Origin of the sequence: Achromobacter sp. K91 (assembly GCF_003576205.1) — a bacterium.
In the GTDB taxonomy this organism is placed as follows: Bacteria; Pseudomonadota; Gammaproteobacteria; order Burkholderiales; family Burkholderiaceae_B; genus Achromobacter; species Achromobacter aegrifaciens.
Genome location: NZ_QWFB01000031.1, coordinates 114866 through 172536, shown reverse-complemented (window position 1 = coordinate 172536; position 57671 = coordinate 114866). Strand labels below are relative to the sequence as shown.

The window sequence follows — 57671 nt, the reverse complement described above, 5'->3', positions numbered from 1 at the left end:
GATTTCGTCGGGGGCGGGCGCGTCGTTGATGGTTGTCTGCACGGTCAGATAGTGCGAGCGCAGGCCTTCGTCGAGCTTGTGCATCAGCGGCACGGTGATCACGCAGCCGGGGCCGCCGCGCATATTGGTGAAGCTCAGGTAGCTGGTGCCGCCAACCGCGCCGCGATAGGCGTTGCCGAAGCGCAGGGTGTGGATCAGCGCCGAGGCGTGTTCGACTTCGCCGGCCGTGCCCACGACCGCGGCCTTGCCATAGGCTTCAACCTGGTCGGCCGAGCCGGCCTGACGCAGGATTTCCGCGACCAGCAGCTCGCCCAGCGGCGGCGCAGCTTCCAGGATCTTGGGCCGCAGGTCTTCCTGGAACGGCTGGCCGGCCCAGGGATTGCGGATCACGGCCGCGGCGATGACCATCACCAGCGGGCGCTCGGCGGCGCGACCGCCTTCGATCAGGGTTTTTTCCACATAGCTGACTACCTTGCGCACTTGCAAAGACATAACCGCTGCTCCAGTACCTGTAGGAATGAAAGACGCGGCCATTGTTGAAGGCAAGGCGGAGTTTTGACAATCCAAATTAACTCAAGTTAATTTCGGAAAATCCGAATTTTCTGCAGCCCTGAAGCCATGTCCGCGCCCTTGAAGATCCAGCATCTGCGCCAGTTTCTGTTGGCGGCCGACCACGGCAGTTTCCGTCTGGCGGCCGAAGGCACATTCCGTTCGCAGGCGGCCGTGTCGGCGGCCATGCAGGATCTTGAGCAGCAGCTGGGCGCGCCGCTGTTCGAACCCGGCAAGCGCGCGCAGCTCACGCCCCTGGGTATCGCCGTGGCTCCGTTATTCCGCGAACTGCTGTCCACCCACGACCGGGTGCTGGACGCGGCGCGTCAGTTCGGCCTGGGCAGCCAGGGACCGGTATCGCTGGCGGTGATGCCGTCGCTGGCCGACGAGTGGCTGCCGCGTTTGCTGGAGCGCTATGCGCGCAGCCACCCCGCGATCCGCATCCGCGCCGTCGACGAGTCCTCGCAGGATGTGCACCGGCTGGTGCTTGGCGGGGAGATCCAGGTAGGGGTGGCGGGGCAGGTGCCGCGCACCGCGGAGGTGGCGTTCGCGCCGGTGGCGCGCGACGCGTTCGGCCTGGTGTGCCGCAAGAGCCATCCGCTGGCGCGGCGCCGCGGACCGGTGCCCTGGTCCGCGCTGGCGGGCGAGCGCCTGATAGGCAACGCCACCTTCGACACGCTGAAGAACCGGCAACTGGGCAGCGCCATCGAGGACCCGTTCATGGTGGTGTCGAACCGCGCGTCGCTCCTGGCCAGCGTGGTCAGCGGGCTGGGCGTGACGGTGCTGCCGGTGCTGGCGCGGCCGGCCGCCGCGACCGGACTGGCCTTCGTGCCGCTGGCCGAACCCACGGTCGAGCGCATCGTCGGCGTGCTGACCCGCAAGGAAGAAACGCTGCTGCCGTCGGTGGCTGCCATGCATGCATTGGCCCTGCGTTCCCTGGCCCAGTTCACGCGCCGCAAGGGCGCGATCCTGGTATAGCGACCAGGCGTGCTGCGGCGCTAGACGCCGCAGGCGTAGATCATGAACTGGCGGAAGGCTTCGGCGGGCTTGGCCAGCCGCGCTTGCGGATGCCACAGCAGCCCGGCCTCCATGGGCGGGACGGCATCGGTAATGGGTACGGCCTCGATCTTGCGGCCCTCCAGCGACCACGGACGGTAGACCATGTCCGACAGCATCGTGACGCCGAAGCCATGCGCAACCAGCCCGCGAAGCGCCTCCATCGAGCGCGTGCGGAAGGCGATGTCGGGCTGCAGGCCGTGGGCGCGCCAGTAGGCCAGCGCGGAGCGTTCGCCTTCGTCCATTTCCAACAGGATGTAGGGATAGCCGGCAATGTCGGCCAGCGACGGCGCCGATGCCTGCGCCAGCGGATGGCCGGACGCGGTCCATAGCTGCCGCCGCGAGCGCACCAGCACCTGGTGACCGAAGCGCTCGCGCCGTTCCACGTTGGACAGCAGCGCCACGCCCAGCTCGACCTCGCCGCGGGTTACGGCGGCTTCGATCTCGGGCCGGTCGAGGTCGACAAGGTCCAGCTCCACGTCGGGATAGCGCCGCCGGAAGCGCGCCAGCAGGTCGGGCAGGAAGTAGCCCAGCACCGTGTAGGACGCGGCGATCTTCACTGCGCCGCGCAGCGCATAGCGCTGGAAGCCGGGCTCGCGCAGGGCGTCGTCCAGCGAGTCGAGCACTTCACGCGCCCGCTGGTGGAAGTTATGCCCTTCGGGCGTCAGGGTGACGCCATGCGGATGGCGGTCGAACAGCCGCACGCCCAGTTGCGCCTCCAGCGCCAGGACGGCGTTGGTGACCGCGGATTGGGAGACATGCTCGTCGGCGGCGGCCATGGAAAACCGGCCGGTCCGGGCGGCAGCCGCGAAGTAGCGCAGTTGGCGCAGGGTGACATCGTTAGCCATCTGTTTAGCGCATACCTGATACCTGAATATATGAATATACGATAACCAGCCTGCTTCCTACACTGCGGCAAAACACCAAGAACCGGAACGCAGGAGACAAGCGTGGACACCCCCTTTTCCGCAGGCGCGGCCGATACCCATGGCCTGACGCTGGACGACAAGTACACCCGCAGCCACGGGCGCATCTATCTGAGTGGCACCCAGGCCCTGGTGCGGCTGCCGCTGTTGCAAAAGCAGCGCGACCTGCAGGCCGGCCTGAACACCGGCGGCTACATCTCTGGCTACCGCGGCTCGCCGCTGGGCGGGCTGGACCAGGCCCTGTGGAAGGCCAAGCGCCACCTGCAGGCCAACGACGTGGTGTTCCAGCCCGGCGTGAACGAAGACCTGGCCGCCACGGCGGTATGGGGCTCGCAGCAGCTGAACCTGTTTCCGGGGGCGGCGCGCGACGGCGTATTCGGCATGTGGTACGGCAAGGGGCCGGGCGTGGATCGGTCGGTGGACGTGCTCAAGCACGCCAATTCCGCCGGCAGTTCGGCGCATGGCGGCGTGCTGATGCTGGCGGGCGACGACCATGCCGCCAAGTCCTCGTCGGTGGCGCACCAGTCCGAGCACGTGCTGATCGCCAGCGGCATACCAGTGCTGTATCCGTCCAACGTGCAGGAGTACCTGGACTACGGCCTGCATGGCTGGGCCATGAGCCGCTACACCGGCCTGTGGGTGGCGATGAAATGCGTGACCGACGTGGTCGAGTCCAGCGCTTCGGTGGAAGTGGATCCGGACCGGGTGCAGGTGGTGCTGCCCGAAGACGTCTTGCCCGAAGGCGGCCTGAACATCCGCTGGCCCGACACGCCGCTGGCGCAGGAGGCGCGGCTGCTGGACCACAAGTGGTATGCGGCGCTGGCCTATGTGCGCGCCAACAAGCTGAACCGCGTGGTGCTGGATTCCCCGCAAGCGCATTTCGGCATCATGACCGCGGGCAAGGCGTATCTGGACGTGCGCCAGGCGCTCAACGACCTGGGCCTGGACGAGGCGGCCTGTAGCGAGGCCGGCATACGCGTGCTGAAGGTGGGCTGCATCTGGCCGCTGGACGCGCAGGATGCGCGCGAGTTCGCCACCGGCCTGAAAGAGATCCTGGTGGTGGAGGAAAAGCGCCAGATCCTGGAATACGCGCTGAAGGAAGAGCTCTACAACTGGCGCGACGACGTGCGGCCGCGCGTCTACGGCAAGTTCGACGAACGCGACAACGGCGGCGGCGAATGGTCCACGCCGCGCGGCGGCTGGCTGCTGCCCGCGCGTCACGAGCTGTCGCCCGCGCTGATCGCCCGCGCCATCGCCGCGCGGCTGGAAAAGGCCGACCTGTCGGATGCGCTGAGAGCGCGCATCGCGGCGCGGCTGGCTGTCATCGACGCCAAGGAGCGCGAGGCTTCCCGTCCCACGCTGGTGGAAGAGCGCAAACCCTGGTTCTGTTCCGGCTGTCCGCACAACACCTCCACCCGCGTGCCCGAAGGCTCGCGCGCCGTGGCCGGCATCGGCTGCCATTACATGGCGATGTGGATGGACCGCAAGACCGACACCTTCAGCCAGATGGGCGGCGAAGGCGTTGCCTGGCTGGGCCAGAAGGACTTCACCACTGAGCGCCACATCTTCGCCAACCTGGGCGACGGCACCTATTTCCATTCGGGGTTGCTGGCCATACGCGCGGCAGTCGCCGCGCACGCCAGCATCACCTACAAGATCCTCTACAACGACGCCGTCGCGATGACGGGCGGGCAGCCGGTGGACGGCGTGCTCACGGTGCCGCAGATCGCCGCGCAGATGCAGGCCGAAGGCGTGGTCCAGACCGTGGTTGTGACCGACGAGCCGGAAAAGTACGCCGGCGCCGCCGCGCTGCCACAGGGCGTGGCAGTGCACCACCGCAAGGCCCTGGACGACGTGCAGCGCGCCTTGCGCGACGTCGCAGGCACGACGGTGCTGATCTACGACCAGACCTGCGCCACCGAGAAGCGCCGCCGCCGCAAGCGCGGCGAGTATCCCGATCCGCCGCGCCGCGCCTTCATCAACGAGTCGGTCTGCGAAGGTTGCGGCGACTGCTCGGTGCAATCCAATTGCCTGTCGGTCGAGCCGCTGGATACGCCGCTGGGCACGAAACGCCGCATCAACCAGTCGTCCTGCAACAAGGACTTTTCCTGCGTGGAGGGCTTTTGCCCCAGCTTTGTCACGGCGGAAGGCGCGACGCTGCGCAAGCCGGGAACGGGCAGGGATCTCCCCGCGTTGGCCGAACCGCCGCAGCCCGACCTGGCAGGGATCCGTCCGCTTGGGGCCTACCGCGTGGTGATCGCGGGCGTGGGCGGAACCGGCGTCGTGACCATAGGCGCGCTGCTGGGCGCGGCCGCGCATCTTGAAGGCAAGGGCGTGACCGTGCTGGACATGGCCGGGCTGGCGCAGAAAGGCGGCGCCGTGCTCAGCCACGTGCAGCTGGCCAATCGCCCCGCGGACCTGCATGCCACGCGCGTGGCGCTGGGCGAGGCCGACCTGGTCATCGGCTGTGACGCGCTGGTGTCGGCGTCGCCCGAAGTGCTGTCGCGCCTGCGCCCGGACCATGGCCGCGCCGTGGTGAACAGCAGCGCCGCACCGACGGCAGCCTTCCTGTCGCAGCCGAGCTGGCGCTTCCCCGGCGCGCAAGCCGAAGCCGCGCTGGCGCGCAGCACGGGCGGCAACTGCGATTTCATCGAGGCCGGCCCGCTGGCCGAGGCCCTGCTCGGCGACACCATCTACGCCAATCCGCTGCTGCTGGGCTATGCCTGGCAGCAGGGCGGCCTGCCGCTGGCGCTGGACAGCCTGCGGCGCGCCATCGAGCTGAACGGCGTCTCGGTCGAAAAGAACCTGGCCGCCTTTGAACTGGGCCGGCAAGCCGCGCATCATGGCGCCGCCGCGCTCAAGCCGGCGCCGCGGGCGCAGGTGATGGCCTTGCCGGAGTCCCTGGACGGCCAGATCCAGCGGTTGGCGCAACACGTACGCGCCTATCAGGACGAGGCCTACGCCGCGCGCTTCCTGGATGCGGTGGCAGCGGTGCGGGCGCGCGAAGCCGCGCTGGCGGATCCGCAGCGTTTCGAGGTCACGCAGGCGGTCGCGCGCAACCTCGCCAAACTCATGACTTACAAGGACGAGTACGAGGTGGCGCGCCTGTACGTGGATCCGGCCTTCAAGGCCCGGCTGCGCGAGCAGTTCGAAGGAGAACCCGGCCGCGACTACCAGCTGCGCTATCACTTGGCGCCACCCGCGCTGGCGCGCCGCGACGCGCGCGGACGCCTGCAGAAGCGCGCCTACGGTTCGTGGATGGGACTGGCGTTTCGCGCGCTGGCGCCCATGAAGCGGTGGCGCGGCACCTGGCTGGACGTGTTCGGCAAGACCGCCGAACGCCGCATGGAGCGGCAACTGGCGGCCGACTACCTGGCGCTGGCCGAGGAGTTCTCCCGCACGCTGGACGCGGCCAATCGCGCCACGGCGTTGGAACTGGCCGCGCTGCCGGACACGATCCGCGGCTATGGCCATGTCAAGGAGCAAAACGTCCAACGGGTGCGCGCGCGGGAAGCCGGGCTGTGGGAGCAGTACCGCGCGCCGGCGCGGGAAACGCTGGCGGCCTGAGACCGCTATGCGGACAGGGCGGCAATCCTGCCGCCCTGTCCGCCATTAGGGATTCCCTCCACTTTGGGCCCGCCGAAGCCATGCTTAAGCATTTCTCAATAGGCAGGCTCAGGGGCTTGCGTCAGAGTTCTGCATCATGAAACGGCCGCCAGACGCCGTTGCCCGTCGCGCCGCCGAGCGCGGCGGTCGCGATGCCCGCACACAGAAGATTGCCTGCCTTTTGCACACCAGCCGAGACCCCGGGGAAACACCGGGCGCCGGCTGACCGGCCGTTGCCGTCCGGCAGCGGCTCCCTGTTGGTCCGAGGAGACAACAATGAGCAAGAGTTGGAAAGCGCTGTTGGGCGCTGCCGCCGTCATGGCGGGAGGGTGGGTCCACGCGGCCGACGCGCCGCCGGACATCAAACTGATGCAATTGTCCGTGGGCAAGATCGAGCTGGACAAGGGCTTCATGACCGCCATGGTGGACGTGGGCACCAAGATCAAGATTCCCGTGCCGGCCTACGTGATCCAGCACCCGCGCGGACTGGTCTTGTTCGATACCGGCATGAACCAGGCCACGGCCGACGGCAACTGCGCCAATTACTGGGGGCAGGGCCTGTGCGGCGCGTTCAACTCCATCCAGGGGCGCGACGAAGTGGTGGACCGCCAACTCAAGGCCGCCGGCTTTGACGTGAACGACGTCAAGTACGTGGTGTATTCGCACTTCCACCTGGACCATGCAGGCAACATCAAGATGTTCCCCAAGGCGCGCCACGTGGTGCAGAAGGCGGAGTTGCGGGCCGCATGGTGGCCGGAGAAATTCCAGCGCGCGGCCTATGTCATGAAGGACTTCGATACCACGCGCGACTACGACTTCATCCAGGTGGAAGGGGATTTCGACCTGTTCGGCGACGGCAGCATCGTGCTGCTGGACACCAAGGGCCATACCCAGGGCCACCAGTCCCTGCAGGTCAAGCTGAAGAACACGGGCACGGTGCTGCTGGCGGCGGACGCCATCTACACGGGCGAGAACGAAGCCGGCGTGATTCCGGGCATCACCTGGAACACGGCCGCTTCCATGCTGGCCATCGACCGGCTCAAGCAGATCCGCGACGCGCGCCAGGGACAGCTCTGGTACAGCCACGATGCGGAGCAGCACGCGCAGAACGCCAAGACCAAGGTCTTCGACTGAGGACGCGCCATGCAGCCGGTAGTCGCCTTGCATGAAGTCTGCAAGTCGTTCGGGCCGCGCCAGGTCCTGCATTCCCTGAGCCTCAGCGTGGGGCCAGGGGAAATCGTGGGCCTGCTGGGTCCGAACGGCAGCGGCAAGACCACCACCTTGCGCCTGATGGCGGGCTTCTACGCGCCCGATAGCGGCCGCATCACGATCCGCGGCCGTCTGCCGGCCGCGGGGCGCGGCAACGCCGACATCGGCTATCTGCCCGAGCGCGCGCCGCTGTATGACGCGCTGACGGTGTCGCAGTACCTGGAGTTCGTTGCCGGCGTCAAGGTCGAGGGCGGCGCGCGCGCCCGGCGCCAGGCGACAGAGCGGGCCATCGAAGGGTTCGATCTGCAGGGCCTGACGCGGTCCAACATAGGCCGGCTGTCCAAGGGACAGCGCCAGCGCGTCGGTCTGGCGCAGGCCGTGCTGAACGACCCGCCCGTGCTGTTGCTGGACGAGGCCACCAACGGACTGGATCCGGTGCAGATCGTCGAAGCGCGCGCCATGATACGGCGCTGCGCGCAGGGACGCGCCGTGGTGTTCAGCAGCCATCTAATGCAGGAAGTGGAGGCCCTGTGCACCCGCATCGCCATCCTGCGCCAGGGACGACTGGTGGAGGATGCGGCGCTGGGCGAGACGCCGGCCGCGCTGCAGCTGAGCCTGAGGTTGCCCCAGGCGCGGCACGCGGCCCTGCGCGCGGCCCTGCTTGCTTGCCCCGGAGTCAAGGGCGTCGACGCCGAGCCGGTCGACGCGGACCATAGCAAATGGCGCATAGGCTGGGACCGCCAAGAGGGCGGCGAGGCGAGCTGCGACGTCGTGCTGCGTATCGTGCTGGCGCATGCGGAAGTGCGCGCGGTGCTGTCCATGCACGACGCCGTCGAGGCCCGCCTGTTGGCCGCGCTGGCGCCCAACGACCCGCAACTGCGGAGGCGCGCATGAGGAGCTTTCTCGCCCTGTACCGCAAGGAACTGCGCACCGACTTCGGCTCCCCCGTGGCGCTGGCGGTGGTGGCGGTGTTCTGGGCACTGTCGGGCTATCTGTTCAGCTTCAACCTGTTCTTCGTCAGCACGGGGCAGATGGTGACCGCCTTTCACAACATGACCATTCTGCTGATCCTGGTGATGCCGCTGGTCAGCATGCGGGCCTTCGCGGAAGAAGCGCGGCAGGGCACGCTGGAGCTGCTGCTGACCTTGCCGCTGCCGGACTTCACCTTGGTCGCGGCCAAGTACGCGGCCGGATTGACCGTGCTGGCGCTGATGCTGGCGGGCACCGCGTCCGCGGTGCTGCCCCTGGCCTGGTACGGACAGCCGGACTATGGGCCCATCGTCGGCGGCTACATCGGCGTGTTCCTGTACGGCGCGCTGTTCCTGGCTATCGGCATCGCGATGTCCAGCGCCTGCACCAATCAGATCGTGGCGGCCAGCGCCACCTGGGGCCTCCTCGTGCTGCTGTGGTTCATCGACTATCCCGCCGCGCTGGACGCCTTTCCCGCGCTATCACCGTTCTTCCAGGCCCTGTCGCTGTCGGCGCAGCACGTGGACTTCATCCGCGGCGTGCTGCCAGGCCCGGCCACGCTGACTTTGGCCAGCCTGACGCTGCTGGCCTTGATGGTGGCCGCGGTCAACCTCAAGCGCTGGAGGCTGAGATGAAACCCGACGCTCCGCGCCGCGCCATAAAGCGCCTGGCGTTATGGCTGCCGGTGATGGCCGTGGCGGCGCTGCTGCTGGCGCTGAACCTATGGGCATCGCGCCATCTGGGGCGCCTGGACCTGACCGCCCAACGCCTGTACAGCCTGGCTCCCGAAAGCATCGAGGTGGCGCGCCGTATCAACCAGCCCGTCGAGGTCACCTGGTTCTACGACCTGCGCAACAAAAGCATGGTCGACGCGCTGGAGCTGCTGCGCCAGTACCAGCGCGCCAATCCGCTGATCCAGGTGCGCGGCGTGGATCCCGCGCTGCGCCCGGCCGAGGCGCGCGAGGCCGGCATCCAGTTCGCCGGCAGCGCCGTGCTGGCCGCAGGCGAACGCCGCATGACGATCAACGGCGGCACCGAGACAGATTTCACCAATGCGCTGATCCGTATCAGCCAACGTGGCGCGCAGACCGTCTGCTTCACGCAAGGGCATCGCGAACCCGCGTTGGACAGCCTGACCTCGTTGGACGACCTGGAAGAGCATGACGGCGATGAGAACCTGGTGGCCCGGGTCGAGGTGCATGAGCAGCATGGCATGGCGATGGCGCGCAACGCGCTGCGCACATTGGGCTTCGCTACGCGCGGCGTGAACGCGGGCAGCCTGGCGCAAGCGCTGCCGCAATGCTCGGTGGTGGTCGCGGCCGGCCCGCGCACACCGTTCGGCGCGGGTGATGCGCAAGCGCTGCGGGAATGGACGGCCGGGGGCGGTAAGACCCTGCTGCTGCTGGAGCCGGACTCGGCCCACGGCCTGGACGCCTTGCTCGGCGACTTCGGCATCGCGCGTCCGGCGGGCGTGCTGGCGGATCCGGCCAGCCACTACCGCAACGATCCCGGCAGTCCGGCCGTCAGCGATTACACGCGGCACAAGCTGACGCGCGGCCTGCCCTTGAGCTTCTTCCCTGGCGCGGCCGGCCTGGAACCCGCAGGCGACAGCCTGCCCCGCGGGGTGGTGGTGACGCCGCTGGCGCAGACCTCCGACCAGGCGCTGCTGCCCGGCCGGTCCGCCGCGCGCTACGCGCTGATGGCCTTGGCCACGCGCAACGCCCAGGGCGCGGACGGCGCCGCGCTGCCCATGCTGCTGGTGGCGGGGGACAGCGATTTCGCGACCAACCGCCATTTCGCCACCCTCGGCAACGGCCCGCTCTTCACCAACGCGGTATCCCTGTTGGCGGGCGAGGACGCCTTGCTGACGATACGGCCCCGGCATTACGAGAACCGCCGGGTCGAGCTGACCAACCGCCAGATGCGCGCGGTCTTCTGGACCAGCACGGTGGCCCTGCCCCTGCTGGCGCTGATGGCCGGACTGCTGATGTGGTGGAGGCGCCGATGAACGTCGCGCGTACCGGATGGTCGCTGCTCCTGGCCGCAGGCATCGGCCTGTCGCTATGGCAATGGCGGGAGGCAACCGAGTCGCCGCAGCGCCGTGGCGGCCATACCCATCTGCACGACGACTCCGGCAAGCCCGCGCGGCTCTATGCCTGGAGCCCGGCCGATGCCGTACAGGTGGTCCTGACCGCGCCCGACGGCACGCTGAGGCTGCGGCGCGGCGCGCAAGGCTGGGCAGCGGAATCAGCGGCGACAGCTGGCGGTTTCGATGCCGGGGAGTTCGTGGCGCTGTTTTCGCAGGCCCGCAGCGACCGCGTGCTGGCCCCGCAGCCGGACCAGCCCTATGGCCTGGCGCCGCCGCAACTGCGTATCGACGTCCTGGACGCGTCCGGTGGCACGCTGGCGAGCCTGGAAGTAGGCGCGCTGGCACCCGATGGACTAGGCCGTTATGTGCAGGTGCCCGGGGAACAGACGATACGCATCATCCCCGACTACCAGACCCGCGCGCCGCTGGCCGCTATGGCGGCTGCAGCTCCTTGAATACGCGGCACTCTATCGTCCGCGAAGCCGGGCTTGCACAAAGATAAATAGTCGCTGAAAAGGCGCATACCTATACTTCAAAGCCATTAACAGGCGGGTTTCGACGGCATCGGAAGAATGCAGGGAAACCAGCCGGAAAAGGGCCTTCCGGCCTGTCCGCGGTGCATCGCGGGGCGGACTCGGAAAGGTTGATAACGAGACATGGGCGCGCCGCGCGCGCCAGGGCGACGGCCCGCACAGCCAGGCTTGCGATCGATGTTGCAGGGCAACGGATTCGCGGGCGCGGCAGGTGCACAGCGCTTTGGGAGAAAACGCTTGACCTTGGATCTACTGCCTCTCGCCTTGGTGGACGGCGTGGCGTACGCCAGTCTGCTGTTCCTGGTATCAATGGGGTTAACCCTGGTGTTTGGCGTGATGGGCATCCTGAACGTCGCCCATGGGGCCTTCTACGCGTTCGGGGGCTATGCCGCCGCCAGCTTCGTCATGTTCCTGGCGCCCAAGACGGACTCTCCCATCCTGCTGTTCGCGGCGCTGTTCGTGGCCGCCGTCGCGGTCGGGCTGGCGCTGGGCAGCATCATGGAGTTCCTGCTGATCCGTCGCGCCCAGAACTACGATCCCATCCTGAAGCTGCTGCTCACGTTTGGCGCCTTCCTCATGCTGGAGGACATCCAGCGCATGCTGTGGGGCGCGCAACCCTACAGCGCCAGCGAAGTGGTCAACAGGCTGGGCAACATCGAGATCGGCGACATCACCTACACCACTTATCAACTGGTGGTGGTTCCGGCGACCGCGCTGCTGGCCTACGTGTGCCTGGAATTCTTCCTGCGCCACACCAAGCTGGGCAAGCAGACCGTGGCCACCACGCACAACCGCGAGGTCGCGACCTCGCTGGGCATCAACGCCAAGAAGATCGGCTACGTCACCTTCGTGATAGCCACCATTCTGGGCGCGCTGGGCGGCGCCATGGCAGCGCCGACCACTTCGCTGGTGCCGGGCGCGGGCACCGACATGACCGTGCTGTCGTTCGCGGTGGTCGCCACCGCCGGCCTCGGCCAAATCACGGGCGCACTGATCGCGGCGCTGCTGATCGGCGTGATCCGCGCCATCGCCGTCTATGCCGCGCCGGAACTCGAGGTGGCAGTGCCGTACATCATCATGGTGCTGGTGCTCATCATCCGGCCGCATGGCCTGTTCACCGTGGCGCAAGCGAGGACGATCTGATGAAAGTTCCCGTCCTCAGCCTGCTGGCCGCGCTGCTTACGCTATTCCTTGGCTACACGTATTCCTGGACCATCACGCCCATCGTCATCGGGCTGACCTACGCCATCGCGGCGCTGGGCGTATCGGTGATGGCCCGCGCCGGGCAGATTTCCTTCGGCCACGCGATGTACTCCTGCATCTCGGCCTACACGGTGGCCTTCCTGGCGCGCGCCGTGCCAGGCGCGGACGCGTTGACGCTGATCCTGGCCGGCGTGCTGGCCAGCTTCCTCGCGGCGGTGGTCATCGGCCTGTTCGTGGTGCGCTACCGCGGCATCTTCTTCGGCATGCTCAACCTCGCCCTGAGCATGGTGCTGTTCGCGCTTCTGGGCAAGCTCTACACCTTGACGGGCGGCTCCGACGGCTTGCGCATCGTGCGGCCGGCGATGGCGGGCTTCGTCATGGAGCGGGAATCGTTCGAGCGTGCGCTGCTGGTGCTGACGCTGGTCCTCTCCCTCGTCCTGGCGTGGTGGGTGCAGCGCTATTTCCGATCCGGCAGCGGCCAGGCCCTGTCGGCGATCAAGACCAACGAAACGCGCCTGGAGTATCTCGGCTTTTCCGCCTACTTCATCATGTGGAAGGGCTACCTGCTGTCGGCCGTGGTGGTCGGTTTCTCGGGCGCCATCCTGGCGCTGATGCAAGGACTGGTCACACCGGAAATCGGCTCCTGGCTGCGCTCGGGCGAATTCGTCTTCATCACCATCCTGGGCGGCGCCGGCCATGCGGCGGGCGCTTTCCTGGGCGCAGTGGGATTCGAATCCGTGAAGCTGATCTCGGCCGCCTACTTCCCGGGCCTTTGGCAGTTCCTGCTGGGCCTGACCCTGATCCTGGTGATCTTCATGTTTCCCACCGGCTTCGTCGGGCAGATCATGAAACGCGCGGCAGCGCAGCGGCGCGAGCAGACCCGCGCGCAGGCCCCAGCCCGGATCCCGGTGAGGAACTGAAAATGAAACCCCTCATTCAAACCAAAGACCTGTACCTGGCCTTCGGCGGCGTGGTGGCCGCCGACAACATCAATTTCGAGCTACACGAGGGCGAGCGCCTGGCCGTGATCGGGCAGAACGGCGCGGGCAAGACCACCTTCATCAACATCTGCACGGGCTATCTGGCGCCGTCCAAGGGCAAGGTCTATTTCGATGGCCGCGACGTCACGGCGATGGCGCCGCGCAAGATCGTGCGGCTGGGCCTGGGCCGCTCGTTCCAGCTGCCGCAGCTGTTCACCGAGCACACTGTGCGCCAGTGCGTGCAGATCGCCGCGGCACGGCGCAACAAGGAGCTGAGCTGGTTCCGTTCGCTGGAAAGCACCATCGACGAAAAGGAAGTCGATGCCACGCTGGATCTGGTAGGCCTGCTGCCCGAGGCCGAGGAGATCTCCATCGGGCTGCCCGAAGGCAAGCGCAAGCTGCTGGACGTGGCCATGGCGCTGGCCTTGCGGCCCAAGCTTCTGATCATGGACGAGCCCACCAGCGGCGTCGCATCCGAGGACAAGTTCGGCCTGATGGAAACCGTGATGCATGCGCTGGATGAGCGGCGCGTGACCAGCTGGTTCGTCGAGCACGACGTGGACATCGTGTCGCGCTATGCCACGCGGGTGGCGGCCTGGATCTCGGGCAAGGTGGCCGCGGACGGCACGCCCGATGAAGTCTTGAACAACGCGCAGATCAAAAGCGAAGTGCTGGGGGCCTGAGAACATGCTGAACCTATCGGGCGTCAACGTAGACCTGGCCGGAAACCGCATCCTGCGGGACGTCAGCGCCAATTTCGAAGCCTCCAAGACCATCGGCATCGTCGGCCGCAACGGCGCGGGCAAGACCACGCTCTTGCGCACCATCATGGGCCTGACGCGGCTCAAGTCCGGGAAGATCTCCTTCGACGGCACCGACTTGACCGCGTTGCCCGGCCATCGGCGCGCGGCCCTGAAGGTGGGCTATGCGCCCGAGGACCGGGTGATCTTCCCGACCATGACCGTGGAGCAGAACCTGCACCTTCCTTGCGAAGTGCAAGGCCAGCCCAAGGCCGAGATCGAGGCGCGCGTCGCCACGGTGCTGAAGGTCGTGCCGCAACTGGAGCCCATGCTGCAACGCTCCGGCTCAGCGCTGTCCGGGGGGCAAGGCAAGATGGTGGCGCTGGCGCGCGCCGTCATGGTGGGCACGCGCCTCTTGATGCTGGACGAACCCTTCCAGGGCCTCGCGCCCAAGCTTGCGCGCGACTACACCGAAGCGCTGGCGCGGCTGAAAGAGCTGCAGCCCGACTTGTGCGTGGTGATCACCGAGTCCAACGTCAAGTTGCTCGGCGCCATCCCCGACCAGATATGGACGATCGAGCGCGGCTCGATCACGCTGAACTGATTCCACGGAGACATTCCATGACGCAGATGATCATCAACGGCCGCCAGGTCGATGCCGCCGACGGCCGCAGCATCGAGGTGGTTTCGCCGGTAGACGGCAAGGTATTTACCACCATTCCGCGCGGCCAGCAGGCCGACGTGGACGCGGCGGTGCGGGCGGCGCGCGCAGCGCTGGACGGCGAGTGGGGCGGCATGACCGCGCTGGAGCGCGGGCGGCTGCTGCTGCGCCTGGGGGAGAGCGTGCTGGCGCATCACGAGGAACTGGCGCAGCTGGAATCGCGCGACACCGGCAAGCCCATGTCCACGGCGCGCGCCGACATCACTGTGCTGGCGCGCTACTTCGAGTTCTACGGCGGCGCGGCCGACAAGGTGCATGGCCAGACCATTCCCTTCCAGAAGGACTACTCGGTCCAGCTGATCCGCGAGCCGCTGGGCGTCACGGCCCACATCATTCCCTGGAACTATCCGGCGCAGATGTTCGGCCGCAGTGTGGCGCCCGCGCTCGCCATGGGCAACGCCAGCGTGGTCAAGCCGGCCGAAGACGCCTGCCTGTCCATCATCCGCGTGGCCGAACTGGCGCTGGAAGTCGGTTTCCCGGCCGGTGCGTTGAACATCGTGACGGGCCTGGGCGAAGAGGCCGGCGCCAGCCTGTCGCGCCATCCCGACATCAACTTCATCACATTCACGGGCTCCAACGAAGTCGGCGTTCTGATCCAGCAGGCTGCCGCCGTCAACGCAGTCAAGTGCGTGCTGGAACTGGGCGGCAAGTCGGCGCATATCGTGTTCGACGATGCTCGCTACAAGCTGGCCATTCCGGCCATCGTCAAGGGCATTGTCCACAACGCAGGCCAGACCTGCACTGCCGGCAGCCGCCTGCTGGTGCAGAAGGGCATCTACGCCGATTTCATGAAGGCGTTGGCCGAGGAGTTCTCCAAGGTGCGCGCGGGTACGCCCGACATGGACCTGACCTGCGGTCCGGTAGTCAACAAGGCGCAGTACGACCGCGTAAATCGCTATATCGCGAAGGGCCTGGCGGACGGATTGAAGGTGATGGCTGAGGGCGCCATCGCCGACGGCGTGCCGGAGGGCGGCTACTTCGTCAAGCCGACGCTCTTCAGCGCTGCGACGCATGACAGCGACCTGCTGACGCAGGAGATCTTCGGGCCGGTGCTGGTGGCACTGCCGTTCGACACCGAGGCCGATGCCATCCGTCTGGCCAATGCAACGGAATACGGCCTGCTGGGCGCGGTCTGGACCGAAAACGGCGGACGCCAGCAACGCGTGGCGCGCGGCATCAAGTGCGGCCAGGTCTACATCAACGGCTTTGGCGCGGGCGGCGGCGTGGAGCTGCCGTTTGGCGGGGTGAAGAAAAGCGGGCACGGCCGCGAGAAGGGCTTCATCGCGCTGGAAGAAATGAGCACGACCAAGACGCTGATCCAATACTACGGCGAATGATCGCCACACCATCCGGAGACAAACAATGAGTCAGTTGCAAGGCAAGGTCGCCATCGTCACGGGCGGAGGCAGCGGTTTCGGCGAAGGCATCGTCAAGCTGTACGCCAAGGAAGGCGCCCGCGTCGTCATTGCCGACATCAACAAGGAGGCCGCCGACCGCGTGGCAGCCGAAGTCGGCGCCGCCGCCTTGGCAGTGAAGGCCGACGTGTCCAGCCGCGCCGATATCGACAACACGGTGCGGACCTGCCTGGACAAGTTTGGCGCCGTAGACATCGTGGTCAACAACGCCGCCATCACCCACAAGAACCAACCCATGCTGGACGTGGACGAGGCCATGTTCGACCGCATGTTCGACATCAACGTGAAGTCCATCTACCACATGGCGCAGGCCGTGGTGCCCGTCATGCGCAAGCAGAAGCGCGGCGTGATCCTGAACGTGGGCTCGACCGCCGGCATCCGGCCGCGTCCGGGCCTCAGCTGGTACAACGCGTCCAAAGGCGCGGTCAACGTGCTGTCGAAGTCCATGGCGGTGGAGCTGGGACCCGACGGCATCCGCGTCAACGCCATCTGCCCGGTGATGGGCATCACCGGCATGTTCGAACTGTTCATGGGCCTGCCCGACACGCCCGAGAACCGCGCCAAGTTCGTGTCGACCATTCCGCTGGGCCGCTTCTGCCAGCCTTCGGACGTGGCGGCGGCAGCGCTGTTCCTGGCCAGCGACGCCGCCGAGTTCATCACCGGCGTCGAGTTCCCGGTGGACGGCGGCCGCACGGTCTGACGTGCCGCGCCCGGCCTGTCCGGGCGCTTCTCCTTACTTTTTGTGAGTGACTGGCGTATGAAAATCAGAGCGGCGCTGTTGAGGGAAGTGGGGGTGGAAGGCCCCTATGCCCAGACCCGGCCATTGAGCATTGCCGAGATCGAACTGGACCGGCCCGGCACGGGCGAGGTGCTGGTGCGCATCAAGGCAGCCGGACTATGCCATTCCGACCTGTCGGTCATCAATGGCGACCGGCCCCGCGGCGTCCCTATCGTGCTGGGCCATGAGTCGTCCGGCGAGGTCGTGGAAACCGGCCCCGGCGTAACCGATCTGAAGCCAGGCGACCATGTGGCCATGGTGTTCGTACCCAGCTGCGGCTGCTGCAATCCCTGCATGGAAGGCCGGCCGGCCTTGTGCGAACCGGGCGCCGCGGCCAACACCAAGGGCACATTGCTGGGCGGCGAGCGCCGCCTGCACATCGGTGACGAATATATCAACCATCACACCGGCGTGTCCTGCTTCGCGGAGTATGCCGTGGTGTCGCGCCGTTCCTGCGTCAAGGTGAACGTCGAACTCAGCCATCGCGAGGCAGCGCTGTTCGGCTGCGCCGTGCTGACGGGCGCGGGTGCGGTGCTGAACCGGGCCCGCATCAAGGCGGGCGATACTGCCGCCATCGTCGGCCTGGGCGGCGTGGGGCTGAGCGCCCTGCTGGCTGCTGTGGCCGCCGGTGCGCGCCGCGTCGTGGCGATAGACCTCAGCGACGAAAAGCTTGCCCTGGCCAGGGAGCTGGGCGCGACGCACGTCGTCAATCCCAGGCAGGTGAAATCCGATGACGATCTCTATGACCTGGCCGGCGGCCGGGTGGATTATGGCTTTGACATGGCCGGCGCGGTGCCCGCGTTCGAGACCGCCTACAAGCTGACCCGCCGTGGCGGCGCCACCGTGACGTCGGGCCTGCCCAACCCCAAATTCAGTTTTCCTCTGTCCTTGTCGCAGATGGTGGGCGAAGAGCGCGAGATCCGGGGTAGCTACCTGGGCTCCGGCGTGCCGGCCATCGACATCAGCCGCTACATCGACCTGTACAAAGCGGGCCGGCTACCGGTCGACCGCATGATGGGTAAATCGTTTTCGCTGGACCAGATCAACGAGGGGTTCGATCACCTCGCAACCGGCGGCAGCCTGCGCGACGCCATCGTTTTCTAAGGGCATAGACCCGATACCAACACTGGAGACAAGACCATGAAGACTTCTAGATTGGCGGCGCTGCTGGGCGCCACCCTGCTGTCGGGCGCGGCGGCGCTGGCAAGCGCGGCGGACAAGCCCAAGGAACTGAACATCGGCATCTCGACCTATCTGTCTGGGTCGGCGTCCGTGTTCGGCGTGCCGGCCCGCGATGCGGCAGAGATCCTGATCCAGGACATCAACGCCAACGGCGGGATCGACGGCGTGAAGCTGGTGCCCAGCTACATCGACGAAGGCGGCGGCGGCGAAAAGCTGCTGTCTGAATACCGCCGCCTGGCCGAGGGCGGCACGCGCGTCATGCTGTCGGCTATCTCCAGCGGCCATTGCAACATCGTCGCGCCGGTGGCTGAAGACCTGAAGGTGCTGAACGTGCTGTGGGACTGCGGCACCGAGAAGGCGCTGGAAGGCAAGAAGTACAAGTACGTGGTGCGTACCCAGGCCAACGCCACCACCGAAATGGTCGCCCAGGTGCTGTACCTGATGAAGGTCAAACCCGACTTCAAGACCATCGCCATCGTCAACCAGGACTATGCCTGGGGCCGGGATTCGCGCGACATCTTCCTGGCCGCACTGAAGAAGTTCAAGCCAGACGTCAAGGTCGTGGCCGAGATGTTCCCCAAGTTCGGCGCGGCCGACTTCTCCACCGAGATCAGCCGTCTGCAGGCTTTGCGCCCGGACGTCATCGTTTCCACTTCGTGGGGCGGCGACCTGGACAACTTCGTGCGCCAGGCTTCGCAGCGCAACCTCTTCAAGAACTCGACTTTCGTGCTGTCGTTGGCCGAAAGCTCGCTTGAGCGCCTGGGCAATGCCTTGCCGGAAGGCGTGTATGTCGGCGCGCGTGGCGACCACTACTTCCTGCATCCGGAAACCAAGGACGATCCCCAGCACCAGGCATTCGTGAAGAAGTTCCACGACAAGACCGGCGCCTATCCCATCTATTCGGTCTATCACATGGTGCAAGCGATCCAGGGCCTGAAGGCGGGCTACGAGAAGGCGATCAAGGATAACGCCGGCGCCTGGCCCAGCCCCGAGCAGGTGGCTGCGGCAATGCATGACGTGACCTTCAAGGGCTACGGCCGCGAGGTGAAGATGCAGCGCGCCGACGGCCAGGGCCTGGAAGCGCAGTTGTTCGGTGTGACGAAGAAGAGCGACAAGTATCCGTTCAAGGTGCTGGCCGATATCACCATCGTCCCGGCTGAATTGGTGACTCCGGGCGTGTCGGACACGTCCATGGAATGGATCGACAAGAGCCTGACGCCCGATGTGCTGAAGAGCGATCAGATCAAGGTGTATTCGAACTGAGCAAGCAGGTGTGAGCTGGCATGGCCCCGGCGGGAAACCGCCGGGGTTTTTTTTTCACGATGGCTCCAGTACGCATGTCAACTCGTGCGCGCCAACCAAGGTGGACATGAAGGTCACGGTCCGGAAGACGATGGCGAGAGGTTCGGGCGCGGGTTCAGTCAGGACAACTTGGAGAACATGCGGCGTCTGCTCGAATCCCGCGGAACGCTGTTCTTCAAGAATGACTAGCCATAGTCGTGCATTCCCCGGCGTAGTGCCGCTGCTGCCAAACGGGGGAGGCTCGCCCGCGCGTCAGGCCATCTGTTCGAGCAGCACGCAGTTGCGGCCGGTCAGCTTGGCCTTATATAGCAATTCGTCGGCGCGGCGCGACAGGTTTTCCAGCGCTGCCGTATCGCTGCCGCGGGCGTGGGCCACGCCGAAACTGGCGGTCATGCTGAAGCTGGCGCCTGCGCCGGCACTGAGCCGCGTTTGCGCGATGCTCAGCCGCATGCGTTCCGCGATGTCCCGGACGCGGTCGGGGTTGCGGCTGCGGCACAGCACCGCGAACTCTTCGCCGCCCACGCGCGCGACCACGTCGGATTCGCGGAAGGTCTTGCGGCACAGATCGGCCACGGTCTTCAGCGCTTCGTCGCCTGTAGCGTGGCCGTGCGTGTCATTGATGGACTTGAAGTGGTCGATGTCGAACAGGATGAAGCCCAGACCGCTCTGCGGATCGTTGCGGATATCGTCCAGCGAAGCTTCCAGGCGCTTTTCGAAGGCGCGGCGGTTCAGCAGGCCGGTCAGGAAATCCGTTTCGGCCATGATGGCGAGGTCTTGAATCAGGCGGTCGCGTTCGAGTTCCAGCTTACGCACGGCGGTGGCGTTGTCGTTGAGCACGTTCAGCGCCTTGAACATGCCGTTGACTTCGCCCCGGTACTGGTCGGCGGGAATGGGTGGCACATCGCCGCCCTTCGCGATCGCGCCGATGATGTTGGTGGCGCGGACGAAAGGCCGGATGACGCGCTTGCGGAACATGGTCAGGCCGATTATCAACGCGGCCGTGAGCATCGCCGCGGCTGCCAGGGTGGTCAGCAGCACGCGGATCGCGGCCTGGCGGTTTTCTCCGATGCGCCGCTCCACTTCGTTGAGCATCAGGTCGCGAAACCGGACGATGGACTTCATGCGCGGCACATAGTTCGCGCCGAGTTCGTACATCGACACCAATGACTCCTCCGGCGCCCGTTCGGCAATGGCGCGCACGCTGTCGAGGTAGCTCATGCCATCGCCGAAGTACTGCTGCTGCAGTTCGCGGTAGGCGAGGGAGGATGCGTATCGCGGCATGCTGGCGATGTTGGCGTCGATCAGGGCGCGCAGTTCGTCGATGCGGCCGATCACGCGTTCTATCCTCAGCTGATCGCTGGCGGTCAGCGTGCGGCGCTTGCTGAGGGCCGGCGCGAACGTGGAGCCGACCAGTCCCGCCTGTTCGCGCAGTTCGCCGGCCAGCAGCGCCAGGGACAGCAGGTCGAAGTCTTCGCCCTGGTTCCGGGCGACCAGGCCGATGCCGTCGGACATCGCGGCGCGCAGTTCGGGAACCACCGCCACCATGTCGCCGACCACTGTCCACAGGTTGTGGCCGGACGTGTTGGCGCGGGGCGCGGCGATGGCCGCGTCGGCGCTGGCGCGGGCGTTCAACAGGGACTCGCGGATGCGCTGGATGTTGGTGAATTCGCGGGCGCCGTTGGGATTGAGAGGTGCGCGGTAGAGCGCAAGCAGGTCGGCGACTTGCGCATTGGTGCGCTGGCGGGCTTCGGCCAGCGCGCGCAGGATGTTTTCGGGGACCGGCAGGTCGGAGCCCAGCGCCGAGTTCATTGGGCCGCGTTCGGCGGATACCGCTTCCATCGTCATCAGGGTCGTGCGGACTACGATGAAGCCCCGCATGGCGTCGTCGGTGGCGGCCAGCGACCGCCAGTTCTGCTGCACCACGATCACGGTCAGCATGGAGACCGGCAGCGCTACGCCGGCTGCCAGTGTCAGGAAATACCTTTCAAGGGATTTGAGAGCAAAGACATTGCGGAACATGCGTAAACATCGGCTCGGAACAATGACTGGTGGCCGGAGGTTACTTGAAATGGGCCGCCCAATGCATGGTTTTCCCGCCACAGTCCGACGGAACGAAGTTTGTATCGCTTTAAGTCGTAAAGTCTCATTTGCCAGCGCATTGCATCACTCTATTGCGAGCGCTTTCATGGCTTCTTCCAAGCCGCGCGGCGGGCCCATCATGGCCGCGCGACGGGCAGCTTTTCCAGCGCGTCCTTGAAGTCGGGATACTCCTTCAGGAAATCCAGGCTGCGCCCGAACCGCTTCAGAAGTTGGTCGTCCACCGTCAGATTGAGCACGGTTGCGCCATCCCACAGCCTTGGGCGTTTTTTTACATGGATCAGCACCTTCTCCGTGAACTCGCGGTAGGAGTCGTGCGGCTCGCATTGGTCGTAGTCCGTGGCGACGCGTTGCGCCAGTCCGGCCTCCAGGCCGACCTGGCGCGCTTTCTCCTGCAGCCACGAGGCGGGCAGCGTCTGCAGGCTGCCGTCCCGGTAGCCGCCGCCGACGTCCGAATGGGCGCCGATGAACCAGCGCTGCTCGACCGGATGGTCGGCTGGACGCGGCTCGGAGTCAGCCAGCCGGGTCCACAGGGTAGGCGCATACGGTTCGCGGAATTCGTTGGTGGCGATGGCGTGATAGGCGTGATGGACGTGGTTGCTGAGTTCGGTGTCGTGGAAGTTGTAGAACCTGGAGAAACCCGGAAAAGGGATGCCGCCTACCGGTATGCCCAGGCTGCCGACCGTGTCCCAGACGCCGACGAAATGCACGTCGGTCTCGCGCGAGAAATTCACGCGGAAGGTCGCGGCTTCCAGCGAGGAGGGGATGCAGTCGTCGCGGTAGAGCGCATAGGCTTGCTCCACGTTGTTGTCGGAGGGATCGTTCAGCAGGCCGCATTTGCGCACCATGCCGGCCAGGCTGCGGGCGGAGTAGGCGCCACGGCTGAACCCGAACAGGAAGATGCGGTCGCGCGGTTGGTAGCGCTGGCAAAGCCAGCGGTAGCCCGTGCGGATATTGGCCGACAGTCCTGCCCCAAAGGCGCCGCCGGCGAACTTGTCGATGGCCGCCCACAGGCCCTGGCCCTGCGTGCCTACGCCTTCGATATAGAACGTCTCCTGCGTGGAGGTCTCGGGCGCCGCCTTGTAGAGTTCGTAGACGTTGGTGCGGTCATTGGGTTCGTTCCAGGTCCCGTCGAAGAATACGGCCAGATTCTTCACCATGATCGTTCTCCACAGATTGAGTCTTGCAATGAATCTGTTTGCTGGCATGGTCCGCGTCGTGCGCGACGGTAAGCTAGCACGGCGTTCGGACGCCGCCGGGTGCATGGTTTCCCTGCTGCATGGACGTACACCGCTTTTTTGACTAGCTAATTGGTCGCAATCCAGCGCGTTGTCTGGGTTCGCACGGCGGCGCGGGCGCAGGAGGAAAACTTCACTACATCAAAAGTAGCAATCCTCCAGGCAAGCGCGGGGAGGCCCGCACGCGTTGGCGGCCGCGCCGGGCATGGAGTATGTTGCGGGGCAGGGCGGCCGCGGGCCGCGTATCAACCGAGTAGATGTACATGGGACGTTTAGCCATATTGGGCGCCTTGCACGAAGAGATCGCCGACCTGCTGGCGGCGATGGATCCGGGCGCCGCCATTCACCGCATTGCCATGCGCGACTTCCACGTCGGCACCTTGTGGGGCACGCCTTGCGTGATTGCGTTGAGCCGGATTGGCAAGGTGGCCGCGGCTGCGACGGCATCCATCGTGATCCAGGAGTTCAAGGCGTCGCGGGTGGTCTTCACCGGACTGGCGGGCGGCTTGCATGAGGATGTGGCGGTGGGCGATGTGGTCGTGGCCAGTGCGTTGATGCAGCACGACATGGACGCGCGCCCGCTGTTTGGACAGCATGAGATTCCCCTGTTGGGGCGCGAACGCTTCGATGCGGATCCGGTCCTGAGCGAACGGCTGCTGGAAAGCGCGGGACAGTTCGTGCGCCAGGGCGGCTTGCCGGTGGGACCAGGCGGACAGCCGCCGCGGGTGCACCATGGGCTCATCGCCACCGGCGACGTCTTCGTCAACAGCAATGACTATGCGCACCAGCTACGCCAGCGCCTGCCCGATGCGCTCTGCCTGGAAATGGAAGGCGGGGCGATGGCGCAGGTCTGCTACGAATTCGGCGTGCCCTTCGCTGTGCTGAGGGTGATTTCGGATCAGGCCGATCATGCCGCGAAGGCGGACTTCACTGACTTCCTGGTGAACCTGGCGCGGGTCTACACCGCCGGCATCCTGGCGCCCCTGCTGAAGTCGGGCGCGCTGCGGGAAGCCTGAGGCCGGCGCTGGTCAGCGGCCGGTGTCGGGGTAGTTGGGGCCGGCGTCGTGGAAGCCGCCCTGGCTGTAGGGATTGACCGCGCCGGGATGGGGCGGGCCGCCATTGCCCTGCGCGCAACCGGCCAGGACCAGGGCCGTGGCCATGAGAGTAAGCAAGCGGATCAGGGCGGATTTCATGGTGGTCTCCTGCGCGTACCGCTGCTGCGGGGCGCTGCTGGTCTGTCTTCGTTATTTTACGCTTTGACGGCAGCGCCAGTCCTGATCTTGCGTTTGGTCTGCGGCGCCGCGCAGCGCTGCTGATAGGCCTGCACCGCTCGGGAATTCGCGGCCTGGAAGTAGGGGTGCGGATGACCGGCCTCGCGCAGCGCGTCGTACATGCGCCCGCCCCACACGCATTGGGCCTCGGCTTGTTTCCAAAGCCCAGTGGCCAGGCCTTTTTGGCCGTGGCGCCACAGCGCCAGGCCGTAATCGGCCACGATTTCCTCGTCGCGCGGAATCTCGCGGTAGGACTGCTTCAGCAGGTCCAGCCCGCCGTCGACCTCGCCCCTCAGGACGAGGATCCAGCCCAGCGTTCCCAGGTTGTAGGGAAGGGCGCCGGCCGTGGCTATCGATTTGTGCGCTTGCGCCTCGGCTTGCGCCAGGTAGTCGGGAAAATCCGCCAGATAGTAGGCGATGCTGTTGGCCCAGTCGGGATCGTCCCGCAGGGGGACGTCGGCCTGGCGCCGCTGCAATTCCAGCGCGTCTTCCAGCGCCAGGGCGGGCAGGCCCAGCAGGCGTTCCAGCTTGAATCTTGCGCGCAGCACGTCATGATCCACGGGCTCGGATCCTGAGCGGGCGCGTTCCAGCCATAGGCGCGCCAGGTCGGCGCGGCCGGCCATCAGCAGCAGGTTGGCCATGTCCAGCTGTTGCTGCGGCTCTGCGCCGCAGGCGGCGGTATCCACCAGTTGCAGCGCGCCCTCGGCATCGCCCTGGCTGAACTTGCGGTTGATGGCGTCCAGCTCGTCGAAGCAGCGGCGGTTCTCTGCCGCATTGGCCTCGACCGAGATCGAAAGGGAGGCCGCCGGCCGGGCGTGGCTGAAGTAGGCGGTATTGCCCTGCGCGGTGCTGTACCCAAGGTCTACCCATTGCTCACCCCAGCGCACATGCATGGTGGTGATGTAAGGCCACCCCCCCAGCGGACCATTATCCCCGCCGCTCTGCAGCTGGAAAACACTGCCCCAGGCGCCGCTCCCTATGCGCCGGATCAAGGTGAAGTCTTCGGCGGAATGCGCCTCGCGGGTCCAGATCCAGGCGCTGCGGCCCAGCGCGTCGGTGACGCCGTGCACGATGCCGTCGTGGTCGGGCGTACCCTCGATGGCCTTGTCCTCGCCTGTCAGGAACAGGCGGTATGGCGTATTGGGAGCGATGCCGCCGCCGCGGCTGTTGTCCAGCCTCAGGATCAGGTAGCGGCCATGTTCACCCTTGCCGTACTGCGGCATGCCTTGGGGCGGCGTCGCGGGCGTGTTGCGGGTGGCGGCTTTCCGGGAGGACGAGCCGGCGGAGGCATATGCCGGCAAAGCCGCCAGGGCAAGCGCGAGCGCGCCGGACAACAGCAACGGGTACAGCCTGGATTGCGGAAGCGTCATGGGTGCTGCTTGAGGTCTGAGCGGTGGAGCCTGAGAGACAGGCGGCATTCTCTCAGAGAACGCGGCGCGTCGCTGCCTGGCGAGCAATCGCGCCGGACGGTGCGTATCGGATGCAGCGGGATTCCTCCTGTGGCATTCTTGCGCCCGCACCCCGCCGCCGCACGCGGCGCATTCCCGTTCCATGATGCCGAAATTCTTCCTGCGGTTCTGTGATTTCCTGCTGCTCTCTGCTGCGGCGGCGCTGTTCGGCGCTTGCCTGACTTCAGTGCTGAAGACCGATGCCTACGGCTGGATGATTCCGGATGCGCCGTTCATGTACGGGCCGTTCGACTTCTACGTCGATGCCGCCTTGGCGGGGCTGGCCGGCCTGCTGGCGCTGGCGCTGGCCGAGCGCGCGGCGCGGGTGCGCCGTTCGGCCGCATGGCGGGCCGCGGCGACGTTGGCCGCCGCGCTGGTTGCGCTCTATCTGGCGCCGCCCGAGGCCCAGGTGTTCGGCAACACCTGGGCGCCTGGCGAGGCCACGATGGAATTGTTCGTGGCGCAGTGGCGCATGGTGCTGCCTATTGCGTTCGCCGTGCTGGCGCTGCGCCTGGGATTGAGGCGCCTGCTTGCGCGGTCCGGGGTCTAGCCCTGCTCCAGCCGGTAGAACTGCTGGCTTGCGATCAGCGTGGCGCCGCAGGATGTCTTCATGCCTTCCAGCGCGGTGCGTCGGTCCGAACTGACGGCGGCCGCGCCTTCGACGATGGTATGCGTGCCGCTGCACTTGGGGCAGGTGACGCGGTCGCCCAGCCGGGCCATGGGCTGGCCGAAGATCATTACTGTTTCGTCGCCCGTGACGACCACTCCGCCATGCGAGGTGCGGTCGCCCTTGCGTATCACCGATAGCTGCGCCATGGCTGCCTGTTGCCCTGTCAGTTTGGTTATGTGTGCTTACAGATAGGTGCCGTCCGGCGCCTGCCGCGGCGTGCCGGTGACGAAGCTGCCGTCGGGCGCCATGCGCACCGGACCGTCGCCGCCCAGATAGCGGCCGTCAGGCGCGCGCTGCGGCTTGCCGGCAACGTAAGTGCCATCCGGCGCGCGGGTGATGGGTCCGCCGTCGCCGACGTAGGTGCCGTCGGGGCAACGGCGCGGCTTGCCAATGATGAAGCGGCCGTCGGGCATCATGTGGAATGACTTGTTCATCGCGCATCCTTGTCCTGGGGAACCCGCATGATATCCAGGGTCCGTGATGCGTTTTGTAATAGGACGTGTCATCTTCAAACGTGCCGTCGTTACAGATATGGGAGGATCGGTCCTCTTGTCGCTGCCCGCCGCTGGCCCGGCGGCCGCGATCCTGCCATCCGACCAGATCTATATGAGCGATATCGACACATTGCTGCAGCCCATTGTGGGCGAGGCGCCCTGCGGCGTCGACATGGTGTTTTCAGCCGAATTTGACGCCATCCGCGAAGCCCGCCGCCACGATGATCCGAACCTGGACCAGGGCGACTGGGTTATCGACATCAAGGAGGCCGACTGGCCGGAAGTCATCCGCATTTGCACCACGGTGCTGCGCGAACAGAGCAAGGACGTGCGCGTGGCCGCCTGGCTGGCCGAGGCCTGGGCCAAGACGCGCGGCTTCGCCGGCCTGCGCGACGGCTATCTGCTGGTGGACGGCCTGTGCCGCCACTACTGGGACGGCCTGCATCCCGTTCCGGACGAGGGCGACGTGCAGCAGCGCGTGGGCAACCTGGCCTGGCTGCTGGCACGCTCGCAACAGCTGATCCGCGAGCTGCCGCTGACCCAGTCGGAGGGCGGGCGCTATGGCGCGGCGCTGTGGGACAGCGCCTCGCAACTGGCCAACGCGGTCAAGCGCGCGCCACAGAACGCGGCCGAGATCACGCGCGGCAAGCTCACGCTGGACCAGTTCGACGCGGCGCGGCGCGACACGCCGCCCGCTTTCTATTCCGAACTGGAAGGCAATCTGCAAAGCTGCTTCGCGGCGCTGGATACGCTGGAACAGACCCTGGCGCAACGCCTGGGCGACGAGGGCCCGGCCTTCTCGCCGGTGCGCGACGCGCTGCGCGACGTGACCGAGCTGACCCGCCGCTTCGCCCGCGACGCCGGGCTGCTGGTGCGCGCGGATACCGCGGCGCCGGCCGCTCCCACCGCTGCGCCCGCAGCTGCCCGGATGGAGCCGACCTTGTCCGCTGCCGACCCTGTTTCCGCCGCGCCCGCAGCCGCGCGCGGCCCGCTGCAAACGCGCGAGCAGGCGCTGGCGCAGCTGCGCGAAGTGGCGGAGTTCTTCCGCCGCACCGAGCCTCACAGCCCCGTGGCCTATCTGGCCGACAAGGCCGCCAGCTGGGGCGAGATGTCGCTGCACCTGTGGCTGCGCACCGTCCTCAAGAACGGCGATGCGCTGTCCGGCCTGGAAGAGCTGCTGGGCGTGCCCAAGCCGCCGGACCACAACGGCTGAACGCAAAGTCACTGTTTGCACAAGCCGGCCCGCGCGGGCCGGCCAAGCGCCAGGCGCCTAGCGGCTGGCGCGGAACTCGATGCGGCGGTTCTTGGCGCGGCCTTCGGCCGTGGCGTTGGTGGCGACCGGCTGGTCAGGCCCCGCGCCCAGCGTCTCAAAGCGCGCGGGCGGCAGGCCCTTGTCCACCAGGTAGGTTTTGACGGCATCGGCGCGCGCCTGGCTCAGCGCCAGGTTGGTGCTGCGGCTGCCGGAGCTGTCGGTGTGGCCGATGATCTGCACCTTGTCGCTATGCAGCTTGGGCACCACGTCCGCCACCTTGTCCAGCAGCTCGCGGCCGCGCGCGGTGAGCGTGGCGCTGCCGGTCTCGAATTCCACCACACGGTTGGTCAGTACCTGGTCCAGCAAGCCCTGTTCGTCCTTGCTGGCGGATACGCGCAGGCCGTTGACGATCTTGTAGGTGGGATTGAGCGAGGTCGCGAAGGCGCTGGCGATCTGCTGGCGCGAGGCTTCATTCTGCACCTCGCCGCGCAGGCGGATCTGGGTGCCGTCGATCTCCAGCTGGCCGCGGTTGATCTGTTTCAATGGCTGGCCGATGAGCTTGCCGACGTGCTCCGACCAGTTCGGCGGCGCGACCACGCCGCCCACATCGATCTGGTCGATCACGTTGCCCACGCCATACACCTGCTGCAGCCGGGCCAGCACATCGGCCTTGGCGGCTTCGTCCGGCACGGCGCCGCTGGCCACGACCTGGCCGGGCTGGGGGATGACGTTGGCGGGCACCACCGTGGCCGCGTCCTGGGCTGCGGCCGTGCAGGCATACAGCGCCGCCATGAGCATGAAGGAAAGGCGCATGGTCAGGCTCCGGTAAAGACTTCAAGAAAGGTGTCGAGCGCCAGGCGCAAGGACAGGCGCGGCTGGTCCAGATAGCTGGACAGCTTGGCCAGGCCGTGGCTGGCCGATACGTGGTTGCGGACCCAGGGCGCGTCCTCCAGCACGATGTGCTGTTCGGCATACGCCTGCGGCGTGGACAGCAGGCTGGCCAGCGTCTGCGGCGAGGCGCCGCGGAAATCCACGGCCAGCCGGTGCTTGCCGGCGATGCGGCCGATGAAGAGGGTGATCTCGAAGTCCGCGCGCGACAGGAAGGGCGAGATCAGCGTCATCCAATAGGCGGCCACCAGGTTGATGTAGAGCGGATCGTCCGGCAGCGGCAGCGACAGTCCCTTGTCCAGCTGCGAGGAGCCGCTGGACATCACCGGCTCCAGCAGGATGCCCAGCGCCAGGATGATGTCGTGCACGCGCGCGGCGTGGCCGTTGCCGCGCAGCATCGCCTCCAGCCGCTCCACGGTCTGCAGGTCGACGAAGGCGTCGAAGCCGTCGTCGGCCGCTGTGCGGATTTCGCCTTCCAGTTCGTTGAGCGTTTGCAGCGCCGAGGCGGGATCGCCGTCCTGCATCAGCAGGGCAGCGGCGCCGCTCATGCGGTTCCACATGCGGCTGAAGGCAATGGGGCTGCGGGCAATGAAGGCCAACGGCTTCTGCACTTCCACCGAGGTGGCGGAAAGGAAAGGGTAGCGGCGGCCCGACAGGTCCTGGCTGGGCTGCAGATGCCCCGCGATGGCCAGTTTGCCGCGCGACCCCAGGATGGCGAACGGCATGGGCTCGGCTTCGTCGTAAAGCGCCTTCCAGTGCGGTTCCTGCGCCAACATCTCCATGGTGCTGGCGACCCAGGCATCCAGCGTGGCCATCAGCTGCGGATGTGAAGTGTTCTTCACGAAATCACCGCGGCTGGGAATCTTGCCGAAGTAGGCCGTGCGGAACAAGGGGGACTGCGGGCTGCTCATTGCGGCGCTCCGGGTTGCGTCTGGGCGGAGGATTCGGGAGAGGCGCCGATCACGGACGAGGGCAGGCGCAGGTTGCGCAGGCCCTGGCTGCCGCCGGGCTCGCTGCCGCCGGCGCCGGGCGCCTGGGCGTTGCTGATGATGCGCAGCTTCACCGGCACCGTCACGTTGGATTTGCCCCAACTCATGTTGAAGCTGCCGTCGGCGTTGGCGGTGCGCTGGGCCGTGGAGATCAGGCGTTCCAGGCCGAAGCGGCCGGGTTCGTTGACGATCTCGACCACGCTGCCGTCGAAGGTGGTGGCGGTGATGCGCGCGCCGGGGGCGCCCTGGGCGTTGGGCCACACGAAATTGACCCACTGCGGCGGGGTATTGCGGTAGCGCAGCTGCTGGCCGTCGATCTCGATGGTGTACTCGGTCACGCCGGCCGCGGGCTTGGGCTGGATCTGGAACAGCGTCTGCGGCTGGCTGGCCGCGCCGCTGCCGGCCGCGCCTCCCGAGAGCGGCGCCACCCACTGCGCGAAATTGGCCGTGAAGGTGGGCTGCAGGCTCACGCCCATGTCGCCCCAGGTGCGTGCCGTGAGGATGTCGCCGCGGCGCACCGTCAGCGGACCCAGCGTGTCGTTGACGTACTTGGCGATGCTGCCCTGCGGGCCGAACACCTGGCCGATCTCATCGCTGCTGGCTTCGACGCTGGCGCGGCTGGCAAAGGGGTACTTCTCCGCCAGGGTCTGGTTGAACGGGCGGTAGACCTGCGCGTTCCAGACCTTGTTCAACTCGGATTCCGCCGGCTGCATGGTCACGGCGTAGGCCTGGATCAGCGGGCGCACCAGCAACGGGCGCAGGGTCTCGCGTTGCGTCGCCGACATGCCTGCCAGCATCTGCTCGTCCACCAGCTTCAGCGCGTCGGCCAGTTCCGAGTCCTTGCCTTCCAGCGTCTGGCGCATCAGCGTCAGCGCGCCGGGGCCGGGATCGCCCTGGTTGTTCAGCAGGTTGAAGCGGGTGCGGATCTTGGACAGCGCGCCCATGTAGTTGCCCAGCAGCGACTGGTTGTCGCGCGTGACCACCAGGCGCGCCACGTCGGAGAATTCGCGTCCCACCGGACCCATTGGAATCGCCTCGCCATTGGCGGCGGTGGCGGGCGCGGCGGACGGCGGCGTCTGGCGCAGGATGACGCGCTTGAACCAGCCGACCACGCCGCTCTGGGCCTGCTGCAGCCCGGCGTTGATCAGCGAAGGGTTGTCCCAGGAGGTTTGCTCATAGGTGGTATTGATGAGCTTGGCGATGGGCGAGGTCTGCGGATCGCCCAGGCGGTTCATCGCGCCCACCGATTGCTCGAAGCTGGTGAAGGGCTTGATCGTCACGCCGCGCAGGAATTTCTGCCACTCCTCGGCGTACTCGGTCTTGTACATCGTCGCCAGGCTTTTCTGGATCTGCTCCGGGCTGCCTTCCAGCGTCAGGTCGTCGCGCGCGTTCACGCCCAGCACCCAGTCGCTGGTCTGCACTTCCTTCTTGGCGGCCTCACCAATGGCGGGCTGAATGTACTGTTCCCAGGCTTCGCGCGTGAACGTGCCGGGGATGGCGTAGCTGCCGGCGACCACGCCCGCGTCGTTCTCGCCCACGATGCGCGCCACCGTCATGGCCTGGAAGCGCGTCGCGGCGCGCGCCTTGAGCGTGGCATAGGCGCGTTCGCGCGCCGGCATGCCCTGCATCACGGCGCGCAGGCTGCCGCGGGTCTTTTCGACCAGCGCCAGATTGGTGTCGATCTGCGGCCAGCCTTCGTCCTGCGCGCGGCCGACATAGAACGAAATCAGCCGCTCGGCGCTGCGGATCAACTGGTCGCGCGGCATGGCGCCGCGGTTGGTTTCCAGCCAGCCGCGCCAGAAGCGCGTGATCTGGTCGGACAGGTGCGTGGGGTCCACGTGCTGATGGTTGGCCATCATCAGGTAGGTCTTGAGCGCGTTGTAGGCGTCGTCCGCGTTGGTGGGCGAGGCGTCCTGGAACAGCGTGTCGCCATTGCCCGCGTGCGCGGCGCGGGCCTGCTGCGGCGCCGGTTGCGGCGCGTTGCCGCTGGCTGCTGCGGCGGAAGTGTCGACCTTGGCCAGGAAGTCTTCCAGGCTGGCCTTCACCGGCGTCAGCATGAACTGGCGCGCGCCGTTGTAGTACTCGGCCAGCAACCGCTCCTTCAGCACATCGCCCTGGTACAGGCCCAGCCCCAGGGACCACGGACGGCTGGAGGAATAGCGATCCAGCTGTTCGATGCGGTCCTGCAGGATTTCCATTGCTTCGAGCCTGCTTTGCAGGTCGGTGCGCTCGCTTTGCAGGCGCACCACCTTGTCCAGGTCGGCTTGCACGTTCTGCGCCAGTTGCCGGTTGCCCAGGTAGGACCAGCTCCAGCCGCCCAGTACCAGCCCCAGCGCCAGCACCAGGCCGAAGAAGGCCAGGTAGCGCATGCGCGTCTTGGCGGGACTGGCGTGCTGGCGCACCAGTTTCTTGTCCGCGAAGATCACGCTGGAGAACAGGTCGCGCAGGAAGAAGCCATTGTTGGAGGTGACGCTGCGCGACTGCGCGCGCGCGGCGGGACGCAGTTCGAAGCGTTCGGCCAGGCGCTCGGTGGAAGTGCTTTGCGTGATGCCTTCCTGCAGCGCGCTGGTGAAGTAGAAGCCGCGGAACACCGGTTTGTACTGGAACGGATTGGTCTCGAACAGCGTGGACAGGAACGTGCGCAGCGCCGGCTTGATGCCGGCGAATTCCAGCGGGAACGTCAGCAGGCCTGGCGGCAGGTCGCGACTGTTGCGCAGGGAGATCTGCGCCGTGCCCATTTCCTTCAGGCCTTCATACAGTTCGTCGAAGCGGCTGTCGAACAGCGCCAGCACGTCGCGGTTTTCCTCGGCGCCGTAGGGCAGGGTCGCGCCCCAGACACGGTCGCGCTCGCTCTGGTCGCTGTCGGAGAAGAACTCGCTGAAGCCCGAGATCAGGTCGGCCTTGGTGAAGATGATGTAGACCGGCGCGAACACTTCCAGGCGGTCGGTCAGCTCCTGCACGCGCTGGCGCAGGTTCTTGGCCAGGTTGATCGCGAACTCCGGACCCGCGCCCGTCAGCTCGTCGATGCTGGCGGCCACGATGATGCCGTTGATGGGCGCCTTGGGACGGTGCCGCTTGAGCAGGTCCAGGAAGCCCATCCATTCGTTGCGGTCCTCTTCATGCACCGAGTAGCGTCCGGCGGTGTCCAGCAGGATGCCTTCGGTGGTGAAGAACCAGTCGCAGTTGCGCGTGCCGCCCACGCCGCGGACCGCCGCGCCGTTCTTGTCCGCAAAGGGGAACTGCAGGCCGGAATTGATCACGGCGCTGCTCTTGCCGGCCGCGGGGTTGCCGATGACGATGTACCAGGGCAGCTCGTACAGGGCCTCGTTGCCCGAGGTCTGGCCGATCTTCGAGGTCTTGATGGTGCGCACCGCCTGGGTCAGCCGCGTGCGCAGCGCTTCCACGTCGTTGCGGTTGGCGGCGGCGCCCGTCTGCACCTGCTGCTCCAGCATGTCGCCCAGGTTCTTGTTGGCCTTGCGGGTACGCCGCCGGCGCCACAGATAGGCGCACAGCCACAGCAGCACGCATACGCCCAGGGCGATGCCCGCCCAGACCAGGCCGATCTCCACCGTGTCGGCGAACAGGAACAGGAAGACCACCAGGGCCAGCAGCCCGAGCGCCATGAAGGTGCGCGGATTGGCCAGCGCGCGCGAGGACCAATGTCGGCCTTCGCTGATGGCGCGGGAGGCGCCGGATAGGAGATCGGAGGGGCTGCGCATGGTTTGAACTATGTTCTTGTGGGTCAGGCGGGAAGGGTTTCGGAAGGCGACACCAGCGCCAGCGTCCGCAGCGCCGGGTCCTGGGTCATGAGGGCGAGCACGGGCGCGCCGGCCTGGGCGCAGGCGGCGCCCGCGACGGCCACGGTCAGCAGATGCGCGGCCGCGCCGGTATGGCCGCAGCCGGAACCTACTGCCAGGCAGTCCTGGTTGGGGTCCAGCGCCGGAAACAGCGCAGCAGCCAGGCCGGCGGTCTCCAGCGGGCGGCTGCCGCGGTGGTCGGCATCGCTGATCAGCGCGACCACGCCATCGGCGGGTTGGCCTTGTTCGGCCAGGAATTGCGTGGCCAACTCGGTCACGCGTGGCTCATGCAGCGCGCCGCGCGCGTCGGCGTCGACCGCGCGCTGTGTTTGTGCGGACAGGGTCAGGGTCAGCGCGGAGTCGCTGCGTGCGGGCTCGCCGCCAGGCGCATGGGCGCCCAGGTCCAGTAACAGGCCCGCCGCGGCTTCGCCAGGCACCTGGCCTTGGGGATTGGCGTTCGACATGAGTCGGCCGGCGGCGTCCCATTGCTCGACGCGCGTCGCATCGATGTGGGAGTCGGCGACAGCAACCAGGCGTAGCGTGGCGCTGCGCGCGGTCAGGGGTTCCTGCGCCAGCTGGCGCAGCAGTCCATCGCTGGTGAGCGCGTCTGGCGCGGCGTGCAGGCGCGGGATCATGCGGCTGGCAGGCCACGCCGCCGCCGCGAGTGCCTGGTCCACGGCATGGTCGCGCACGGCGTCGGACCAGTCGGCGGGCAGCAGCAGTTCCAGCTGCAGCAGCGGCCATGCTTCGTCATGTTGCGGTTCGCCTTGCTTCAGCACGATGGCGCGCGCTTCCAGCGCCAGCGCCTCCACCACCTCTGCCAGCAGGGCGGTTGCGCGCACGCGTTCTTCTTCGAGCGCGGCGGCCGGGGCGCGGGCCTCGCGCGCCGCGGCGCGCAGCGCATCGGTATCGAGCTGCGGCGCGCGCGCGCTGAAGACAGGAAAGCCTTGCGTGTTCTTGAAGGAAGGGTCCAGATCCGGACGCTGCTGCGCGGCCAGTGCGGCATGGATCGCGATGGCCTCGCTGCCTACGGCGGCGCTGGCAGCGCTGGCCAGCACGCGCAGACTCGCGGCCTGGGGAGCGGGTTCGGCGGTCTGGGCGGCGTCGTCCTGCGCGGGCTGCGCCGGCGCGGCGCGGGCCTCGCGGCGCGCACGCACGATGCGCGCGCCGCTCCAGGCGGCGGCGATCAACGCCAGCGGCAGCGCGAACAGATAAAGGCCGATGTCCACGCCCGTAGGCAGCGTGCGCGACTCCTGCCACCAGATGATGACGGCGAGCCAGACCACGCCGAAGACGAGGGCCAGCAACAGCCCGGTTTTGAGTATGCGGCTCATGGATGCGATATGACGCTTTCGGAGTTGATCATTGCGCGGCTCCGCCATTGCGCCGCATGACGCCGGGGCGGCGCAGCTCGGTGTGGCCGAAGTCCATCATCTTCCAGCGGCCGCCCCAGGTCAGGCCGACGCGCTCGGCGGTTTCGCCGAACAGTTCGTAGCCGCGCATGGCCCAGGGATCCTTTTCGGACACGACCACCTTGCCGTCGCGCAGGAAGGCGCTGTCCGCGGCCAGGCCGAACTGGTGATAGCTCTGGTAGGCGCCGGCATTGGTCACGTGCGAGCCCATCTTGGCAAGCTCCGCCTGGCGGTCGGGGCTGCGATAGCCTTCGATCAGCACCATCTCGTAGCCGTGCTCTTCACGCATCACGCGGTACGCGGCCAGCAGGCGCTGGCGGTAATCGGCGTCCAGCAGGTTCCAGTCGCGGCTGGCGCCGCCCAGGTTGGGACGCACCAATTCCACTTCGCGCGTGGTGAACGCTTCGGGCGGCAGCGGAGGCGGCGGGACCAGCCTTTCGCCGGTCAGCAAAGCCTGGATGCGAGGGTCCGGGCCCGCGGTCCGATCCTCGTAAACAAATGTGTGATTGTGTCGCATGACGAAAGCGAAAAGTGACGGAAGCAACACAACCAGCAGGCCCGCAGCGATGTGCCAGCGGTATGCCGAAAACGCGCCGCCAGCCTTTCCAAAGCCCGTGCGCAGCGCCTGCGCGGAGTCGCCCATCGCCCCTCCTGCGTGTCCCGCGCCGCGCGCCATGCCCTGGCGTACTCCCTGTGCAAGCGCGCGCGCTCCCCTTGCCGTGGCCTCCCGCAAGGACGGAAAGACAAGCAACGCGGAAACGCCGATGGCGAGCAGAAAGTAGAGAGGCAGCAGGAGAAGCAAGGAGGTCCCTCAGTTACGAAGGCGTAATCTTTTGTTCTATTCGGGATTCAGGCAAGCGCTTGGACGTTGCAAAACGCGTCTGTGGCTTAGAACTCGTAACAAGAATCGATGATGCGAAAGAAGTCATCAGGTATTCTCGAACCCCTTGGTTACAGGGGTTTAGACGACCTCTGCAGACACGGGACTTCGCATGGCAGAAGACGAAAAAAGATCGCGATCACCGACCTCTGTTCCCAGCTTGCTCGCAGGACGCTCACCGTCACCGGATGAACGCGCAGCGTCGCGCATCCTCGCCGCGCTAGAGGGGCGAGTGCCGGACGCCGAAGTCAAACACCTGGCGCCCAAGCGCCGTTCCCGCTTGCCGCTGGCCTTGCTGCTGCTATTGCTGACGGGCGCCGCGGGCGCGGTGCTATATAGCGTGTTCGATACGCCGCCGCTGCCTGTGGTTGCTGAATCGACTCCTCCGGTTACGCCGCCCGCGCAGCCCGCCGCCGCGCCAGCCGCTCCAACAGCGGGTGCGCGCGTGGCCGCTGCCGATCCCGACCCGCAGCCTTCTTCCGCGGCCGTCATCGAAGACCATCCTCTCGCGCAATTGGGACTTCCCAATGCCGATGAGGACCGCGCGCCCGAGAACCCCTTGTCTGCGTTGGCCGTCACCGCCGCGCCGCCGCAGCCTCGCGCTGCGTTGCAAGCGCAGGCCGCTGCGCCCAAGGCAGCCGGGCCCACGGTGCCGCGCGCGATCACTTCGCAAGGCTCGCCCAAAGCGTCGCCCCAGGCCGCGCCGCAGCGCGCCAAGACGCCGCGCAACGATTCCGACGCCGCATTGCTGGCCGCGCTGATGTCCTATGGCCTGCCGCCGGCGTCGCCGCCCGGTACCAAGGTCTACAAGAACGACGGCGTCTTCGTCCGCGAACTGCCGGGCTCGCCCCTGGCGGCCCGGTTGGAGCAATGCCGCAAGCTGGGCTTCCTGGAAAGCGAGCAATGCCGCTTGCGGGTGTGTTCGGGCTATTGGGGCACGGCGCCCGAATGCCCCAATCCGCAAGCCCAGGTCGAACCCTGAGTCTTCAGAGAAGGTTTTTTCCGCAATGGATCCGACTGCAACGCCTGGCCTGTTCAGTTCCGACGCCCGCCTCTACAGCCTGGAGGGCGAGGGCGCGCTCGCCTCGCTGCAGGTCGAGGGCTGGATCGCGCGCGAAGCCTTGTCGGGCGTTTCGCAGACGCGCGTGGTCGCGCTGTCCGACGACGCCGGCCTGGAATTGCGCGACATGATCGGCCGCCCCGTGACACTGTGGACCACGCGCGCCGACGGCAGCCGCGCGAGTCGCAGCGGTCTGGTCCGCGAAGCCGAGCTGCTGTCGGGCGACGCGGGCCTGGCGCGCTACCGCCTGACGGTCGCGCCCTGGCTGTGGCTGGCCACGCAGCAGCGCAACAGCCGCGTGTTCGAAGCGCGTTCCGTGCTGGACATCGTCAGCCATGTGTTGGGCGGCTACGAAGGCTATGTGCATCGCGTGGCTCCCGATGCGGCCGAAGCGCAGGCCGGCGTGGCGCCGCGCCCCTACACCACGCAGTACCGCGAGACCGACTATGACTTCATCAGCCGCCTGCTGGCCGAAGCAGGCCTGGGCTGGACGACGGTCGAAGATCCGGAGGTTCCCGCGCGCCACGTCGCGCTGATCTTCGCCGACAGCCGCGGCCTGGCCGAGGATGCCGAGTCGGCAGGCGGCGGCGTGCGCTTTCACCGCGCCGGCGCGACCGAGTCGCGCGACACCGTGCAGGCCATGTCGCGCCAGTGGCGGCGCGGTCCTGACCGCGTCACCGTCCTGGGCTGGCACGGCGGCGGCAAGCGCGCCGTGGCGGCAGAGGCGCTGGCGCGTCCGGCAGACAGCACTGACGACGCGGGCCTGGAATGGTACGAGGTGGCAGGCCACGGCAGCTTTGCTGATGAGGCCGAGGCGCGGCGCCAGGCCACGCTCGCGATGGAAGCCGTACAAGCCGGCGCTGAGACTTTTGTCGGCCAGGGCGGGGTGCGTACCTTCCGTTCCGGCACGCGTTTCACGCTGCAGAACATGTCTCCACTGGGGCCTGCCGACGAAGAAGGCTTCGAGCCCGCCTTTGCGCTGGACCGGGTCGAGCACGTCGGCATCAACAACCTGCCGCCAGAAACCCGAGCCTCGCTGTCGCAGCGCTTGGGTGGGCTGGACGCACATTTGGCCTTGGATACCGAGGCGCCCGCGGCGCCTGGCGCGGCGGGTTCGAACGCCGATCCGTCGCGGCCCGACGCCGCGGTGTTGGCGAAAGCGCGCGAGGTCGGCTACGCCAACCGCTTCCAGGCGGTGCGTTGCGACCGCCCCTGGCGGCCAGCCTTGCCGCAGACACGCGGCGCGCGCCTGAGCGGCGCGCCTTCGGTCCATGGCGTGCACACGGCCATCGTCACGGGCGCCGACGGCGCAGTGCAGGCGCAGGGCGAGGACGAGATCCTGCGCAACAAGCGCGGCGACGTGCGCATCCGATTCCATTGGCAGGCAGACGATGCCGAGGGGGTGGCCAAGAGCCGCTGGGCCCGCGTGGCGCAGCGCCAATCGGGCGCAGGCATGGGCATGAGTTTCGTGCCGCGCATCGGCCAGGAGGTGCTGGTGCGCTTCCTGGACGACGACGTTGACCAGCCCATCGTCGTGGGCGCGCTGTACAACGGCCGCGGCGAGGGCGGCACGCCCGCCACGCCGGGCGGCCGGGACGGCGGCAAAGCCGACACCCAGGTCTACACCGCCGCGCGCGATGCCGCACCCAGCGCCCAGGCCAACCTGGCGGGAGGCAACGCGCCTGCCTGGCATGGCGCCGCGGGCGGCGACGAGAACCACCGCAACGCCGCCGCGCTGAGCGGCTTCAAGAGCAAGGAGTTCGGCGGCTCGGGCTACAACCAGATCGTGTTCGACGACAGCGACGGACAACTGCGCCTGCAGATCAAGAGCAGCCAGGAAGCCAGCGAACTGAACCTGGGCCACCTGATTCATCAGGCCGGCAACTACCGCGGCGGACTGCGCGGCCTGGGCGCCGAGCTGCGCACCGACGCCTACGGCGCCGTGCGCGGCGGCGCGGGCGTGCTGCTCAGCACCTACGCCGGCACTGGCGCCAGCGCCGGCCCCGCAGGCGAGGCTGCGGGCTTGCAGGCGCTGGCCAGCCAGGCCGACCAGATGGCGCGTTCGCTGGATGGCGTGGTCGGCGCGCACCAGGGTCTGCGTCTGGCGAGCGCGCTGGGCTCCAAGGGAGCGGAAGCGAGCGTGCTGGATGACGGCAAGGCGCCCTTGGCCGCCATGCATCGCGCCGTGTCCGGCACCGTCGCAGGCGAAAGCCTGGATGGTGCGCGTAGCGACGCTTCGGCCAAGCACACCCAGGCGGCCGAGGGCAAGGTGCCGCACCTGACCGATCCGGTCGTGTTCATGGCCGCGCGCGCGGGACTGGCGCAGGTCGCCGGCCAACACATGCAATACACCGCCGGCGAGACCGTGCACTGGTCGGCCGGCAAGGACCAGAACCTGGCCGTGATGGGCGCGCTGCGCGTGCACACCGGACAGGGCCTGGGCATCGTCGCCGGCCTGCAGCAGGGCGGCGCGGACTCCGGCCTGGACCTGATCTCCGCCACCGGCGACGTGCACGTCCAGGCCCAGCACGACATCCTGCGCGTGCAGGCGCAGAAGGACATCACCATCGGCAGCGCGCAGACCAACGTCGAGTATGCCGCGCCCAAACGCATCCGCATCGCCACCGCGGCCGGCGCCAGCATCGTGCTGGAAGGCGGCAACATCACGGTGACCGCGCCGGGGCGCATCGATGTGAAGACGGGGAACAAGCAGTTTGCGGGGCCGGACCGCATGCCTTACGCTTTTCCCCAGTTCACGGTCTGCAAACAATGCGTGCTGGACGCGCACGATGGCGTGCAGTCCATCACGGACAAGGCATGAGGCGGGCAAGCGCATGACGGATTGGCAATCCCTGCTTGGCGAGACGCTGCGGCATGCTGAAGTCAGCCGCATCGAAACGGGCGAGGCAGTGCATGCCTATCTGCTCGTGGATTTCCGCAACCGCGCGGAGCTGGCCGCGCCAATCAAGAGCAGCGCTCAAGTCAGCCACGGTTCGGTCTGGCTGGGAACGGATCTGGCCGTATACGGTGAAATCGCGCCCCTGCTGATCGAAATAGACGATCTGACGCGTTTTGAACTGGGGCGCGACACGGACGGGCCATACACCTCTGAACTATTGCGGCTGCTGCGCAGGGTGTACGAGGCGGACGGTGGGCAGTTTGCGGTCACCCATATCCTGTCGCCCATGGCCCTGGCCGAACTAATGGCACATTGCGCGTACTACGGCGACTATGGTTTGCCGGACGGTCGCGAGTATTACCTGCACTTCTACGACAGCCGCATTCTGGACCGCGCTTTTCAGGTCTGGAGCGAAGCCGAGCGCGAGCGTTTCCTGGCGCCGCTGACGCTCATGCGCTATTTGCGCCGGGACGGTTCCATCGCCGAGTGGAAGGGCGGTGGAGAACGTGAATTGAGCGCTGCGGCGCTGCCGGCGCCACAGCCGTTTACCTTGCTGCAGCATCAGGCGCTGTTGGATCTGGATTATCCGGACAAGCTGGCTTTGCAGATCCGAAGGATCTATCTGGGCGTCCTTGGCGATCTGCGGCAAGACGAGCTGTATGCGCGAGTTCTGGAGCAGATGGAGCGTGCCAAGTCTTATGGCATCGAGACTGAACGCGACATGCTGGATTATGTGGCCTGGGGGATCACCATTGCGCCACGCTTCGATGAACATGAAGCGATCTTGCCGGCTTTGCGCGGATTCAGAAAGAGCGGAAAGGGTCTGTCGCAAGCGTTGGAGCATGTTCCGGATGCTGTGTGGGATGGCCTGATGTACGTGGAACAGGACCGACAGGAGTTGGCGTCAGCGGCCAAGGAGAGAGGCGTGGTCACGCTCAGGCAGGCGAATCAGGAAAGGAGAAGTGATGCGTAAGGCATTGATCGTGCTTTTGTCGTGGCTGGGACTGCTTGCCGGCTGCAATGGAGAGCCCACATACCAAGGGGTCAGTCTGATCGCGTACAACTATACGCCCTGGGACGTGGCCAACATTTCGATTGCCGACAGCGCGGGGAATAAGGCAGGTACTGGCGCCATCAGGCCAGGCGGTGGGGAAGGGTCGGTGACCTGCTGCTACACCTTGAAGGGCACGACTTTCACGGTGAAATGGCGAGTCGCTGATGGCGATGAGTTGCGCAAGCACATGTACGACGGGAAGTTCAATGAGATGTTCATCAACAAGGAAACGACGGTGAACTTTCCTGCCAGCTCGATTCCGTCAGGCGATGGTCCGTTGAATCTGGAGTTGCACATCTATCCCGATGAGCATATGGAGATGGTGCTGAGCCGGAAGTTACTGGGTCAGGCTCGGATTCCGATAGTCGAGACGAGCCGCTGGTTGTATAGAACGTACCCCGACGCTTTCAAGGAATACGAGGACGCTTCCGAGTTGAATCAACGTCTGGTGAAGGTCACGAAGACTGCCTGGACCAAGTATCGCATCCAGGATGAAAGCGACTTGCGCCAATACATGTACCTGTATTTCACCGTGGCCGCCAACTTCGACGCCGACCCGGAAATCGCGGAGATTTTGTCCAAGCCCGATCGCCGACCAGGGGATTTCGCGAAAGCCGTGTCCGCATTCGGAGAAGAGAAGATCGCTCGCCTGCGGTCGGCTGGAACGCTTCCTGGAGCACCCCATGGCTGAAAAGATGCAGTTGCCGCTCGTGGACCGTACTCCCGCGACCGTATTGAAAAAAATGGTTGAGAACGAGGCGGCGTATCCGAAAGACGATTGCGACGAATGCGGAGCCGTGATTCGTATCGGGTTCTTCTTTGATGGATTTGGCCGTCATCGGGACGAGGATGCTTTTAATCCCACCTATTACTCCAACATCTGCCGGCTTTGGGAGGCGCACTGCGAAGCCTCCGATCCGAGTCGACCGCAGAAGCAGCATTGGTTCCGCTTCTACTATTCGGGTCTGGGAACGGATCTGAATGAGGATGCCAAAGTAAAAAAGCTCAACTATGCGGCCGCAGTGGGAGCAAAGGCGGCGCTCGCCGAGGGTGGAAAGGCGCTGACGTCCGCGGGAAAGAACATTACGAGGTTGGATGAGGTTCCCGAGACCGACGCAGTGAAACGCCTGAAGGGCGCCACGCAGAAGATGATCAAGGAGGGATCCTTCCAGCCGATGGTGAAGGCATACAAGGACGTGGTAAAGGACGTCCGAACTTTGCCTGACAAGGCGGTGAGAATATGGAACGTGTGGGATCCGGAGCGCCTGGTCAATCGCGCGGAAGGAACCATTCGCGGATTTTGGGCAGGCTTCAAGAATAATCCGCTAAAGGTAGCTTGGACAGCGGGAAAACAGGTGGTAAAGGCGGTCGCGCTTGAAGGGGTTCCGGTTATTCGCGACAACAAAACGGTTGCCTATATCATGGGCACGGGGGTGGATATCCGTGTTGATGCCGCGTTGAGTCAGCTCGTCGCGGCGCACCAGGCGGTCAGCGCCCAGATGAACAAAGTACTGCGCATCGAGATCTCTGTCTTTGGCGGTGACAGAGGAGGGGTGGTGGCGCGTCAGTTCATCAATGATGTGGTCAAGAAGTACCGGCGCAGGAATGACCGGGACCTGGTCATGAAGGGTGAAAGCGGTGCCCCCGATGCGGAGATCCGCATCAGATTCCTGGGCTTGTTCGATTCCGTATCTTCGATCATGGACGAGAATACGTTCCTGGGCTTTCTGCCATTCACGGATCTTATCAAGCAGACTCACAAGGACCGGACCTTGACCGTCCCGGCCGCGGTGGATAAATGTGTTCATTTCGCGGCGGCCCACGAACTGCGTGCCAATCAGCGTCTTGATAGTTTGGAAAAGACCAGGGGCGAGCAGTATCTTTATCCAGGGTCTAGCGGTGACGTGACTGGTGTTTGCCCGGAAGGTACGTTGGGCGCACGCACGGAACTGTCGCGCGTCCCGCTACGTGACATGTTGAATATCGCGCTCTCCCATGGGGTGGCGATGTACAGCATGGAGCGGCTGTTCAAGGATTTCCCGGTTGTCTTCGATAGGTTCACGCTTTCATCCCAGATCAAGGATGGCGGGCAAAGCTACGGCATTGCCGATTTGATGGGCGCCTATCGCGAGGTCGTGAAGTACGAACCCGGTATCGACTTCATGCGGCACATGGAAGTCTTCCTGCGTTGGCTCGCAGTTCGGTATCAAGATCCGGTCTTCAAGGCTGAGCTTGCGGACCCCGCCGAAAAATGGATCCAGGATCGCGATTTCTTCACTCCGGAGCAGGAATACAACGAAGAGTTCAGGCGCGTATCCATGCTGCCGCGCGAGGAACGCAACAAGCCCGAGAACACGGCTCGCCTGAAAGAGCTGGAAGCGCTCAAGGACGAACGTTGGAATCGTGCCGTCGCGAGCCGGGGCGAATTGCCGCCGCAGCGCTTCAAGCCGCTATGGCAACGCCTGGAAGCGGAGTATCTCGCGCTCGAAGACGCGGAACGCAAGGATGCCGAAGATGAACAGCGCAAGGAAGATTTTCGCCGCAAGAATCCAAATACCGTGCAGGCCATGGAAAGAATGGAGCAGGATCTCCTGGACCAGCAGAACATGCGCAACGAGCTCATCACACGCGGCGGTGGCACGCTGACCGAAGAGGACAAGCCGAAAGATCCTTTCGCTGATATGAAAGCCAAGCGTGAAGTGCAAAAGCGTCTGCTCACCGTATGGCGCGAGGCGAGCGCCGGGACCAACCCTTTACCTCCCAAGGTCATGGCGCTGTTCGACTTCCTGGTGCATGACGCCATGTTGAGCAGCTGGCCCGATCATTTGCTGGCCAGCACTTCACTGTACTTCCGAGTGAGGGACAAGGACATTTTTGGCAAGACCGACTTCAAGGCGGAACAAGCCAAGTTCAAGTCGGACAATGAGTCGGCATCGCGGGTTGATCAGATGCGCGCCAATCTGGATGGAATGGCTCCGGTTCGTCCGTAGCTGTGTCGGCGTCGGAAGCATCCGGCTTGAGTGATAGAGCATAGGGGATGAGCATGCCGCGAGAGCGTCGGGGACTCTAGCCAGCTCGCTTTGCGACAGCAACAGAAATGCCAGAGTCCGTGGATGCGCAGGAATCGGTGTGGAACCAGTGGCGACTGGGCAAGCCTATGATCAAAGTGGGATGTCGAGGATGTCTGAGCGGAATCAGGGAAAGACAGGGCGCTCGCAACTCGGGCGGTTGGTCGCACTCGGTGTACTGGCGGTGATCGCCGTGGCGGCGGGGGCTTATGTCTACGTAGAGCGAAGCCAGACGCAAAATTTTCAACGAAGCGCGTTGGAAGGATCGGTGGCGGTCTACTCGTACAACTTTACGCAGTACGACGTGGCGTATTCGTTGATGCCTGGTCTGCGATGGATCGCCAGAGCGAATTCGGCCACAGGAAATAATGTGCAGTCATTCGGTTACAGGCCAGCTGCGCCTGATGCTCCGATGCAGATATCGTGGCGCTATGACTCTGGTCCTCAAGCAACGGGAGAGGGAGACTATCCATTTGTCGTGATGCTTCCACAGCCACAGCGGCCAGCGGGCGCCGTGGTGCTGGAATTGCGTATCTATCCCGATGGCAAGGCTGCTGCGCGCTATGTCACGCGTCCGCTGGTATCGGATTTCAGCAACGTGGCCCCTGAGCTTCCGGGAAGCGATTGGGTGTCGAATCGATGATCACGTCAGAAGTCCGGATAGAGATAAACCTTGATGAAGCGGGTCATCGGAGAGCTTGATCCGTAGGAGACGGTTTTGCGTGAATTCGTCATGTGGTCCACCGACATGATCCTCTACGCCACAAAAGCCCTGGGTTTTGCGCTGCCCCTACTCTATCTCCTCGGGATCGCAGTCCACGTGCGCCCAAACCGTTTCGGAGCCCTGGGCTCCGCGGCATCGCGCAAATGGTTTGCCGTGTCCATGGTAGCCGTCTGGGCGTTTGCGGCCGTGGGTGCCCTGCTCGTCTATTACGTCGCCCGGAACTATGACCGTTGGTATGGATATTTCCTGTTCTTTTTTCCCTACTATCTGGGACCGGCGCTGATTTTGTCCGTGACCGGCCTGTGGGTCGGGTACCGGTTGTGCAAGGGGGGGAAGGGCAATGCCTGATGTGCCGCTAAAATCCCGCCATGCTTCCGCCTCAAGTCCTCGTCGCCCTCATCGTCCTGATGCTCGCCGTCGTCATCCCGCTGTTCGCGGTGACGATCCAGCTAAGCCGTTTCATCCATTGGTCCTTCTGGGCCGACAAAACCACGCGCGGCGATCGGCCGCATTTCACGGGGCCGGTGCTGGCGCTGATCTTCAGCATCCTGGCCGCCAGCGATTTCGTGGGCTATGAACCCTTTCTGACGATCTCGGCGATGAATCCAGTGCCGATCGAGGCCAGGGCCTACTTCACTGTCGCGATGCTGGCGCTGGCCGTCTGGTGCTGGGCCTACGGGCGGTCGATCCGGGACCGAGCGCTGCGCATGATCGGCTGGGGCTCCTGAAGAAAAGCGCCTACTTGGCCGCCTGCACTTCGATCTTCACCGTATTCGAGCGCACGCCGTTCGATTCGATATACACCTCGTAGACCGCCGGATCCTTGGGCAGCTGCACCTGCGCAGCAAGGTCGGTGCTGAACTGCGTGCCGACGCTGATGCCCGGGCTGATGGGGATGCCCTTGGGCGGACGCGAGCTGGGGATTTCGTCCACTTCCATGCCGGGGCGTTTACGCGGCTTGTATTCGTAGGCCACGCCTTCATAGACCGCCTTGGTCTGCGTATTGATGGCGACGAAGCGCGGCAGCTTCTGGTTCTGCGATACGGGAATGATGCCTTGCGCGCAGACCGGGATCACCAGCGCGCCGGACGCCTGCGGACGCACGCGCGCGGGCGCGGCGATGTTGAGCTGGTCGTCGCTGCCATGGTTGGGCGGAATGCAGGCGTGGTCGCGCACCGTGCCGATGGGGGCGGTGGCGAACGAGGGCGGGTCGATCCAGTCGGTGTTCATCGTGGTCTTCTGGGTATGTGGGGTGGGGCGCGCGGCGGTGGCGGCGCCAGGCGCGGCCATGGCCATCGCGGCCGCGAGCAGCAGGGCCAGCGCCGGCGCCACGCGGCGCCGCGCGTCAGAACGAGGGCCAGCCATTGGACATGTCCGTCTTGCGTACGGCCTGGGCGCAGCTGGCGCAGAAGCGGATGCTGACGCAGTCGCCGCCGAACATGACGCAGGAGCCGGTGTGGCTGGGATCGGCCTGGCTGGCGGGCAGGCCGAAGTGGCAGTGGTTGCCGAACTGGGAGTAGAAATACGGACCCTTGTCGAGTTTGGACGAGTCCATGTCGGCTTCGTCCGGGTGGGCGCGTACCCACTCGGGTCCGCTGGGCGTCATGCCGATCAGGTGGCCGATCTCGTGCACCAGCGTCTGCTGTAGATAATCCAGCGTGTTGGGCTCCCAGGGGCTCATCGCCGCCACGCCAAGGAGGTTGGTGCCAGGGAACGCCACGCCGCCCGCGGAGCTTTCCAGCAACCGGACCTTCAGAATGATCTTGCCCGAGGTCGGCACGGGCACCAGGCCCGCCATGCGGATGTTCAGGGTATCGCAGGCTTTGGGATTCGCAGGGTCGTAAGGCACCGGGGTCATGCGATCCTTGGGGATGGGGACCTGCCTGATGCCGGCCGCAGGGTCGGTGTACTCGAACAGGCATTCGACGTACCAGTCCACGCCAGGTTCGATGTGATACCACAGGAAGCTGAGCGTGCCGTCGGCGTTGACGAACTGCACCTGCTTGTCGGCCGCGCCGGGACCGGCAGAGGCTTGCACGTAAATGGGCTGGACGGGCAGCATCGAGGCCAGCCGGTCGATGTGGCAGACGACGAGCGTATAGGGCTCGTGGTCCGGGCCCTGCGACCCTGGATAGACGGAGGCGGCCAGCCGGCGCAGGCGTTCATAGCCGTCGTCCGTGAACACGTCCATGTTGGCGTCGCCGCGCGTGCTGACCGGCGGCAATTGCACGACGTCCACACCATGCCGCGCGTATTCCGTAGCGGTCGGCTGGAAGCCGTGGCGGCGCGCCAGAGCCTCGGGGCCGGGCAGCATGATCTCCTGGAGATATAGCCGCCTTGCGGTCTCGACCTGCTCCGTGGAGATGATCTGGTTCTTGTCGTTCACCACCTCGAAGGTATAGGTGTTCAGGCCGGCGGCGGGCAGGGTGATGTTGTCGACCACCTTGGTGCCGTCGGCGTCGGTTACGTAGCTGTACGAACGCTGGTTGGGCTCGCGGTACAGCGGTTGGCGGCTTTGCTCACGCGCGGAGTACACCGCGTTGCCCGGACGCGGGCTGACCTTGACGCTGAAGCGATGCTGGCCGGCCTTGTTGAAGCGCACGCGGATCCTGGGCCTGTTGGTCTGGCGGTCCAGGCTGTCCAGCGCCTGGCCATCGTTCCAGACCTCGTCCTCTTCCTTCAGGTTGACGTACTGGAGCTTGGCGCCGCTCCTGGCCCGGTAGGCGGACGGCGTGGGTGCGCCGGCATCCGGCGTCCCGGCCGCTGCGGAGCCGCCCGCGTCCTGGCCGCCGGGCGCGCCAGCGGGCCTCGCCACAGGGCTGGGCAGGCCGACGCCGGCCATTTCCATGACCCGCTTGGCCATCGCCGGATAAGGCGAGTTCGCCACCGCGGGAATGTTCATGATCGCCTCCGCCACCTTGGGCAGCGTGACGTTGGATATCGTGGGCGATTGCAGGATGGCGCCGACCACGGACGGAATCGCGGAGTCGGTCAGGCCCGGCGTGCTGAGTATGGCGCCCGCCACCGCGGGCAGATTGCCCTGGTTGACGTCGGGCATGGTCAGCAGCGTGTTCACCGCCGAGCTCAGCGCGGCGGGGCGGCCGCCCATGGCGCCCATGGCCTGGGTCATGACCGGGCCGATGGCGGACCCCACGCCGCCGCTGCCGGCGGCGGTCAGGTTGGAGGCGGCGCCCAGGGCGGATGCCGCCGTGGCGTTGCCCATTGCCGTGGCGGCGCTGGAAGCGCCCGACAGCATGCCCGAGGCCGACGGGCCGGCGCCTGCGGCCGGCGAGGCGAAGGTGGATGCCTGCGAGGCCAGGGCCGACGCCTGCGTAGCCATGCCGCCGGCCTTGGACACGGCGCCTGCCGCGTCAGTCAGCGCCTGGGGCATGGAAACCGCGCCGGCCAGTGCGTCGCCAGCGCCCTGTGGAATCTTCATGGTGGAGAGGCCGCCGTCCATCAGCGACGGCGTTGCCATGCTGGCCAAGGATTGCGTGGCGCCGTTAGCCAGTGAGGACGTGGCGCCGCCAGTCAGCGACGGAGCCACATTCTGCATGGCCGTTTGCGCCATGCCGCCGGCCTTTGCCATGGCGCCCGACATCAGTTCCGAGCCCGCCTTGCCCGCTGCCTGCATGGTCTTGCCGGCCATCGCGCCCAATTCCTGCACGGGCTTGAGCGCTTCGCCGGCCATGCTCTTGGCCTGGTCCAGCATGCCGGAGGCGCCATCGGCCGCGGCGGACAGGCCCTTGGATACGGCGGTTGCGCCGCTTGCAAGCGCCGCGCCCGCGCTACCCAGCAGCGAGCTTTGCGATCCGCTGGCTGCAGCTGCTGTGGGGCCTCCAGCCGCTGGAGCCGAGGCGACCGCGCCGGTCGCGCCGGCCGCATTCAGCGCCTGGCCGGAGCCGGCTTGCGCCCGCAGCTTGGCCTTGGGACGGTGCACCAGTTCGGCCGTGACCAGCATCGGATCTCCCACTTGCGAGGACGGCAGCGCGGGCAGCGCGGCCGCGTCACTGGCAGGCCCGATCAGGTTGTGGGATGCGCCCTTGACCGAGAACATCCCCGGCCCCTTGAACAGGATGTCGCCGCCATTCATGACGATGCTGGCGCCGGCGGCCTGCAGGGTGATGCTCTGGTTCGCCAGGATCTCGATGCTGTCGGTAGTGGAGGTGACGGTGATGTCCTGGCCGGCCAGCATTTCCAGCATGTCGGTATGCGCGTGGATCGACACAGGCGATTCGGCGGCGACGGCGCGGATGCCGCCGTCCTGCACGAACAGACTGGTGGAGCGGCCGGAGGCCGTGGCAAAGGTCTGGCGCGCTGCCACGTGGCCGTCGGCCTGCGCGGTGACGTGCAGGTTTTCGCTGGCGTGCAGGATGGCCGAGGCGGGCGTGGCGAAGTTCAGGGAGGAAGGCGCGTCGATCAGCATGCGGGCGCCGTCGATGCGCTCCACTGCGTCCGTGCCGGTGCGTTCGCCGCCGCTGGCCTTGACCGCCTGCTGGCCGCCTACGCTGCCCGGATAGCGGCCATCGCCCTTGGGATCGATGGCGCGGGTCAGCGTGTCGTATTGGCTGGTGGCCGCGAGCGCGCGCGCCTGGCGCTGCGTGCCGGCGGCATCCAGGCGTTGCGCCGCATTCTGCGCCCCGCGCAGCAGCGCCAGCGCTTCCTGCGCGTCGGCCTGGGTGGAGCGCGCGTCCTCGCGTGCGTTGGCGGACAGCAGCATGCCTTGTCCTGAGCGCACCACGGTCCAGGCATCCGAGCGCAGCTCGAAGCCGGTGCCGCGCCATGCGCCGCGACTGGATTCATCCGCGCCCTGTTCGACCAGATAGCCCAGGCCCAGCTGCGTGGCGCCGATGGAACTCGACAGGCGCGTGCGCATCTGCCGCGGCGTGTCGTCGAACAGCCATTGGCTGTGGCCCTCGCCGTCCAGGCCCTTGCTGTGCCAGCCGCTGAGCCTGCCGGGATGATTGGCTTCAGCGTCCTCGCCGGCGGACCAGGGCGGCAGGTCGGCGTCGTTGTACAGCTGGGCCGAGGCCACGGGCTGGTCGATGTCGCCGTCCAGGAATTCGACCAGGACCTCGGTGCCTTTGCGCGGCAGATGGTGCGCGCCCCAATTGGGACCGGCCTGCGCGCCCGCAACGCGCAGCCAGGTGCCGGAACTGTCGTCGCCCGGCGCATTGCCGGTGTCGTCGCCATGGCTGCGGTGCGCCAGGCCACCCGGTAGCGGACGCGCGCCGCGCTGCCAGGGGAATTGCACCTTGATGCGCAGGTCGCGGCCCGAGGAAATGGGCGCGTCCTGCGCAGCCACCACGACGGCCGTCAGGCCTTCGGGCGCCGTGGGTTTGGCGCGCCAGCCGGGCATAAGCGGCGCGGCTGCCGGCAGGGCGCCGAAGGTATTGCGGTAAGAGCCATGTTCCAGATCGGAATCGCCCAGCGCCTGGGCGGCCTGGCTGCCCAGGTTGTTGGCGGCTTCGTGTTCGACGTGCAGCAGCGTGTAGCGGTTGCCGCCCATCTCATCGACGGCCTGGCCCGAGCCCCCGGCGTAGCGGCTGTGCTGCGTCAGCGTGAAGTCATGGCCGGGCATCATCTGGCGGGCCGTGCCGCCGCCGTCGAAGCGCACCATGCGGGCTTCATGCGCCTGCAGGCTGCGCGCGGCGGCAAGCTCCGCGCTGTCGCCGTCGGCATGGCGGCCGTGGCCGTCGTAGTCATAGTCTTCAAGGCGCGGCACCGCGCCGGCCTGGACGTCGGACTGCGCATGCGCCGCGTGCGCGAGCAGCTTGCGGTCGTCCCAGGCCAGGCGCGTCACGGCATTAGGCCGTACCGCCCGGGACGCGCCAAAGCGCGTGATGCTGTCCTCGGTTTCCGTGGCGTCGCTGCGGTGAAAGCGCAGCGCGGCGTCGGGGCAGGGGGGCCGCGCCGCGCGCGTGTCGAACACGACCAGCCGGTGCCGCGCGCCGCCCGAGGCTTCGTCCTGCTGTTCGCCCTGCTGGTGGTCGAAGCGGAAGCTCAAGCCGGCTTCCGCCATCAGGCGCAGCACGAAGGCCAGGTCGGTCTCGCGGTACTGCGTGCGCAGTGGACGCGGCGCGGGCAGTTCGGCGATGTCGAACGAATAGGCCGCCTGCGGATAGTCGGCGAAGATCTCGCTCAGGATGTCAGTGACCGACTTGTCCTGGTACAGAAAGCTGTCGCGGCGCAGGCCCAGGGCTGCCAGCCAGGGCGCGGCGTGCAGCCGGTAGCGCGCCAGGCCGCCGTCTGCGCCCAGCGCGTCCACGCCTTCCACCACTGCATGCCATTGGCGCCTGTTGCCGTCGGCCAGCAGCAGGCTGACGCTGATCTCGCGGCCCAGCAGGGCTTGCACATCCAGTTCGGCCGAGGACGCCAGGCAGTCCAGCGTCAGGGCAAACAGTTCAGACACGCCTTCGCGCAGGACCATCCGTTCTACCGCCAGCGCCGCATCCAGGGGCGTGCGCATCTGCAGCATACGGGCGTTCTGGGAGAGGGCGGCAACATCCAGGCTGCTGAATCCGGCGGGCGCTTGGGAACGGTCGGTCATGGTGCTGAGCGGTGGCCTGAGGCCTTCAGGGTAGCGAGATGGTCAGGTGCGCGGCGCGCGGGCCGATCTTGACGATGTCATGGTACGGAGCCATGGCGGTCTGCATGTCGCGGTTCAGGAAGTGGCTCATGCCCAGATAGGCCAGCAGCCCCAGCAGCGCGAACAACGCGCCGATGCTCCACAGCGGCACGTCGCGCTTGAGCGTGTGGGCGATCTTGTCGGGCAGGGGCCAGTGCGGCGCGAAGCCCGCGCGCTTGCCGCGCAGCAACGTGATTTCATCGCCAAGCCGCGCCGTGAGATAGCCCAGCTTCTCCTGGCCTTCGATCATGTACTTGCCCTGGAAGCCCAGCAGCAGGCACATGTAGAACACTTCCAGCGATTGCAGGCGCGGCGCGCCCTGCGCGCGCAGGTCTTCCAGGCGCGCGAAGAAATTCTCGCCCGCAAGCTGTTCGCCAAACAGGGTCAGCTGCAGCGGCTGCAGCATCCAGGCGTCGCGGATGGAAAAGCCCGAATTCAGCACGGTCTCGTCCACCGCGGCGCAAAATGCGTACTTGGTGGCGTAGACGTCCTCGGCCGGAATGTCCATCTTCTTCGCGCTGCGCTCGAAGTCTGCCAGGAACTGCTGCACGCGCGCCGAGAACGAGGCGGCGTCCACGGGTTCCTGGCCGCTTTTCAGCAGGAACAGCATCAGGAAGCCGTCGTACAGCAGGTCCAGCAGGGACTTCGCGGGGCGCGAGCCATAGAAATCGGCGGCTCGGGGAGGGAGCGAGGCTCCGGGCATCAGGGTAGGCGCGGCGGCGGTCATGGGCAGGCTCTAGCGGGTGACGGCGATGAGGTCCAGTTTCAGTTCAGGTATGCCCGAGGGGGCATAGATGGCGATGCTGCGTGCCTGCAGCATGCGGTCATACAGCGAGCCGCGTGTTTGCAGGGTGAAGTAGCAAGCGCCCGGCTTGACGGGCACGGCGGGCGGAACCTGCGGCGTGTAGACGAGCTGCACGCCGGGCATGGCCGAGAGCACCAGCTTTTCCACGTCGTCGGGCGCGCCCACCTTGAAGCGCAACGGCACGGTCTCGGCCAGTTCGCTGGCCGGCGTGGCGGCGGATACCGACAGGTAGAGCGCGGTGGTCTCGTCGAGCTTGCCGGAATCCAGCCGGCCGACGTGGAACGAGGGGCGCAGTTCTTCCAGCACGATGGAGAAGTAGCGGGTGGAGATGACGGTGTCGAGCAGGTCGCGCAGGATTTCGTCCAGCTGCGCGAAGGCCGCGCCCGGCGCGTCATGCTGGTAGGCCGGCAGGTCCGCCAGGGTGTGCACCTTGGAGAAGGTCATGAGCGCGCCGGCCAGCCGCAGCATTTCCTGGAACAGGCGCTCGGGATGCAGCTGCGGGTTGTGGAACAGGTGCGACAGCGCGGAATAGGCTTCGTTGCAGGTGTGCAGCAGCCAGAACGAGGCCACATCGCCCGAGCGGAACTCGATGATGTTCTTGTTCGGTTCGCGGTGAAAGCCATAGAGCGCGTTGACCTTGGCCTGCAGTGCGTCCAGCAGCCGGCGCAGCTGTTCGAACAGCGCGCTGCACGCCTGCACCGTGACGCTGGGGGCGATGAAGCTGGTGTCCAGCTCGTAGCCGGCGCTGGCCGTGCGGCGCACGCGCGCTACGGGAATGGTCAGCAGCGCGTCGCGTGGCTCGTGTTCCGACAGCAGGCGCACGTTCTTGCGCAGGAAGGCAAGTTCGGCCGTGCTGGCGTTGGTGTACAGATCCGGCGCGGGGCTGTCCTGGTGCGCATAGCGCGCATCGAAGCCCTGTTCCTGGCGCGTGTCCCGATAGTTGCCGCCGATGTCCTTCATCGGGTGCAGCGCCAGGTAGAACACCGCCGTGCTGGCGCCGTCCAGGCCGTCCAGCGCGACCGCGGGCGGCAGGTCGTCGTTATGGGGGGCGCTGTAGATTTCGCCGTCGGGAAATATCGCGGAGAGCTCGGTGGCGCGCAGCATGCCGTTGGCAAGCGCCGCCGCGTCGAAGCGCGCCGCGCGCAGGCCCCATGCATAGGGATGCAGCGCGCGGCTCATTTCCGCGAGGCGGGCCTCGTGGTACGCGTCTTGGCGTTGAAAATGTTGGGGCCGCAGGAACAGCCCCTCTCCCCACAGTATCTTCGCTGAATGGCTCACGTTTGCTGGCTCTTGCTTCTTATATATAGAGGGCGTCGATGACGGCGGCTAGGCGCGGCTTGCGTTCAGTTCGGGCATTGCACCGAGCCGAGGCGGGCCGGGTCGAAGCCGGGCACGCCCGGTGGCAACACTATCTGTCCGGTGACCACGGTCATCGCGCAGGCATGGGCGCCCATGACGATGCCGGTGTCCTCGGCGGTCTTCACTTCGAATACGTATTTCCAACGCTGCGGCGCGGGCGCGTAGAACAAGCCCGCGACAGCGATGTAGGCAGCGGTTTTAGGCACTTTTTCCAGGTGTTCGTAGCGCTGTCCCGGCGTCAGTGTGACTTCGCGTGCAGCGATGATGCTGTCACCCAACGCCGCCTTTTCGGCGTCAGTATCAACCAATTGCGTGAGCGGTGCGCGCTGAAATGCCTCGGCATTCTTCAAATAGTATATTTTCGTAACCACAGCCATTGGCTGTCCGCTACTCGCATTCAAATTTTCTCCGGCATGTATCGCCAATTTCACATCGATTGGCGCATTCGGGTCTTTTTTCAGGCCCGCCATATCCATCATGCCGCCGGTCATTCCGGCCACCGCTCCGATCGCTGAAACCGCTGCGCAACCGCTGATTACGGGGCTTGCCGCGATGATGGCCGCTGCTGCCATGCACCGAGAAAAATAGAGATGTTTTGACATGGCTCTTTATACCGGAAGCCTGCGACAACATACAGATCACGGCACGATGAGCGAAGTTTCTGCGCGAGTTACATGAAGTAATGCACTGTAGTGCTGCGCTAACAAAAGGTTGTTGAAATACGCGGCCTTGGTTACACCCTCCTACATACCAAAAAAATGCACATATCCCGGGTTCTCCTCATCGGCGCAATGATGGCCTTCCTCGCGGGCTGCGCCACGTCCCCCAAGCCGCAGACCGACGCCGAGTACAAGCAGTCGATGACGCACGCCACGCAGACGCTGGCTGCCAAGGGCAACGATCAGGCGGTTGCCGAGTTCCAGGAAATAGCCCTGCTCAATCCCGCGCGCGGCGAGCCGTGGTCGTACATCGCCAAGATCCGCTTCGACGAGCAGAAGTACGGCGAGGCCATCGTCGCGGCCGATGAAGCGCTGAACCGTGACCCCGAAGACTTCACCGCCAAGACCGTGCGGGCCGTGGGCGGCCTGCGCGTGGCCATGCAATCGCTGGCCGATCTGCGCGCCAACGCGCTGTTGGCGGGCAACGCCCGCACTGATGCGGTGGCGCTGGCTGCCGCCATGCGTGAAACCCTGGGCCAGGACGTGCTGTTCCCCGAGGGTTACAAGCCCCCGCGCCCGCGCCAGCCGCGGCGCAACGATGCGCAGGGCGCGGCCGCCGCGCAACAGGCCAAGCCTGCCGCCAACGCGGCGGCGGCGACGCCGCCCGCTACGCCTGCGGCCCCCGCGGCGAATTCCGCTGCGGCTCCCGCCGCAAAGCCGCCTGTGGCCCCGGCTGCTTCCGGCGCCGCGCCGGCCGGCCGCGCGCCGGATCCGTTCGGCAACCTCCTCAAACCCTGATCGGGCCCCACGGCCTCTTCACTATGCACTTCGCTTGGAGCCCCCATGGCTAAGAAAGAAAGCGTTCAGAAAAGACTCCAGAAAGTACGTCCGCCGCGCGTGCAGCTGACCTATGACGTCGAGAAGGGCGACGCGATCGAGCAGAAGGAACTGCCGTTTGTCGTGGGCGTGGTCGGCGACTTCAGCGCGCAGTCCGAAGCCGAGCTGCCGCGCCTGAAAGACCGCAAGTTCGTCAACATCGACGTCGACAACTTCGACGACGTGATGCGCGGCCTGGAGCCGCGCGCCGCGTACCGCGTGAAGAACCGCCTGACCGACGAAGGCGGCACCTTCGGCGTGGACCTGAAGTTCCGCTCGGTCGAGGACTTCCGGCCCGAGGCCGTGGTGCAGCAGATCGAGCCGCTCAAGGAATTGCTGGACATCCGCACCAAGCTGGCCGACCTGCGCAACAAGCTGGCGGGCAACGACAAGCTGGAAGACCTGTTGGGCGAAGTGCTCAGCAGCACTGAAAAACTGCAGCAACTGACCAGCGAAGCCGGCAAGAACGGCAAGGGAGGCAGCAATGAGTAATTCCGCCGCCGCGCAGAACGTATCCGCGCCCGCCGCCGAGGCCGACTCGGGCCTGCTGGACCAGATCGTCGAACAGAGCCGCGTGGCCAAGTCCACGGCCGAGCACGACCGCGCCAAGGATCTCATCGGCGAGCTGGCCCGTGAAGTCATGAAGGGCACCGTCGTGGTCTCGGACAACCTGTCCGCGATGCTCGACGCCCGCGTGGCCGAGCTGGACCGCCTGATCTCGGCCCAGCTGAGCGAAGTAATGCACGGCGCCGAGTTCCAGAAGCTGGAAAGCACCTGGCGCGGCCTGCATTACCTGTGCCAGGAGAGCAACACCGGCCCGATGCTGAAGATCAAGGTGCTCAACGTCACCAAGCGCGATCTGGTGCGCGACTTCCAGACCGCCATCGACTTCGACCAGAGCCTGATGTTCAAGAAGGTCTACGAAGAAGAGTTCGGGACCTTCGGCGGTTCGCCGTTCGGCGCGCTGCTGGGCAACTTCGAGATCACGCGCCAGCCCGAGGACATGTACTTCATCGAACAGATGTCGCACGTGGCCGCGGCCTCGCATGCGCCCTTCATCGCCTCGGCCTCGCCCGAGCTGCTGGGCCTGGACAGCTTTGCCGACCTGGGCCGCCCGCGCGACCTGGCCAAGGTGTTCGATACCGTGGAATACACCAAGTGGCGCAGCTTCCGCGATTCGGAAGACTCGCGTTACGTGGGCCTGACCATGCCGCGCTTCCTGGGCCGCCTGCCCTATGACCCGAAGGAAGGCACTTCGGTAGAGGGCTTCAATTTCGTCGAGGAAGTGGACGGCACCGACCATGCCAAGTACCTGTGGTGCAACGCCGCCTGGGCCTTCGGCGCGCGCCTGACTGCGGCCTTTGCCGACTTCGGCTGGTGCGCGGCGATCCGCGGCGTGGAAGGCGGCGGCCTGGTCGAGAACCTGCCGACCCACACTTTCAAGACCGACGACGGCGAAATCGCCCTGAAGTGCCCGACGGAGATCGCCATCACCGACCGGCGCGAAAAGGAATTGAGCGACCTGGGCCTGATTCCGCTGGTGCATTGCAAGAACTCGGACTACGCCGCGTTCTTCGGCGCGCAGTCGGTGCAGAAGGCCAAGAAGTACAACACCGACAGCGCCAACGCCAACGCGGTGCTGTCGGCCCAGCTGCAATACATCTTTTCGGTATCGCGCGTGGCGCACTACCTGAAGGCCATGATGCGAGACAAGATCGGCAGCTTTGCCTCCGCGCAATCTGTCGAGAGCTTCCTGAACCGCTGGGTCTCGCAGTACGTGCTGCTGGACGACAACGCGAGCCAGGAGCAGAAGGCGCAGTTCCCCTTGCGGGAAGCATCGGTGCAGGTTGCCGAGGTGCCGGGGCGTCCCGGCGTGTTCCGGGCCGTGGCGTTCCTACGGCCTCACTTCCAGCTCGATGAGCTTTCGATTTCGTTGCGCCTGGTCGCGGAACTCCCCGCCCAAGCCCAGAAGTCGTGACCACCGTCGGATTCGACGATTTTTAACCAGAGAGGCTATTAATGAAGGACATCTACGTCAAATTCGGCAACCCCGCACTCAAGGGCGAGTCGCAGGACAAGGACCATCCGGACTGGATCGAAGTCGGATCGTGGCGCCATGAAATCATCCAGCCGCGTTCGGCTACCGCCTCCACCTCCGGCGGCCACACCGCCGAGCGCACCGAGCATGGCGAGATGGTCTTCACCAAGGACCTGGACGTGGTCAGCCCGCTGCTGTATCAGCACGCTTCCGGCGGCACGACGTTCGACGAAGTGACCATCGATTTCCTGCGCGCCGACGGCGAAGGCAACCGCGTCAAGTACCTGGAAATCAAGCTCAAGTACGTGATCATCTCGCGCGTGGCGCCGGAAGTCGTCAGCGAAGGCCTGCCGCACGAATCGTTCTCGCTGAAGTACGCCGCCGTGCAGTGGAAGTACACGCAGCAGAAGGTGGGCGGCAACCAGGGCGGCAACGCCCAGGGCGCATGGAGCCTCACCAAGAACGACAAGACGTACTCGGTCTGAACCTGACCGCATGAACGGCAAAGGCCCCGGCCGGTCCGGCGCCTTTGCTCAATGAGGCCGCGATGAAGGGATTCGAACCCAGCCTGTTCGACAAGTTGTTCGACGGCGACGGGCAGACACCGCATGCGTTGCGACGCCTGTCGGTGGAAGAAATCAAGGAAACGGTCGCGCGCGACATCGAGGCCCTGCTCAATACGCGCATGGTCTTCACAGAAGACTCGCTCAAGCGCTTTCCGAACTGCCAGCGGTCCATCCTGACCTATGGCTTGTCGGATTTTTCCGGCCTGAGCCTGGCCAGTCACTACGACCGCGAGTTCATCTG

The 57671-nt window shown here is 66.2% G+C and carries 49 protein-coding genes (2 of these 49 running past the window's edge); 31 read left to right on the top strand and 18 right to left on the bottom strand.

All coding sequences use genetic code 11. The features are described 5' to 3' along the window. A protein-coding gene (locus tag DXK93_RS14190) for an amino acid synthesis family protein (protein ID WP_054452076.1) crosses the window boundary here: on the bottom strand, positions 1-492 show its 5' portion. Its footprint begins 102 nt before the window's first position; 492 of the gene's 594 nt are visible here — the first part of the coding sequence; its start codon is at positions 490-492; the stop codon falls past the left edge of the window. A 126-nt stretch (positions 493-618) separates the two neighbouring features. Here DXK93_RS14190 and DXK93_RS14185 point away from each other — a divergent pair, with 126 nt between their 5' ends. After that, a complete protein-coding gene (locus DXK93_RS14185; RefSeq protein ID WP_119450374.1) occupies positions 619-1527 on the top strand; it encodes a LysR family transcriptional regulator in 909 nt (302 codons plus the stop codon). Positions 1528-1547: 20 nt separating this feature from the next. Here DXK93_RS14185 and DXK93_RS14180 read toward each other — a convergent pair whose 3' ends face one another. Then, on the bottom strand, positions 1548-2453 hold the full coding sequence (locus DXK93_RS14180; protein ID WP_119450373.1) for a LysR substrate-binding domain-containing protein: 906 nt from the start codon (positions 2451-2453) through the stop codon (positions 1548-1550). A gap of 102 nt (positions 2454-2555) precedes the next feature. On the opposite strand from DXK93_RS14180, the gene DXK93_RS14175 reads away from it, so the two are divergent. The 14 genes from DXK93_RS14175 (at position 2556) to DXK93_RS14110 (ending at position 19219) form a co-directional block, all read left to right on the top strand. Further along, positions 2556-6098, top strand: a complete 3543-nt coding sequence (locus tag DXK93_RS14175; RefSeq protein WP_119450372.1) for an indolepyruvate ferredoxin oxidoreductase family protein — start codon at positions 2556-2558, stop codon at positions 6096-6098. A 315-nt stretch (positions 6099-6413) separates the two neighbouring features. Further along, the gene (locus DXK93_RS14170) at positions 6414-7271 is read left to right on the top strand and encodes an N-acyl homoserine lactonase family protein (RefSeq protein WP_054452072.1); all 858 of its coding nucleotides are present in this window, start codon (positions 6414-6416) and stop codon (positions 7269-7271) included. A gap of 9 nt (positions 7272-7280) precedes the next feature. Beyond that, positions 7281-8240 (top strand): ABC transporter ATP-binding protein, encoded by a 960-nt coding sequence (locus DXK93_RS14165; RefSeq protein ID WP_054452071.1) that lies wholly within the window; start codon positions 7281-7283, stop codon positions 8238-8240. Then, positions 8237-8950, top strand: coding sequence for an ABC transporter permease (locus DXK93_RS14160; protein ID WP_119450371.1), 714 nt, complete (start codon positions 8237-8239; stop codon positions 8948-8950). The genes DXK93_RS14165 and DXK93_RS14160 overlap by 4 nt, the downstream gene beginning before the upstream one ends. Further along, a complete protein-coding gene (locus DXK93_RS14155) occupies positions 8947-10323 on the top strand; it encodes a GldG family protein (RefSeq protein WP_119450370.1) in 1377 nt (458 codons plus the stop codon). Before DXK93_RS14160 ends, DXK93_RS14155 begins: the two co-directional genes overlap by 4 nt. After that, a complete protein-coding gene (locus tag DXK93_RS14150) occupies positions 10320-10859 on the top strand; it encodes an electron transporter SenC (protein ID WP_082400813.1) in 540 nt (179 codons plus the stop codon). Before DXK93_RS14155 ends, DXK93_RS14150 begins: the two co-directional genes overlap by 4 nt. Positions 10860-11174: 315 nt before the next feature. After that, positions 11175-12080 carry a branched-chain amino acid ABC transporter permease gene (locus tag DXK93_RS14145; RefSeq protein WP_054452067.1) on the top strand — a complete coding sequence of 302 codons (906 nt, stop codon included), beginning with the start codon at positions 11175-11177 and terminating at the stop codon, positions 12078-12080. Then, positions 12080-13060 (top strand): branched-chain amino acid ABC transporter permease, encoded by a 981-nt coding sequence (locus DXK93_RS14140; protein WP_054452066.1) that lies wholly within the window; start codon positions 12080-12082, stop codon positions 13058-13060. The genes DXK93_RS14145 and DXK93_RS14140 overlap by 1 nt, the downstream gene beginning before the upstream one ends. A 2-nt stretch (positions 13061-13062) precedes the next feature. Further along, positions 13063-13803: an ABC transporter ATP-binding protein gene (locus DXK93_RS14135; protein WP_054452065.1), complete on the top strand. Its 741-nt coding sequence runs from the start codon at positions 13063-13065 to the stop codon at positions 13801-13803. A gap of 4 nt (positions 13804-13807) precedes the next feature. After that, positions 13808-14464 (top strand): ABC transporter ATP-binding protein, encoded by a 657-nt coding sequence (locus DXK93_RS14130; protein WP_119450369.1) that lies wholly within the window; start codon positions 13808-13810, stop codon positions 14462-14464. Positions 14465-14481: 17 nt separating this feature from the next. Next, a complete protein-coding gene (locus tag DXK93_RS14125) occupies positions 14482-15918 on the top strand; it encodes an aldehyde dehydrogenase family protein (protein ID WP_119450368.1) in 1437 nt (478 codons plus the stop codon). Positions 15919-15943: 25 nt separating this feature from the next. Next, a complete protein-coding gene (locus DXK93_RS14120) occupies positions 15944-16696 on the top strand; it encodes a glucose 1-dehydrogenase (protein WP_054452062.1) in 753 nt (250 codons plus the stop codon). Positions 16697-16753: 57 nt separating this feature from the next. Next, the gene (locus DXK93_RS14115; RefSeq protein ID WP_119450367.1) at positions 16754-17878 is read left to right on the top strand and encodes a zinc-dependent alcohol dehydrogenase family protein; all 1125 of its coding nucleotides are present in this window, start codon (positions 16754-16756) and stop codon (positions 17876-17878) included. Positions 17879-17914: 36 nt separating this feature from the next. Next, the gene (locus DXK93_RS14110; RefSeq protein WP_054452060.1) at positions 17915-19219 is read left to right on the top strand and encodes an ABC transporter substrate-binding protein; all 1305 of its coding nucleotides are present in this window, start codon (positions 17915-17917) and stop codon (positions 19217-19219) included. A gap of 291 nt (positions 19220-19510) precedes the next feature. On the opposite strand, the gene DXK93_RS14105 is transcribed toward DXK93_RS14110, so the two are convergent. After that, positions 19511-21277 carry a diguanylate cyclase gene (locus DXK93_RS14105; protein WP_119450366.1) on the bottom strand — a complete coding sequence of 589 codons (1767 nt, stop codon included), beginning with the start codon at positions 21275-21277 and terminating at the stop codon, positions 19511-19513. A gap of 197 nt (positions 21278-21474) precedes the next feature. Then, positions 21475-22515 carry a DUF2235 domain-containing protein gene (locus tag DXK93_RS14100; RefSeq protein WP_119450365.1) on the bottom strand — a complete coding sequence of 347 codons (1041 nt, stop codon included), beginning with the start codon at positions 22513-22515 and terminating at the stop codon, positions 21475-21477. Between the two features lie 341 nt (positions 22516-22856). Here DXK93_RS14100 and DXK93_RS14095 point away from each other — a divergent pair, with 341 nt between their 5' ends. Beyond that, entirely contained in the window at positions 22857-23609 is a 753-nt protein-coding gene (locus tag DXK93_RS14095; protein WP_054452337.1) for a 5'-methylthioadenosine/adenosylhomocysteine nucleosidase, read from the top strand. Positions 23610-23621: 12 nt separating this feature from the next. Here DXK93_RS14095 and DXK93_RS32135 read toward each other — a convergent pair whose 3' ends face one another. Beyond that, positions 23622-23786 (bottom strand): hypothetical protein, encoded by a 165-nt coding sequence (locus DXK93_RS32135; RefSeq protein ID WP_166738255.1) that lies wholly within the window; start codon positions 23784-23786, stop codon positions 23622-23624. A 56-nt stretch (positions 23787-23842) separates the two neighbouring features. After that, on the bottom strand, positions 23843-25234 hold the full coding sequence (locus DXK93_RS14090) for a tetratricopeptide repeat protein (protein WP_233564550.1): 1392 nt from the start codon (positions 25232-25234) through the stop codon (positions 23843-23845). 181 nt (positions 25235-25415) lie between these two features. Between DXK93_RS14090 and DXK93_RS14085 the strand changes: the two genes are divergently transcribed. Next, positions 25416-25862, top strand: a complete 447-nt coding sequence (locus DXK93_RS14085) for a hypothetical protein (protein WP_225590388.1) — start codon at positions 25416-25418, stop codon at positions 25860-25862. Here DXK93_RS14085 and DXK93_RS14080 read toward each other — a convergent pair. Together DXK93_RS14080 and DXK93_RS14075 are read right to left on the bottom strand one after the other, a co-directional pair. Continuing rightward, the gene (locus DXK93_RS14080; protein ID WP_042795237.1) at positions 25859-26128 is read right to left on the bottom strand and encodes a PAAR domain-containing protein; all 270 of its coding nucleotides are present in this window, start codon (positions 26126-26128) and stop codon (positions 25859-25861) included. The two genes, DXK93_RS14085 and DXK93_RS14080, sit on opposite strands and share 4 nt — an antisense overlap. A 36-nt stretch (positions 26129-26164) precedes the next feature. Next, positions 26165-26416 carry a hypothetical protein gene (locus tag DXK93_RS14075; protein WP_054452057.1) on the bottom strand — a complete coding sequence of 84 codons (252 nt, stop codon included), beginning with the start codon at positions 26414-26416 and terminating at the stop codon, positions 26165-26167. Between the two features lie 172 nt (positions 26417-26588). Here DXK93_RS14075 and tssA point away from each other — a divergent pair, with 172 nt between their 5' ends. Beyond that, entirely contained in the window at positions 26589-27689 is a 1101-nt protein-coding gene (gene tssA / locus DXK93_RS14070) for a type VI secretion system protein TssA (protein ID WP_119450486.1), read from the top strand. Between the two features lie 57 nt (positions 27690-27746). Here tssA and DXK93_RS14065 read toward each other — a convergent pair whose 3' ends face one another. From DXK93_RS14065 to DXK93_RS14045, 5 genes are all read right to left on the bottom strand, one after another. Beyond that, positions 27747-28541, bottom strand: a complete 795-nt coding sequence (locus DXK93_RS14065; RefSeq protein WP_119450364.1) for an OmpA family protein — start codon at positions 28539-28541, stop codon at positions 27747-27749. 2 nt (positions 28542-28543) lie between these two features. Next, a complete protein-coding gene (gene tagF / locus DXK93_RS14060; protein ID WP_054452055.1) occupies positions 28544-29527 on the bottom strand; it encodes a type VI secretion system-associated protein TagF in 984 nt (327 codons plus the stop codon). Continuing rightward, positions 29524-33228, bottom strand: coding sequence for a type VI secretion system membrane subunit TssM (gene tssM / locus DXK93_RS14055; protein ID WP_054452329.1), 3705 nt, complete (start codon positions 33226-33228; stop codon positions 29524-29526). The genes tagF and tssM overlap by 4 nt, the downstream gene beginning before the upstream one ends. A 119-nt stretch (positions 33229-33347) precedes the next feature. Then, positions 33348-34736: a hypothetical protein gene (locus DXK93_RS14050; protein ID WP_119450363.1), complete on the bottom strand. Its 1389-nt coding sequence runs from the start codon at positions 34734-34736 to the stop codon at positions 33348-33350. Positions 34737-34764: 28 nt separating this feature from the next. Continuing rightward, positions 34765-35616, bottom strand: coding sequence for a M15 family metallopeptidase (locus tag DXK93_RS14045; protein WP_119450362.1), 852 nt, complete (start codon positions 35614-35616; stop codon positions 34765-34767). A gap of 310 nt (positions 35617-35926) precedes the next feature. Between DXK93_RS14045 and DXK93_RS14040 the strand changes: the two genes are divergently transcribed. The 8 genes from DXK93_RS14040 (at position 35927) to DXK93_RS14010 (ending at position 45227) form a co-directional block, all read left to right on the top strand. Beyond that, positions 35927-36676 carry a hypothetical protein gene (locus DXK93_RS14040; RefSeq protein WP_054452052.1) on the top strand — a complete coding sequence of 250 codons (750 nt, stop codon included), beginning with the start codon at positions 35927-35929 and terminating at the stop codon, positions 36674-36676. Between the two features lie 25 nt (positions 36677-36701). Further along, on the top strand, positions 36702-39575 hold the full coding sequence (locus tag DXK93_RS14035; RefSeq protein WP_119450361.1) for a type VI secretion system Vgr family protein: 2874 nt from the start codon (positions 36702-36704) through the stop codon (positions 39573-39575). A gap of 13 nt (positions 39576-39588) precedes the next feature. After that, positions 39589-40626, top strand: a complete 1038-nt coding sequence (locus DXK93_RS14030; protein ID WP_233564549.1) for a DUF4123 domain-containing protein — start codon at positions 39589-39591, stop codon at positions 40624-40626. Further along, positions 40619-41398, top strand: coding sequence for a DUF3304 domain-containing protein (locus DXK93_RS14025; protein WP_119450359.1), 780 nt, complete (start codon positions 40619-40621; stop codon positions 41396-41398). The genes DXK93_RS14030 and DXK93_RS14025 overlap by 8 nt, the downstream gene beginning before the upstream one ends. Further along, positions 41391-43697 (top strand): phospholipase effector Tle1 domain-containing protein, encoded by a 2307-nt coding sequence (locus DXK93_RS14020; protein ID WP_119450358.1) that lies wholly within the window; start codon positions 41391-41393, stop codon positions 43695-43697. The genes DXK93_RS14025 and DXK93_RS14020 overlap by 8 nt, the downstream gene beginning before the upstream one ends. A gap of 190 nt (positions 43698-43887) precedes the next feature. Then, positions 43888-44418, top strand: coding sequence for a hypothetical protein (locus tag DXK93_RS31840; RefSeq protein ID WP_147400242.1), 531 nt, complete (start codon positions 43888-43890; stop codon positions 44416-44418). 75 nt (positions 44419-44493) lie between these two features. After that, a complete protein-coding gene (locus tag DXK93_RS14015) occupies positions 44494-44847 on the top strand; it encodes a hypothetical protein (protein WP_119450357.1) in 354 nt (117 codons plus the stop codon). A gap of 20 nt (positions 44848-44867) precedes the next feature. Beyond that, positions 44868-45227 carry a hypothetical protein gene (locus tag DXK93_RS14010; RefSeq protein WP_054452046.1) on the top strand — a complete coding sequence of 120 codons (360 nt, stop codon included), beginning with the start codon at positions 44868-44870 and terminating at the stop codon, positions 45225-45227. Positions 45228-45237: 10 nt separating this feature from the next. Here the strand turns inward: DXK93_RS14010 and DXK93_RS14005 are convergent, their stop codons facing one another. The 5 genes from DXK93_RS14005 to tssJ all read right to left on the bottom strand — a co-directional run bounded on the left by DXK93_RS14005 (position 45238) and on the right by tssJ (position 53893). Beyond that, positions 45238-45864 carry a hypothetical protein gene (locus DXK93_RS14005; RefSeq protein ID WP_119450356.1) on the bottom strand — a complete coding sequence of 209 codons (627 nt, stop codon included), beginning with the start codon at positions 45862-45864 and terminating at the stop codon, positions 45238-45240. After that, positions 45845-51049 carry a type VI secretion system tip protein TssI/VgrG gene (gene tssI, locus DXK93_RS14000; protein WP_119450355.1) on the bottom strand — a complete coding sequence of 1735 codons (5205 nt, stop codon included), beginning with the start codon at positions 51047-51049 and terminating at the stop codon, positions 45845-45847. Before tssI ends, DXK93_RS14005 begins: the two co-directional genes overlap by 20 nt. A gap of 25 nt (positions 51050-51074) precedes the next feature. Next, positions 51075-51830: a type IVB secretion system protein IcmH/DotU gene (gene icmH / locus DXK93_RS13995; RefSeq protein ID WP_223283522.1), complete on the bottom strand. Its 756-nt coding sequence runs from the start codon at positions 51828-51830 to the stop codon at positions 51075-51077. Positions 51831-51863: 33 nt separating this feature from the next. Beyond that, positions 51864-53210 carry a type VI secretion system baseplate subunit TssK gene (tssK, locus tag DXK93_RS13990; protein ID WP_054452043.1) on the bottom strand — a complete coding sequence of 449 codons (1347 nt, stop codon included), beginning with the start codon at positions 53208-53210 and terminating at the stop codon, positions 51864-51866. A 65-nt stretch (positions 53211-53275) separates the two neighbouring features. Then, positions 53276-53893: a type VI secretion system lipoprotein TssJ gene (gene tssJ / locus DXK93_RS13985; protein WP_225588881.1), complete on the bottom strand. Its 618-nt coding sequence runs from the start codon at positions 53891-53893 to the stop codon at positions 53276-53278. Positions 53894-54082: 189 nt separating this feature from the next. Between tssJ and DXK93_RS13980 the strand changes: the two genes are divergently transcribed. From DXK93_RS13980 to tssE, 5 genes are all read left to right on the top strand, one after another. Beyond that, on the top strand, positions 54083-54748 hold the full coding sequence (locus DXK93_RS13980) for a hypothetical protein (protein WP_054452042.1): 666 nt from the start codon (positions 54083-54085) through the stop codon (positions 54746-54748). A gap of 45 nt (positions 54749-54793) precedes the next feature. After that, positions 54794-55318, top strand: a complete 525-nt coding sequence (gene tssB, locus DXK93_RS13975; protein ID WP_013396290.1) for a type VI secretion system contractile sheath small subunit — start codon at positions 54794-54796, stop codon at positions 55316-55318. Next, on the top strand, positions 55311-56804 hold the full coding sequence (gene tssC / locus DXK93_RS13970) for a type VI secretion system contractile sheath large subunit (RefSeq protein WP_059371264.1): 1494 nt from the start codon (positions 55311-55313) through the stop codon (positions 56802-56804). Before tssB ends, tssC begins: the two co-directional genes overlap by 8 nt. Before the next feature lie 41 nt (positions 56805-56845). Further along, entirely contained in the window at positions 56846-57349 is a 504-nt protein-coding gene (locus DXK93_RS13965; protein ID WP_006395404.1) for a type VI secretion system tube protein Hcp, read from the top strand. Positions 57350-57411: 62 nt separating this feature from the next. Beyond that, positions 57412-57671: the 5' portion of a type VI secretion system baseplate subunit TssE gene (tssE, locus tag DXK93_RS13960; RefSeq protein WP_054452040.1), read on the top strand. 226 nt of this gene lie beyond the right edge of the window; 260 of the gene's 486 nt are visible here — the first part of the coding sequence; it begins with the start codon at positions 57412-57414; its stop codon lies beyond the right edge, outside the window.

Coding starts and splice junctions, on each gene's coding strand:
- DXK93_RS14165 (WP_054452071.1), top strand. CDS start 7,281: ATGCAGCCGGTAGTCGCCTTGCATGAAGTCTGCAAGTCGTTCGGGCCG.
- tagF (WP_054452055.1), bottom strand. CDS start 29,527: ATGAGCAGCCCGCAGTCCCCCTTGTTCCGCACGGCCTACTTCGGCAAG.
- DXK93_RS14135 (WP_054452065.1), top strand. CDS start 13,063: ATGAAACCCCTCATTCAAACCAAAGACCTGTACCTGGCCTTCGGCGGC.
- DXK93_RS14035 (WP_119450361.1), top strand. CDS start 36,702: ATGGATCCGACTGCAACGCCTGGCCTGTTCAGTTCCGACGCCCGCCTC.
- DXK93_RS14100 (WP_119450365.1), bottom strand. CDS start 22,515: ATGGTGAAGAATCTGGCCGTATTCTTCGACGGGACCTGGAACGAACCC.
- DXK93_RS14020 (WP_119450358.1), top strand. CDS start 41,391: ATGGCTGAAAAGATGCAGTTGCCGCTCGTGGACCGTACTCCCGCGACC.
- DXK93_RS14185 (WP_119450374.1), top strand. CDS start 619: ATGTCCGCGCCCTTGAAGATCCAGCATCTGCGCCAGTTTCTGTTGGCG.
- tssA (WP_119450486.1), top strand. CDS start 26,589: ATGAGCGATATCGACACATTGCTGCAGCCCATTGTGGGCGAGGCGCCC.
- DXK93_RS14150 (WP_082400813.1), top strand. CDS start 10,320: ATGAACGTCGCGCGTACCGGATGGTCGCTGCTCCTGGCCGCAGGCATC.
- DXK93_RS13965 (WP_006395404.1), top strand. CDS start 56,846: ATGAAGGACATCTACGTCAAATTCGGCAACCCCGCACTCAAGGGCGAG.
- DXK93_RS14105 (WP_119450366.1), bottom strand. CDS start 21,277: ATGTTCCGCAATGTCTTTGCTCTCAAATCCCTTGAAAGGTATTTCCTG.
- DXK93_RS14155 (WP_119450370.1), top strand. CDS start 8,947: ATGAAACCCGACGCTCCGCGCCGCGCCATAAAGCGCCTGGCGTTATGG.
- DXK93_RS32135 (WP_166738255.1), bottom strand. CDS start 23,786: ATGAAATCCGCCCTGATCCGCTTGCTTACTCTCATGGCCACGGCCCTG.
- DXK93_RS14170 (WP_054452072.1), top strand. CDS start 6,414: ATGAGCAAGAGTTGGAAAGCGCTGTTGGGCGCTGCCGCCGTCATGGCG.
- DXK93_RS13980 (WP_054452042.1), top strand. CDS start 54,083: ATGATGGCCTTCCTCGCGGGCTGCGCCACGTCCCCCAAGCCGCAGACC.
- DXK93_RS14050 (WP_119450363.1), bottom strand. CDS start 34,736: ATGAGCCGCATACTCAAAACCGGGCTGTTGCTGGCCCTCGTCTTCGGC.
- DXK93_RS14085 (WP_225590388.1), top strand. CDS start 25,416: ATGATGCCGAAATTCTTCCTGCGGTTCTGTGATTTCCTGCTGCTCTCT.
- DXK93_RS14025 (WP_119450359.1), top strand. CDS start 40,619: ATGCGTAAGGCATTGATCGTGCTTTTGTCGTGGCTGGGACTGCTTGCC.
- DXK93_RS14160 (WP_119450371.1), top strand. CDS start 8,237: ATGAGGAGCTTTCTCGCCCTGTACCGCAAGGAACTGCGCACCGACTTC.
- tssJ (WP_225588881.1), bottom strand. CDS start 53,893: ATGTCAAAACATCTCTATTTTTCTCGGTGCATGGCAGCAGCGGCCATC.
- DXK93_RS14120 (WP_054452062.1), top strand. CDS start 15,944: ATGAGTCAGTTGCAAGGCAAGGTCGCCATCGTCACGGGCGGAGGCAGC.
- DXK93_RS14080 (WP_042795237.1), bottom strand. CDS start 26,128: ATGGCGCAGCTATCGGTGATACGCAAGGGCGACCGCACCTCGCATGGC.
- DXK93_RS14110 (WP_054452060.1), top strand. CDS start 17,915: ATGAAGACTTCTAGATTGGCGGCGCTGCTGGGCGCCACCCTGCTGTCG.
- DXK93_RS14130 (WP_119450369.1), top strand. CDS start 13,808: ATGCTGAACCTATCGGGCGTCAACGTAGACCTGGCCGGAAACCGCATC.
- DXK93_RS14095 (WP_054452337.1), top strand. CDS start 22,857: ATGGGACGTTTAGCCATATTGGGCGCCTTGCACGAAGAGATCGCCGAC.
- DXK93_RS14140 (WP_054452066.1), top strand. CDS start 12,080: ATGAAAGTTCCCGTCCTCAGCCTGCTGGCCGCGCTGCTTACGCTATTC.
- tssB (WP_013396290.1), top strand. CDS start 54,794: ATGGCTAAGAAAGAAAGCGTTCAGAAAAGACTCCAGAAAGTACGTCCG.
- icmH (WP_223283522.1), bottom strand. CDS start 51,830: ATGCCCGGAGCCTCGCTCCCTCCCCGAGCCGCCGATTTCTATGGCTCG.
- DXK93_RS14030 (WP_233564549.1), top strand. CDS start 39,589: ATGACGGATTGGCAATCCCTGCTTGGCGAGACGCTGCGGCATGCTGAA.
- DXK93_RS31840 (WP_147400242.1), top strand. CDS start 43,888: ATGTCTGAGCGGAATCAGGGAAAGACAGGGCGCTCGCAACTCGGGCGG.
- DXK93_RS14010 (WP_054452046.1), top strand. CDS start 44,868: ATGCTTCCGCCTCAAGTCCTCGTCGCCCTCATCGTCCTGATGCTCGCC.
- DXK93_RS14180 (WP_119450373.1), bottom strand. CDS start 2,453: ATGGCTAACGATGTCACCCTGCGCCAACTGCGCTACTTCGCGGCTGCC.
- DXK93_RS14005 (WP_119450356.1), bottom strand. CDS start 45,864: ATGGCTGGCCCTCGTTCTGACGCGCGGCGCCGCGTGGCGCCGGCGCTG.
- DXK93_RS14115 (WP_119450367.1), top strand. CDS start 16,754: ATGAAAATCAGAGCGGCGCTGTTGAGGGAAGTGGGGGTGGAAGGCCCC.
- tssI (WP_119450355.1), bottom strand. CDS start 51,049: ATGACCGACCGTTCCCAAGCGCCCGCCGGATTCAGCAGCCTGGATGTT.
- tssC (WP_059371264.1), top strand. CDS start 55,311: ATGAGTAATTCCGCCGCCGCGCAGAACGTATCCGCGCCCGCCGCCGAG.
- DXK93_RS14075 (WP_054452057.1), bottom strand. CDS start 26,416: ATGAACAAGTCATTCCACATGATGCCCGACGGCCGCTTCATCATTGGC.
- tssM (WP_054452329.1), bottom strand. CDS start 33,228: ATGGCGCTCGGGCTGCTGGCCCTGGTGGTCTTCCTGTTCCTGTTCGCC.
- DXK93_RS14125 (WP_119450368.1), top strand. CDS start 14,482: ATGACGCAGATGATCATCAACGGCCGCCAGGTCGATGCCGCCGACGGC.
- DXK93_RS14065 (WP_119450364.1), bottom strand. CDS start 28,541: ATGCGCCTTTCCTTCATGCTCATGGCGGCGCTGTATGCCTGCACGGCC.
- DXK93_RS14090 (WP_233564550.1), bottom strand. CDS start 25,234: ATGACGCTTCCGCAATCCAGGCTGTACCCGTTGCTGTTGTCCGGCGCG.